The sequence below is a fragment of the Kocuria sp. genome (genome assembly GCF_030530945.1).
In the GTDB taxonomy this organism is placed as follows: domain Bacteria; phylum Actinomycetota; class Actinomycetes; order Actinomycetales; family Micrococcaceae; genus Kocuria.
The window spans coordinates 1-55,523 of the sequence record NZ_JAUMTZ010000012.1 but is presented as its reverse complement, the minus strand read 5'-3'; the positions used below and the strand labels follow the sequence as shown (position 1 = coordinate 55,523).

Here is a 55,523-nt window from a genome sequence, read left to right as displayed (position 1 = left end):
CCATCACACGGTCACACCGGCAGGCCCTCACGCGGTCATGAAGCGATCACGAAGTAGACGACCGCCCCCACGGTGAAGGTCAGCGACGCCAGCAGCGCGCACGAGAGCTCCACCAGGATCCCCAGCCCCATGGCCTTCGCGGCCACCCATGAACTGGCCAGTGCGGTGGAGAAGTCCCTGTTGCGCACGGTCTCTGACAGCAGCAGCCCCGCGATGAAGCCGAGGAACAGCCCGACCACCGGGATCACGAACATCCCGATCACCGCACCCAGCACCCCGAGCAGCAGCGTGCGGTTGGGGATCTCCCGGCGCCTGAGTCTGCTGCCTGTGAGCACCAGGCTCGAGGACAGCCCGGCCACCAGCAGCGTGCCACCCAGCGCCAGCACCGCCCAGCCCTCCGGCGCCCGCACCACGAACGCCCAGATCACGAGTCCGACCAGCCCCACCACGGACCCCGGCAGCACCGGGACCACGATCCCCAGGCATCCGATGGCGAGCAGCACGGCGGTCACGACGGTGGCGATGATCTCTGCGGTCACCCGCCCCATCGTACGGGCGCGACGACGCCGCCAGGCCCCGCGCGCACGCCCGCACCCCCACCGGCCACGCACGCGGGGTGCGGGAGCGATGGGGGCGCGGGGCGGCGTCGTGGGCCGGTGGGGACCGCGGGGCTCAGTCCAGGAGCGCCCCGCGCAGGGTCCGCAGCGCCACCGAGAGGGCCGCGAGCTCGCCCTCGGAGTCGTCACCGGACATGGACTCGATCTCGTCCAGGACCTCCCGCAGCCGCTCCAGCCGGTCGGCGTTCTCCTGCTCCCACGCCCGCACCTTCTCCTGGGCGTCCACGCCGGGGAACTCGAGGGCCTGCGCGGCCAGTGCCACCAGGGTGGAGTACAGGTCCTCGCGCATGGCGATCCGGGCCATGTTCTCCCACCTGGTGCTCTGCGGCAGCGCGCTGATGCGGTTGAGCAGGTTCTCCAGCCCGTAGCGGTCGTAGAGGGCGAAGTACACGCGCGCGATCATCCGCACGCCGCAGCCGCCCACCGCCCCACCTGCGGCGCCGCCGGACGACGACGCCGCACCGGCGCCGTCCTGCTCCTCGCCGTCCTCCGACCCGGTTCCCGTCATGCCCTCGGACTGGGCGAGGCGGGCGACGTCCAGCAGCGCGAAGGCATCGAGCAGCTCGGCCCACTCCTTCGCGAGGTCCCCCGGAACGCCCTGGCGCTCGGCGAGCTCCGCCTCCGCGCGGGTGCGCTCCTGGGACTCCTGTGCCATGAGCCCCTCGGAGCCCGAGCGCAGCGCCACGATGGGCCGGTAGGTGTCCACGAGGTCCTGGATGTCCGCGTGGGTCTCCTGCCGGTGCAGGAACCACCGGACCACGCGGTCCAGCAGCCGCCGCATGCGCAGCGACATCTGGTTCCACAGCTCCAGCGGGACGTCCGCGCCCAGCTGGGCGTGGCGGGAGGCGTAGCTCTCCAGGTCGAAGATCTCCATGGCCGCCGTGAACGCGCGGGCGAGGTCCGCCAGGTCCGCGTTGGAGTCGTCCACCACGCGGTACGCGAACGCGATGCCGCCGTAGTTGATGATCTGGTTGGCCACCACGGTGGAGATGATCTCCCTGCGCAGCGGGTGGGTGTCCAGCTGCTCCCCGAAGCGTTCACGGATCTGCGCGGGGAAGTACTGGGACAGCGTGCGGTGGAACCAGGGGTCGTCCGCGAGGTCGCTGTCCACCAGGGCGGCCGTGAGCTGGATCTTCGCGTACGCGGTGAGCACGGACAGCTCCGGGCCCGTCAGCGGCTGGCCCTGGGCGGCCCGTTCGCGCAGCTGCTCGTCCGAGGGCAGGAACTCCAGCTCGCGGTCCAGGTCCGCGGTGTCCTCGAGCCAGTGCATGAGCCGGATGAACATCTCGGTGAAGGACACCCCGCGGGCGCGCTCGGTGGTGAGCAGCACGTTCTGGGCCACGTTGGTGCGCAGCACCAGGTCGGCCACCTCGTCCGTCATGGACTCGATGAACTCCGCCCGCTCGTCCTGGCCGAGCAGCCCGGCCTGGACCATGCCGTCCACGAGGATCTTGATGTTCACCTCCCGGTCGGAGGACTCCACGCCGCCGGAGTTGTCGATCGCGTCCGTGTTGACCAGGATCCCGTGCTGGGCGGCCTCGATGCGTCCCAGCTGGGTGGCGCCCAGGTTGCCGCCCTCGCCGATCACCTTCACGCGCAGGTCCTCGCCGTTGACCCGGATGGCGTCGTTGGCCTTGTCCCCCACCTCCTGGTGGGTCTCCGAGGCCGCCTTGACGTAGGTGCCGATGCCGCCGTTGTAGAGCAGGTCCGCCGGCGCCAGCAGCACCGCGCGCACGAGCTCCTGAGGGCTCATGGACTCCACGCCCTCGTCCAGGCCCAGGGCCTCGCGCACCTGTGGAGTGATCGGGACGGACTTCTCCCGGCGCGAGTACACGCCGCCGCCCTCGGAGATCACCGAGCGGTCGAAGTCCTGCCACGAGGTGCGCCCGGCGTTGAACAGCCGTTCGCGCTCCCGGTAGGAGGCCGCGGCGTCCGGGGTGGGGTCCAGGAAGACGTCCCGGTGGTCGAACGCGGCGATCAGGTGGATGTGCTCGGACAGCAGCATGCCGTTGCCGAACACGTCCCCGGACATGTCCCCCACGCCCACCACGGTGAACGCCTCGGACTGGGTGTCCACGCCGAGCTCGAAGAAGTGGCGCTTCACGGACTCCCACGCGCCGCGCGCGGTGATGCCCATTGCCTTGTGGTCGTAGCCCACGGACCCGCCGGACGCGAACGCGTCCCCGAGCCAGAACCCGCGCTCCAGGGAGATCGCGTTCGCGGTGTCGGAGAACGCCGCCGTGCCCTTGTCCGCGGCCACCACCAGGTAGGAGTCGTCCCCGTCGCGGCGCACCACGTCCCGGGGGTGCACCACGGTGTCCCCGGCCTCGCCGGAGGTCTCCGCGGGCTCGCTCCGCCCACCCCCGTCCTCCGGGGTGGCGTCCCCGCGGGTCCCGGGCGTGGCGTCCGCGCTGGCCGACGACGCCGCCGCGTCCCCTCCGGCCCCGTCCGTCACCTCGGCCGCACCGTGACCGCCGTCCGCCTCGGCCTCGGCCTCGCGCACGATGTTGTCGGTGACGTCCAGCAGGGAGGCGATGAACAGCTTGTACGCCTCGCGGCCCTCGGTGAGCCACGCCTCACGGTCCGCCTGGGGATCCGGCAGCTGCTTGGGGAAGAAGCCGCCCTTGGCGCCGGTGGGCACGATCACCGCGTTCTTGACCATCTGGGCCTTGACCAGGCCGAGCACCTCCGTGCGGAAGTCCTCGCGGCGGTCGGACCAGCGGAGCCCGCCGCGGGCCACCTGCCCGAAGCGCAGGTGCGTGCCCTCCACGCGCGGGGACCACACCCAGATCTCGTACGCCGGGCGCGGCTGCGGGGCGGCCGGAATGGCCTTCGGGTCCAGCTTGAACGCCATGGTGGGCCGCTCCTGGAACACGTTGGTGCGCAGGGTCGCGGCGATCACGTCGGCGAGCGCCCGGAACAGCCGGTCCGCGTCCAGGCTGGGCACCCCGTCCAGCACGGTGCCCAGCCGCTCGAGGGCCGCTGCGCGCGCGGCGTCGCGGGCGGCGTCGTCGTCCCCGAAGCGCTCGGGGTCGAAGCTCGCGGAGAACAGCTCGGAGAGCTCGCGGGTGGCGTCCGGGTAGTCCACCAGGGTGTCCGCGATGAACTCGAAGGAGTTGGGGTGGCCCAGCTGCAGCAGGTAGCGCACGTACGCGCGCAGCACCGCCACGGAGCGCCAGCCCATGCGCTCGGTGAGCACCAGGCGGTCCAGGGTGTCGGACTCGGAGCGGTGGGCGAGCACCGCGCACAGGGTCTCCTCGATGAGGTCCTCGGTCTTGGCGCCCTCGGGACCCTCGGGGTCCACGCCCTCGGGCAGCTCCACGCCGAAGTCGTACAGCTGGAACTCGCGGCCGTCCGCGGGGGTGACCCGGTAGGGGCGCTGGTCCAGCACGCGCAGGCCCATGTGGTGCAGCAGCGGCAGCAGCTCTGTGAGGGACAGCGCCTGGGTGAGGTAGATGTTCAGCCGCACCTGGCCGTCGGTGACCGCCACGCGGACCTCGGCGGGCAGGTTCGGGTCCCGGCCCCACAGCTCCTCGCAGCGCCTAAGGTCCTGCACGGCCTCCTCGATCTCGTAGTCCTCCCGGTACGCACCGGGGAAGGCGTTCTCCCACACCGGGCCCAGGACGCTCGCCTGCTCGTCGTCGAACGCCGTGGCGATGGCCTGGCTCAGGGACTCCGGCCACGAGCGCACCGCCGCACGCAGCCGCGACTCGAGGTCCTCGCGGTCCACGTCCCGGACCTCCCCCGTGTAGGGCAGGCGGATGCGGAAGAACAGCCGCGCCAGGGAGGACGAGGTCAGGCGGACCTCGAAGTCGATGGCCTCGGCGTCGAAGACCTCGAACAGCTGCGACTCGATGCGCTGGCGCACGGAGGTGTTGTAGCGGTCCCGGGGCAGGAACACCACGGCGGACATGAAGCGCCCGAAGGTGTCCTGGCGCAGGAACAGGCGGGTCTGGCGGCGCTCGTTGAGCCCCAGCACGCCGCCGGCGGTGTCGTAGAGGTCCTCCGCGGACATGTGGAACAGCTCGTCCCGCGGGTAGTCCTCGATGATGCCCATGAGGTCCCGCGCAGAGTGCGAGTCCGGGAGGAAGCCGAAACGCTCGGCCACCCGCGCCACCTTGTCCCGCACCATGGGGGTCTGCTGGGCCGGCACCGAGTACGCGTGGCGCGAGAACAGGCCCAGGATCAGGTGCTCACCCTCCACCTCGCCGTCCGGGGTGAACGTGCGCACGCCGATGTAGTCCAGGTACTCCCGGCGGTGGATCGAGGAGCGGCGGTTGGCCTTGGTCACGAACAGCACCTGGTGGTCCCGCGCGTGCACGCTGCCCAGCCCGGTGAGCTTCTGGGCGTGGCCCTCGGTGCCCTTCTCCCGCAGCAGCCCCAGCCCGGTGGCCGGGCGGGAACGCAGCACGGAGTCCGCGCCGTCCGACTCGAGGTCGTAGGCCTTCACGCCCATGACCACGAAGTTCCCGTCCTGCAGCCACTGCAGGAAGTCCCTGGCCGAGCGTGCGTCCGGCAGACGGGAGCCGTCCGGGAGGGTGAGCTCCTCAAGGGGTGCCAGCGAGTCCGCGATGCGCTGGAGCTCACGGTGCATGCTCTCCTGGTCCTCGGCCACGCGGCGCACGTCCGCCACGAGCGCCTCGATGCGGCCTCGCAGCTCCGTCCGGGCGCCCTCGTCCAGGGAGCGGTGCAGCTCCACCCGGATCCAGGACTCCACCGCGGTCCCGGACCGGTGGTCCGCGGCGGGCTCCCCGATCAGCTCGTCCGTCACGGGGAGCGAGGTGGTGTCCCCGGAGGACACCGCGGAGATGTTGGGCACCTCCCCCAGGGAGGTGAGCTCGTGGGCGCCGTCGCGGCCCGCGAGCAGCAGCGGGTGCACCACCAGCTCGGCGCCGCCCCAGTTCGCGGCGATCTCCGTGGTCAGGGTGGACACCAGGAACGGCATGTCCGTGGTGACCATGAACAGCACGGTGGACCCGTGGTCCTCCCGCACGTCGATCCGCAGCTCGTCCGGGCGCCGGACCCGCCCCACCTCCCGGTGGGCTTCGGCCCGCTCCGTGAGCACCTGCTCGTCCGTTCCTGCGATGTCCGCGTCCGGGACGGAGCGGTAGTACTCGTTGATCCATGCCCGCGCACCGCTCCACCGCGGTCGCTGCCACACCGCGGGGATGGCCTGGGTGGTGGCTTGAGGGGAGGTCACTGCTGCATCACGCCTTAGCTGTCGTCGAGTCGGGGTGTACTCCGCGGCGTGGCTCACGGTGCCCGATCGGACAGCCCGGTGCGTGCTCCCGGACCCGGTCCCCGGATCCGCGGCGCACGCCCCGCCCACGGCCACACTGCCGCATGTGCCCCAACCCTATGACCCCGCACGCACCGGGGCCAGACGGGCCGCGTGTTCGGTCCCGCGTTGCAGGGGTCCTACACTCGTGCGGTCACCCGACATTGCGCGCCCGCCCCGCACAGCTCACGGCGTGGGCGGCACGGAAGCACCCCAGCGGGCCGCCCACACCTGCGGCGGACGCCCACGAGCAGAGAACGAGAGAACCCCACCATGACCAATGTGAAACCCGCGGACGTGGTGCTGGACGCCATCGCCGCCGGCGAGGCCAAGGCCACCGCCCCCTCCGGCACCCTCGTGCTGCGCGGCGTGCTGGGTGGCGCCGTCCTCGGCGCCACCACCTCCTTCGCCGTATCCGCCTCCGTGACCTCGGGCTCCCCCGTGGTGGGCGCGCTGCTGTTCCCCGCCGGGATCACCATCGTGATCCTCATGGGCATGGAGCTGGTCACGGGCGGTTTCGCCCTGACCCCCATGGCCGCGGTGCGCGGTCTCGTCCCGTGGTCCGCCGTGGCGCGGTACTGCCTGATGGTGATCCTCGGACACATCATCGGGGCCGCGGCCTTCGCACTGCTCTACGCGGGCGTGCTCACGGGCTTCGGCTCGCACGACGCCGCCGCGCTGGGCCAGCGATTCGTGGAGACCGCCCAGGCCAAGACCACCGCGTACCGGGCCATGGGCGCCGCGGGCATGGCCACCGTGTTCGTGAAGGCCGTGCTGTGCAACTGGCTGGTGTGCCTGGGCGTGTTCATGGGCATGGTCTCCAAGGACACCATCGGCAAGATCGCGGCCATCTGGCTGCCCATCATGGCGTTCTTCGGCCTGGGCTTCGAGCACGCCGTGGTCAACTTCTTCATGATCCCCATGGGCATGCTCCTGGGGGCGGACGTCTCCTTCGGCGACTGGTGGCTCTGGAACCAGATCCCGGTGCTGCTGGGCAACTTCGTGGGCGGGTGCGTGTTCACCGGTCTCGCGATGCTGTACGCCCACCGTCCCGCGCGCACCCGCGCCCACGACGGCGCCGCTGCCGCCCCTGCCGCCGGCTCCACCGGTTCCGCGCCGACCACCGGGCACTGACACCGCCGGCGCGTCCCACCGCGCGGGGTCAGTGGGCGGCGAGCACCTGGTCTGCGGTGACCGTGAGGACCTGGCCGTTCTCCAGGCTGGGCAGCTCGGTGTCCAGCACGCGGTCCAGGGTCAGGCGGATGATCGTGCCGTGGGCCACCGCCATCACGTCCTGGCCGGGGAAGTCCGCGAGGATCTGGCGCAGCACTGCCAGCCCGCGCTGCACCACGGCCTCGGTGGCCTCGCCGTGCTCGTCCATGAGCGCGTGGCGCTCGTCGTCCGTGGCGCCCGTGCAGTCGTGGCCCTCCACGTCGCCGAAGCCGCGCTCCACGAGCCCCTCGTAGGTGCGGGACAGGGTCAGCCCGAGCTCGCTCCCGATGATCTCCGCGGTCTCGCGGGCACGTTGCAGCGGAGAGGCCACCAGCACGTCCCAGTGCCCGCCGGAGGCCGCGAGCTCACGGCCCACGGCGCGGGCCTGCGCCCTGCCGGTGTCGTTGAGGGGGATGTCGGAACGGCCCTGCAGGCGCCCCTGCAGGTTCCAGTCCGTCTGGCCGTGGCGGATCAGGGTCAGGGTTGTGTCACTCACCCGCCCAACCTACCCCCGGCGGGCGGCGGTCCCGGAACGCGGAACGGGCCGGCACCCCCGTGCGGGGGTGCCGGCCCGTTCGCGCCAGGGCGGCCGCGGCGCAGCCGTGGTCCCGCCCGCGGGCGTGAGGTTCGGATCCGGGGCTCAGGCGCGGGGGCGCTCGTCCTCGGTCTCGATGTCCACGCGCTCCTTGCGCAGGGTGTCCTCCACCACCTCGGTGTGCTCCACGCGCTTCGCGACGAGCCGCACGCGCTGGTAGGGCACCCGCACGGTCTGGACCACGGGCTCGGAGCGGTAGAGGATGACCTCGTCCTCGGCGAGAGCCAGCTCGTGGCCGTCCAGGAACGCCTGGCGCTCCTCCGCGGTGATGGGCGTGCGCACCAGGTCCGGCTCCTCGGTGCCGAGGGTGACCTCCTGGCGCACGGGCTCGGTGACCACGTACTTGCGCAGACGGGCGCGGCCCGTCTCCTGCTGCTCCCGGTGGATCACCAGCCGCTCCTCGTGCCGGATCACGGAAGCGCGGTCGTCGTCCTGCGGTGCTGCGTGGCGGAGCTCGCGCGGGTCCTGTCCCGGCGCGGAGTTCTGAACTGCCATCCTGACCTCCTGAGAGAGTGTGGGACCGAGATTATCAGCGTTCATCAACCGGGTGACGAGAAGACCCACCGAGTAGCATGGGGGGACTTCGATGCGCCCCGGGAGGACGGTCTGATGAGCGACGCGGACGACGGCAACGGCTTCTTCACACGAGCCCTGGACGCGGAGGACCGGGGGGAGCACGCGCAGGCGGAGACGGCGTACCGGCAGGCCATCGAGCTGTTCGAGGAGTCCGGCCCGGCGGACCGGGAGCTCGCGGCGTGCCACTACAACCTGGGCCACCTCTACACCGTCATGGACCGCACCACAGCGGCCATCACCGAGTACCGCGCGGCGCTGGAGCACTTTGCACGCCTGGGCGGCAGCGGCAGGCACAGGGCCCGCGCACACCTGATCCTGGGCTCGCTGCTCCTGGACACCGGGGACCTGGCGGCCGCGGAGACGCAGCTGCTGGACGCCCTGGGCCAGTACCTCGACGCCCCGCACGAGCCGCGGGACCAGGCGGAGTGCTACGTCAACCTCGCACGGGTCTACCGCGGGACCCGGCGCCGCGCCCAGGCGGTCACGGCCTACAACCGGGCGGTGGACTTCTACGAGGAGGAGCCGGGCAGCTGCCGGGACCGCTCCGACTGCTTCACGGAGCTCGGGGCCCTGTACGAGGAGACGGGCAAGCTCGACGAGTCCGCCGCGGCCTTCGCGGAGGCCGCCCGGCTGCGCCGCGCCGCCGAGCAGCAGGACGGCCGCGCGTGAGCACCCCGCTGGTCTACGGCTGCATGACCCTGGGCGGCTCGTGGGGCCAGGAGCGCACCGCCCCCGCCCAGCACGACGCCGCCCGCGAGGCCGTCCACGCGGCGCACCGCGCGGGGATCACCCTATTCGACCACGCGGACATCTACATCGGCGGGGACTCCGAGCGGGTGTTCGGCCAGATCCTCGCGGAGGACCCGCAGCTGCGCCGCTCGGTGCGGATCCAGACCAAGTGCGGGATCCGCCTGCCCGGCAGCACCGGACCCGCGGACTCCGTGGCGCACTACCGCCTGGACCGGGACACCGTGCGTTCCTCCCTGGAGGGCTCCCTGCAGCGGCTCGGCGTGGACCACGTGGAGCGGCTGTTCGTGCACCGCCCGGACCCCCTCACGCCCCTGCGGGTCACAGCCGAGGCCCTGGACGAGCTCCACGAGGAGGGGCTGATCACCTCCGTGGGGCTGTCCAACATGACCACTCACCACGTGGCGGGCTTCCAGCACCTCATGCGCACCCCGGTGACCGCCGTGCAGCTGCAGCTGAGCCTGGCCCACCGGGACTTCGTGGAGTCCCAGGTGCTCTCCAACCACCCGGGTGGCGCCGGGGTCTCCTTCCCCAGTGGGCTCCTGGCCCAGTGCGTGTGCGACGAGATCGAGATCCAGGCGTGGGGCGCCCTCGCCGGCGGTGTCTACTCCGGCGCCCCGGCGCCCGAGGAGGACGGGGTGGAAGCCCGCCGTGCGGCGTCGCCCGCGGGCGGACCGGAGACCGGGGGCACGCCCCGCGAGCGCACGAGCGCCCTGGTGCGGCGGCTGGCCGAGCGCATGGACGTGCCGCCCGAGGCCGTGGTGGTGGGCTGGCTGCTGCGCCACCCGTACGGCATCCGCCCCGTGGTGGGCACACTGAACCCGCGGCGGATCGCGGCGTGCGCGCAGGCACCACGGGCCGCCGAGCTGATGACCCACGAGGACTGGTACGCGCTGTGGACCGCGGCCCGCGGAGCGCCCCTGCCCTGACCGGCTCCGGCCCGCGCCCTCCGGGAACGCTCTCCCGGCGGGGGCCGCCGTCACCGAACGGTGACCTGCCGGTGCTTGAACGTCCCCACTCCCGGGGATATTTTCATGTGTGAAGAGGCCACGGCGGGCTGTCGTGGCACCGACAGGGAGATGGGGACCATGGACCACGACTGGCTCACCCGCGTGCCAGGACACGTCGTGTGCGGACCGGAGCGTTTCGGCTACCGCACGGACCTCGGGATCGTGGACGCACCCGTCACGCGCACGCTGCGCGTGGACCACGCCACCGAGCTGCAGCTGCGCGTGGGGCCCGGGCACCACCAGGTGGTGGTCACGTCCGCGGGGCAGCAGTGGGTGGAGACCGTGGGGGTGGTCGAGGGCCCGGCCGAGCTGCCCACCCTCACGAGCATCGCCCGGCCCACGTCGTTCGCCTCCCACGTGGAGGTGGGGTGCACCGTCACCGAGCACTCCCCCCGCGGGCTGCGCCGGGAGCTCCGGCGGCTGCGCGAGACCCTGGAGAGCGCACCGCTGGCGGTGTGCGTGCAGGACCCCGAGGAGCGCATGGCCGTCACCGCCGCCACGTGCCACGTGGATGCCGAGTCCCGTTCCCTGCTGTGGTGGACCTGGCGCGTGCTGCCCGAGTCGGGGGTGGTGCTGCGCACCCGCGCCGAGCTGCAGCTGCGGACCGCGCGGCCCCTGGCGGCCTGAGCCGCGGCACCGCCCCGCCGCGGCTTCCTCGGCATGGCCCTCCTCAGAACGGTGAGGGTGCCGTGTACGGCTCCACCAGCGCCCGCTGCTCGCGGGTGAGGCGCAGGACGGTGCGGGACTCCGGGACGAAGAACGCGAGCTGGGTCTGCGCGCGGACGCAGGCGGCGCCGTCGGCGGAGTCGAGGATCTCGAAGCCCAGCACCAGCGTGGCCGCCCGCGCCGAGACCACCCACACCCGCACGTCCACCGGCACGTTGCGGTACTCCAGGGGCCGCAGGTACCTCACCCGGTGCTCCGCGATCAGCGCCTGGGTCCCCTCCGGCAGCGCGGAGAACAGGGGGATTCGCGGCGGCACCACCTGCTCGCCCGTGCCCACCGGCACCCCGAAGGCGGCGATGCGGGCCTCCTCCAGCACCCGGATGACCTCCACGTTGTTCACGTGGCCGTAGGGGTCCATGTCTCCCCAGCGCAGCGGAACCGCGCAGGTCACCGCCCGGTCGCGGGCCTCGTTCATCAACATGGGCTGACTCCTTGCTGGGTGTTCGCCGTCCCGGGCGCGGACGCGGCGGGTGCCGCGGCACCGGGTGAGATGATATCCGCGGCATCACCGCCGAGCAGTCTCACCGGAAGGACATTCGTGGCACGCACCGCACAGGGACAGAACCCCGCCCGCAGGAGGCGGTGGCCCCTGGTGCTGCTGATCGCCCTGGCGCTGGCCCTCGCGCTCTGGCTCGCCGTGTGCCACGCGGTCCTTGACTCCCCCCGGGTGGACCCCCCGCAGAAGTCCGACGCGCTGATCGTGCTGGGACCCCCGGACCCCACGCGCGTGGAGTACGCGCAGGACCTGGTGTTCAACAAGCACATCGCGAAGACCCTGGTGATCTCCACGCCGGACGCCCAGCCGTTCGACCCGCAGGACATGGTGGACTACTACACCTCGCGCTCCTTCTGCGAGCCGCACGAGGGCGTGGAGGTGCTGTGCTTCAAGCCGGACCCCTCCACCACGCAGGGCGAGGCCATCAAGCTGAAGGAGCTCGCCGAGGAGCGCGGGTGGAAGACGGTGACCGCGGTGACCTTCACCCAGCACATCTCCCGCTCCCGGCTCATCCTGGAGCGCTGCTACCCCGGTGAGCTGCGCATGTCCGCGGTGGACTTCCACCTCACCGGCAAGAGCCTGTTCATGCAGTACCTGCACCAGAGCGCCGGCTACGTGAAGGCGTGGGTCACCCCGGGCTGCGACCAGCAGCTGCCGTGGAACCCCAAGTCCGCCGACTGACGGGTGCGCGGGCCCGGACCCGCGGGCGCTTATGCGGGTCGGAACCGGTCCCTAGCCTGGGGCTTCACCCCTTCCCCCAGGTCTGGAAAGGACCCCCGCATGCCCAGGACGCCCCGATGATGGGCCCCAGCCACGCCGCGTGCGGCGCCGCCGCGTGGGTGGCGCTGACCGGCACCTACACGGTGCACCTCGCGGACGTCTCCCTCCCCGTGGGCCTCGGGCTCATGCCGGTGGGCAACCCCGGGGTCCTCACCGGGGCACTGATCTGCGCGGGGGCCGCCCTGCTGCCGGACCTGGACCACCCCGGGGGCACCGTGGCCCGCTCCCTGCCGCCGCTGTCCACGTGGCTGGCACGCGGGATCGCCAGGATCAGCGGAGGCCACCGCCGGGGCACGCACTCCCTCGTGGGGCTGCTGGTGGTGCTCGTGCTGGCCGTGCTGTCCCAGCGGGCGTCCGTGCCCGTGGGCGACGCCCTGCAGTGGAGCGCCGCCTCCTCCGGCGCCGGGGCCGACGGCGCGGCGAGCCCCCTGCCCGAGGCCGCGGCGTCGTCCCTGCCCGGGCAGGTGTGGCCCCTGGCCGCGGTGCTGTCCGTGCTGCTGATCGCGTGCGCCGTGAAGGTCCTGGCGTTCGTCCCGGACCGGCTGGCCCACGCCAACTGGGTGGTGGGCATCCTGCTGGGCGCGTTCGTGGCCACCCACCCGCCGGAGTCCCCGCACTGGTTCGTGGTGGCGGTGGCCCTCGGGTGGGCCGTGCACATGCTGGGGGACCTGCTCACCACCCAGGGCATCCACCTGCTGTGGCCCCTGCGCCCACCCCTGCCCCTGCCCGCGTCCCTCTACCGCCGCCGCTCCTTCGTGCGCCTGCCCGTGCTCGGCAACGCCGGGTCCGCCCGGGAGATCCTGCTGCTGGTGCCCGTCACGGTCTACGCGCTGGCGGGCCTGTTCTGCGCGGCGATCGCCTGGGCGGGTCTCACCGTGAGCGTGTGACGAGCGGCCCCGCAGCCCCGATTCGCCAACCCGGCACGCGTGGGGTAATGTTTCCGTCGTTGCTCACCGGCGCAGGCCGAGTGGGACAACGAGCGCGAGTGGCGGAATAGGCAGACGCGCACGGTTCAGGTCCGTGTGCCCGAGAGGGCGTGGGGGTTCAACTCCCCCCTCGCGCACCGCAGAGAATCCCGTTCGACCGGTTGGTCGGGCGGGATTCTTGCATTCCCGGATGCACGCCGAGCTCCCGGGGGATCCCGCCGCTCAGTCGCTCCCGGCCACACCCTCCCGACCCACCTGCGCGAACAGCGGCAGCACCCGGTTCTGGAAGTGGGTCTGCAGGACGACGACGCTGCGGGTCCGGTTCACAGCGTCCGCCCCCGAGATGGAGTCCAGGACCCGCTGCAGGTCCTCGTTGGAGCGGGCCACCACCCGCACCGTCACGTCGTGGTCCCCGGAGACCGTGTACATCTCCACGATCTCGGGGATCTTCCGCAGGGCGGTTCCCACGGGGACGTGGCCGATCCCCTGGACGATCTCGATGGAGACGATCGCCATCACGGGGTAGCCGAACCGAGCCGGGTTCAGGATGGGCGCCGCGCCCTCCACCACACCCGCGGCCCGCAGCTTGTCCAGGCGCGACTGCACGGTGCCGCGGGCCACCCCGAGCTCCCGCGAGGCCGCCAGGATGCCCACGCCGGGGTCCGCGCTGAACAGCTCCACGATCCGCACGTCCAACTCGTCGATCTTCATCTCCGCACCTCACCACGACCGGAACGCTCCCAGGAGCGACACTTTGTGCACCGAACACCGCCAGAACCCCCACAATGTGGGCATTGTGCCCAGCATAGAATCATCCGGTTGTGCAGTACCGTGGGCTATGCCACTGTGACTGGCACCACAATTGCGTCAAGGAGCCACACGTGCCACACCAAGCCTCGCAGGACTCGGGCCGATCCTCCGTGTCCCTGCGCTCCGCACTGCAGTCCCTGCCCCCGTACAAGCCGGGGAAGTCCGCGGCGTCGTCGGACGTCGTGCAGTACAAGCTGTCCTCGAACGAGAACCCGTACCCTCCGCTGCCGTCCGTCCTGGACGCGGTCAACCAGATGACCCCGGAGATGAACCTCTACCCGGACATGACCTGCCGGGCCGTCACGGAGGCCGTGGCGAGCCGGTGGGGGGTGGAGCCGTCCTGCGTGAGCTTCGGCAGCGGGTCCGTGGAGGTCGCCTCCCAGATCATCCGCTCCGTGTGCGAGGAGGGTGACGAGGTGGTCTTCGCCTGGCGCTCGTTCGAGGCGTACCCCATCCTCACCGGCCTGGCCGGCGCCACCGCCGTGAAGGTTCCCCTCACGGAGGACGAGCGCCACGACCTGCCCGCCATGGCCGCGGCCGTCACGCCGCGCACGAAGGTGGTGCTGGTCTGCACCCCCAACAACCCCACCGGGACCTCCGTGACCGCGGAGGAGCTGCACGAGTTCATGGCGCAAGTCCCGCAGGACGTGCTCGTGGTGGTGGACGAGGCGTACGTGCACTTCAACGTGGACCCCGCCGCCGCGCGCGGCATCGACTTCTTCCGGGCGTACCCGAACGTGGTGGTCCTGCACACCTTCTCCAAGGCGTACGGCCTGGCAGGGCTGCGGATCGGCTATGCGATCGCCCCCGACTACATCAGCGCCGCCCTGCGGGCCGTGGCCATCCCCTTCGGCGTGAGCAACATGGCGCAGCAGGCGGCCCTGGCCAGCCTCGGGGCGGAGGCCGAGGTCGAGGAGCGCATCACCGCCCTGGTGGAGCAGCGCGACCACGTGCACCGGCAGCTCACCGAGCAGGGCTGGGACGTCGTGGAGTCGCAGGCGAACTTCGTGTGGCTGCGCACCGGTGCGCGCACCGCCGAGGCCGAGGAGATCTTCTCCCGCCACGGCGTGATCGTCCGGGCGTTCGCGGACGAGGGCATCCGGGTGAGCATCGGCTCCCCCGCCGGAAACCAGACCTTCATCGTGGCAGCACAGGACGTGCTGAACCACCTCAACGCGGCAACGACGCCTCGGAACGGGAGCTGACCAGCAGATGAGCACCACCACACCTCGGGCGTCCACGCAGACCCCTGACACCTCCACGAAGACCGTGCGCGGCCTCAAGCCCCGCCAACTCACCATGATGGGCCTGGGCGGGGCCATCGGCGCAGGCCTGTTCCTGGGCAGCGGCAAGGGCGTGGCCGTGGCCGGGCCCGCCATCCTGGTCTCCTACATCGTGGCCGGCGCGCTGGTCGTGCTGGTGATGTGGATGATCGGCGAGCTCTCTGCCGCCAACCCCACCAGCGGGGCGTTCTCCGCCCACGCGCAGAACGCGTTCGGCCCGGTGGCCGGCTACACCGTGGGCTGGCTGTACTGGGTGCAGCTCGCCGTGGTCACCGCGGCGGAGGCCAACGGTGCCGCCTCGATCCTCACGGGTGTGCTGGGCGGGACCTTCCCGGACCTCGCCGTGCCGCCCACGTGGCTGCTGAGTCTGCTGTTCATGGCGCTGTTCACCGTCATCAACATGTTCGCGGTGAGCAAGTACGGCGAGTTCGAGTTCTGGTTCGCGTTCATCAAGGTGGGTGTGATCCTGGCCTTCCTGGTGGTGGGCGTGCTCATGCTGGTGGGGGTGATCCCCGGCCACGAGGGTGGGCTGTCCAACTTCAAGGACTTCGCCCCCACGGGCATCACCGGTGTGGGCGCCGGTCTGCTGATCGTGATCTTCGCGTTCGGCGGCACCGAGATCGTGGCAATCGCCGCCGGTGAGACCGCGGATCCGCAGAAGAGCGTGGCCACCGCCATCCGCACCGTGGCGTGGCGCATCTGCCTGTTCTACATCGGCTCCGTGTTCATCATCGTGGCCGTGCTCAAGCCCTCCCAGGCAGGCGACCCCGAGGGTCCGTTCGCGGCCGTGCTCAACGTGGCGGGCATGCCGGCCGCGGGGTTCATCATGGCGATGATCGCCGTGTTCGCCCTGCTCAGTGCTCTCAACGCGAACATCTATGCCGCCTCGCGCATGATGCACTCCCTGGCGCAGCGCAACTACGCCCCCGCCGGGATCAAGCGCACCGCGCGCAACAGCGTTCCCCGCCGCGCCGTCCTGCTGACCGTGTCCTTCGGCTTCGTGGCGAGCATCCTGGAGGCCATGTTCCCGGGCAAGGTGCTGGACACGCTGCTGTCGATCGTGGGCTCCACCGTCATCATCATCTGGATCGCCGTGGCCGCCTCGCAGATCACCCTGCGGCACCGGCGTGAGCGTGAGAACCCGGGGGTCCGGTCCACCACCTACCGGATGCCGCTGTTCCCGTTCCTCTCCTACCTGGCGGTGGCACTGCTGGTGCTGATCGTCGCGGTGGCCATGTTCGACCCGGCCGCCCGCACCCAGCTGCTCCTGACCGTTGCCGCCACGGTCCTGATCGGCGTCACCGGCATCTTCGTGACGCGCCGCACGCAGCAGCCCGCGGCCGTCCACGCGGACCTGGGCGAGTAGGAACGGCCTCTTGAGCACGCACGACGCCGCCCCCGCACCCCGCGAGCTCACCGCCGGCCAGGCCGTGGTCGCGGGGTTGCGGGAGCACGGCGTGGACACCGTCTTCGGGATCCCCGGGGTGCAGACCTACGAGCTCTTCGACGCCCTGCGGCAGGAGGAGGGCATCGAGGTCATCGGGGCCCGCCACGAGCAGGCCTGCGCCTACATGGCCCTGGGCTATGCGCAGTCCACGGGGCGTCCTGGCGTGTACAGCGTGGTGCCCGGGCCGGGCGTGCTCAACGCCGCGGCGGGAATGCTCACCTCGCTGGCCACGAGCACACCCACGGTGTGCCTCACGAGTGAGATCCCCACCGCGTTCATGGGCAGGGGGATGGGACACCTGCACGAGATGCCGGACCAGCTGGCCACGGTGTCCTCGTTCACCAAGTGGGCCACCACCGTGACCGACCCCGCGGGGGTTCCCGCCGCCGTGGCACGGGCATTCGCGGAGGCCACGGGCGGCCGGCCGGGCCCCGCAGTGGTCGCCGTGCCGTGGGACGTGCTCACGCAGTCGGCGGTGACGGAGCCGGTGGCGGCACCCGTGGCGCCGGTCGAGGGCGCGGAGGAGGACGCCGTCGCCCGTGCCGCAGAAGTGCTGGCCGAGGCCCGTCGGCCCATGATCATGGTGGGCAGCGGCGCCCGGCACGCCGGCGCGGAGGTGCTGGCACTGGCCGAGGCGCTGCAGGCCCCCGTGGTCTCCCTGCGCGGCGGGCGCGGGATCGTCCCGGACGACCACCCCCTGGGCTTCACGAGTGCGGCGGGGTTCGAGTGCTGGGCGGACACGGACGTGCTGCTGGGCATCGGCACCCGCCAGGAGCTCGTGTGGTTCCGCTGGCCGGACACTCCCGAAGGGCTGCGCACGGTCAACGTGGACATCGACCCCGCCCAGCAGGAGCGGCTCTCCCCGGACGTGGCCCTGACCGGAGACGCCCGGCGCGTCACGGAGCAGCTGCTGGAGGCGTTGCGGGGGATGCCCGCGCGACCATCGCGCGCGCAGGAGCTGGCCGCGGCCAAGGAGTCCGCACGGCGGGAGATCGCCGAGCTGAAGCCGCACCGCGAGTACCTCCGCGCGATCCGGGACGTGCTGCCCCGGGACGGGTACTTCGTGGAGGAGGTCTCGCAGATGGGGTTCGCCTCCATCTTCGCGCTGGACGTCTACGAGCCGCGCCACTTCATCACCAGCGGCTACCAGGGCAACCTGGGCTTCGGGTTCCCCACCGCGCTGGGTGTGCAGGCCGCGCACCGGGACGCCGTGGTGGTGTCCGTGACCGGGGACGGCGGGTTCATGTACGGCGTGCAGGAGCTGGCCACCGCCGTGCAGCACGGCCTGAACGTGATCACGGTGGTCTTCGACAACGGCTCGTTCGGCAACGTGCGCGCGGACCAGGTGCGGATCTACGGTCGGGACTCCGGCACGGAGCTGCAGAACCCGGACTTCGTGGCCATGGCCGAGTCCTTCGGCGCTCTGGGCCTGCGCGCCACCACGCCCGAGGAGCTGCGCGCGGCCCTCGAGCGCGCGGTGGCGGCGCGCCGGCCCACGGTGATCGAGGTGCCCATGCCGCTGTCCCTGGAGCAGAGCCCCTGGAAGTTCCTCATGCCCGCCAGCAGGGCGGAGGCGGCTCAGCCCGAAGGGTCCTGAGGGCAGGGGCCACCGGGGGCATTCAGCCCCCGGTCACCGTGACCCCGCCCCCGGCACGGTGCCAGGTGGCCACCCGCCCGGTGGAGAACTTCTGCGCCACTCCCCAGGCCACCGGGTACTCGTCCGTCACCGGGTACCCCCACCCGTGCTCGTACCCGGCCCGCTGCCAGGCAGCGCCGATCCCGCCCGTGAGCTTGACCGCGTGGGTCCCCGTCCGCGGCGAGTACAGCGCCCGGAAGCGGGCGCTCCCGAGCCGGAAGTCCTGGTACGCCCCGCCCGGGAGCGAGCGCTCCGCGGTGGCCGGGTACCCCCACCCGCGCTCGTACCCCACCGCACGGTAGGCGTTGCCGATGCCGCGGCCCCACTGCACCGGGTGCGCACCGGTCTGCGGGCTCCAGTAGTACGTCCAGCCCCTCGTGAACCCCTGGTACACACCGCCCGCCACGGCGCCCGGCTTCTCCGCGGAGGTGGGCTGCCCGTACACGGCTGCGCCACCCGTGGCGAGGTAGTCGCTCCGGATGGCGCCGCGCAGCCAGGACGCGGGCGGCGTCGTCGGCGCGGCGGGCAGGGAGGCGAGGTCCGCGCGCAGCAGGCCCACGATGTCGTACTCGGTGTGGTGCAGGCCCGGCAGCACGGAGAGGGAGGTGCGCGTGAAACCGTCCTTCGCGTAGCGCTTCTGGCCCGCAGTGGCCGCTTTCCGAGCGGACCACACGGCCGGTGTGGTGTCGCCGGCCGTGTCCACGGAGCCCACGTGCCACCGCAGCGGCAGGGCACGGACGCCCGCTCCGGGGGTGGTCTGCATGCCGGAGGAACCGCCGCCCCCGATGATCGTGGCGCCGCCGCCGCGGATCCAGCCCTGCCGGTCCGCAAGCAGCTCGTAGGTGATGAACTCGGCGCCGCCCGAGTACCCCGCGAGCCACACGCGGGAGGTGTCCAGCCCGTAGCGGGAGGTCAGGGAGGCCTGCAGCGCGCGGAACCAGTCGCCGTTGCCGTCCGCGTCCTCCCACCACGTGATGCCGTCGCCCGAGGCGTCCCGGTCCGGGGAGACGGGTACCACGAGAACCATGTTCTTGCTGCGCGCCGTCTTCGCCATGGCCTTCAGGTGCGGGTTCCCGGGGTCGCGGACCCAGGTCTCGCTCGCGCCGCGGTAGTCGCCGCCCAGGTAGTAGACCACCCCCACGGCCCGGGTCGGGTCGATCCCGTCCGCGTACACGTGGTAGGTGGACGTCCTGCCCGCGGCGGTGAAGCTCTGGTTCACCGCCGTCTTCGGCAGTGCGGCCCGGCTCACCTGCACCGGGGCGAGGTGGGTCTGCGGGGCGGCAAGGTGCTGCTGCGGGGCGGCCGTCGCGGCGGGCGCCCCGGCGAGCAGGGTCAGGAGGGCCGCGCTCAGAGCGGCTGCGGGCATGGCGGAGGAACGCAGGAGGGGCATGGGGGTGCTCTCTCGGGTGGGGGGACGTGCGGTGGTGACCCGGCCCGGTCAGCTCGTTCCGGGCGCGGCGGGAACCGGGCGTTCCGGGGGAAACGCCTGGTCAGCCCCCGATCATGCCAGCCGCGCGCGGTCAGGTCCCGGCGACGCGCCAGAGCCGTGCGTGCCTCGCGGCCCGGCCCCGATCACCCCCGATCACCCTGGGTCACTCCCCGGCGTCCGCCCGGGGCTCGCCACCCCGCCCGGACGACGCCGCCGCCGCGCGCAGGCGCTCCACGATCCCCCACAACCGCTCGGCCTCCGCATCACGGAGGTGCACCCCGAGATCACGGGCCGTCTGCACCGCCTCCTGCGGGGTGACCTGACGCCTCCGGGTGGGCCTCCCCGGCGAGCGCACGGTGACGGTCTGCTCGGTCACCGTCACGTGGCCCTCGTCCGTGTGGCGCATGACCATGAGGTGGTGGCGGAACACCGAGTCCGCCCCGGTGGAGGTCATCAGGTGTCCCATGCGCACGTCCGCCGGGTGCACGGTGGACTCCTCCAGGGCGTGCTCCAGCTCCCCGGCGCGGAACAGCCCCCACACGGGGAAGCCCTCGTCCCGGAGGCGGCCCACCGTGAAGGCGCGCCCGCCCTCGTCCCGGGAGGCGCCGTCGGCCAGCTCCACGGGCCCCGTGATGCTGAAGCCGAACCCCGGGTCGCACAGGTGTCGGACGCCGCCCAGGTCCACCAGCACGGTCATGTGGGTGCGCGGGCTGCTCAGCGAGCGCACGCGCCCCAGGGCACGGCGGACGGTGAACCCCAGCCGTTCCAGGGCCGCGGCGAAGAGCTGGGAGTGCTCGAAGCAGTAGCCACCACGGCGGCGCACCACGAGCTGGTCCCACACCGTGGCCGGTGCCACCCCGGGGTGCGCACCCAGCAGCACCTCCACGTTGCTGAACGGGAACGTGCGCACGTGGGCGCCGTGCAGCCGTTCCAGCAGGGCAAGGTCCCGGGGAGCGGCGGCGAGCGCGGCGGCGTCGAGCCCCAGGGCGGTCAAGTAGGCGGGGACGTCCATGTCCGCCACGCCCCACTCGTGTGCGGTGCTCTCGGTGATGTGTGCCTCCGTGGCCGTGTCTGGAATGTGCGTGGGGTGAGGGCGGGCGCCCCGGCTCGAAGCAGGCCGAGGGCTCAGCCCGCCAGGCCCCGCTCCAGCATGGACCGGGCGCCGTCCACCACGGCGGTGGTCCACGGGCGCGGGGTGAGGCCCAGCAGCTCGCGCTCCCGGGCGGTGGACACGCGCTTCACGTACCCCAGGTCCGGAACCATGTCCCGGGCCGCGGGGACCACCAGCGCGACCGCACGGATCAGGCCGGACGGGATGCGGCGCACGGTCTTGGCTGCCGCGGTATCCGGGAACGTGGTGCGCAGCAGCTCCGCGACCTCCCGCAGCGGGGTGGCTGCCCCCTGGGAGGCCACCAGGATCCGCTGGCCCGCCGCGGCGGGGGTGTCCAGCGCGGCGATGTGGGCGGCGGCCACGTCCCGCACGTCCACCAGCGGGACGGCGACGTCCGGGACACCGGGCATCCGCCCGTCCAGCAGCATCTGCAGCATGTGGTTGGTCCCGGACACCGCGTCGCTGAGCACGGGACCGACCACGGCGGTGGGAAGCATGGTGGTCAGCTCCAGCTGCGGGTGCTGCTCGGCGAACTCCCACGCCGCGCGCTCCGCGAGCACCTTGCTGCGGCCGTAGGCGTCCATGCCGGGCCCGTCCAGCGGCGACCAGTCCGCTTCGGTGAACACCCGGTCCACCGGGCCGTGGCCGAAGCCCACGGCGTGGAACGCGGAGGTGAGCACCACGCGGGGAACCCCGGCGGCCGCCGCGGCCCGCAGCACCCGCAGGGCGCCCTCGCGGGCCGGGACCACCAGCTCGTCCTCGTCCTTCACACGACCCGGCTTCACCGGGGAGGCCACGTGCAGCACACCGGCCACGCCCCGCACCGCCTCCGGCCATCCCGTGTCCGCAGTGAGGTCCGCCGTGGCGAACTCCAGCATCTCCAGGTTCTCGGCTCCCGCCGCCGCCAGGACGGCGCGGGCACGCTGGGCGCTCGCCTCGGACCGAACGGTGGTGCGCACCGGGCGCCCGGTGCGCAGGAGCTGGAGGATGCAGTGGCCCGCGATGAAGCCGGTGCCGCCCGTGACCAGGACGGGCTCGGTGGGATTCGTCATGGACCCAGTATGGCCCCGCCCGCGCTCACGCCCCGGAGCGGGTGGAGCCCCCGGTGCCGGGAGCGGGGCGCGAGCCGTCCGCGCGGGGCGAGCGGGCGACGTCGTCCGGGCCCTCGCCCTCGTCCCCCGCCTTGTCCGGGGCGTGCTTCGCGCCGAACGGCAGGATGTGGATGATCCCCACGACCACCGCGCCCCACACGAGGCCCAACAGGAACGAGAAGAACGTCTCCACGAGCCACGCCAGGGCGGCACCCACACCCGGGACGTGGTGGACGCCCTCGCTGAGGTGGTGGACCCACTCGTACGGTGCGGCGAAACCCAGGTTCGCCAGACCCGTGAGGATGATGTGACCACCCACCCAGAGCATGGCGACCACACCCACCACGGAGATCACGCCGAGCACCCTGGGCATCGCCTTGACCAGCCCCAGGCCGAACTTCCGGACCCCCTCGGAGTCCTTGCGCGCCAGGGCCACCCCGATGTCGTCCATCTTCACGATCAGCCCCACCACGCCGTACACGCCGATGGTGATGAGGACCGCCACCACGACCAGGATCAGCGTGCGCGCCAGCAGGGGTTCGTGGGAGACCTCGTTCAGGGAGATGACCATGATCTCCGCGCTCAGGATCAGGTCCGTGCGCACCGCGCCCGAGACGATCTTCTTCTCCGCCTCCGGGCCGCGGTCCGGCGCGGGCTTCTCCTCCGCGTGGTCGGAGGAGGAGAAGTGCTCGATGATCTTCTCCGCGCCCTCGAAGCACAGGTACGTGCCGCCCAGCATGAGCAGGGGCGTGAGGGCCCACGGCGCGAACTGGCTCAGCAGCAGCGCCACGGGCAGGATGATGACGATCTTGTTGATCAGCGAGCCGACCGTGATCTTCTTGATGATCGGCAGCTCGCGGTTGGGGGTGACCCCCTCCACGAAGCGGGGCGCCACGGCGGTGTCGTCCACCACCACGCCCGCGGCCTTGGCGCTCGCGCGCCCGGCCGCCCCCGCGACGTCGTCCACGCTCGCGGCCGTGAGCTTGGCCAGGGCGGCGATGTCGTCCAGCAGTGCGGCGAGTCCGGCGGACATGCGCGTACCTCTTTCGGTTCCATGGGGGATGGGGCTCGAGGTCAAGGGTAGAGGGTGGGAGCCACCTCGGGGTCTGCCGCCTGGGAGCCGACGTCACGGTAAGCACCGGCCCGGCCGCGTTGCTCAGCAAATGCCCCATCAGTCTGTAGGGTGATTTGGATTTCGATGTTGCACAACACACCGGGCACCCCCTCGCGTTCCACGCGAGTACGACCGCCCCGCCCCCACGGAGGTCTCACATGGAATTCACGGAACGACTGGCCGCACTGGCTAACAAGGTGGCGCACCAGAAAGCCTCACTCGAGACAGAGGAAGCCACCAAGAACGCATTCGTCATGCCGTTCATCTCCACCATCCTGGGGTATGACGTCTTCGACCCCGCCGAGGTCGTCCCGGAGTTCACCGCCGATGTGGGGGTGAAGAAGGGCGAGAAGATCGACTACGCAATCGTCCAGGACGGGCAGATTCAGATGCTCATCGAGTGCAAGCACGTGGGTTCACCACTGTCCCTGGAACACGCCTCGCAGCTGTACCGCTACTTCGCCGTCACGAATGCGCGGATCGCCATCCTGACCAACGGCGAGAAGTACCACTTCTACACCGACCTCGACGCTCCCAACCGCATGGACGCCAAGCCGTTCCTGGTCCTGGACCTCTCGGACATCGACACCACTCTGATCCCCGAGCTGCTGAAGCTGAGCAAGACGGAGTTCGACCTGGACTCCATCATCAATGCAGCAGGTGAACTCAAGTACGTCGGGCAGATCAAACGGGCCATCGCCGCAGAATTCAAGGAGCCCTCCGACGAGTGGGTCCGCTTCTTCACAAACCGCGTGTACGAGGGCGCTTTCACACAGAAGGTGCGCGAGCAGTTCACCCCTCTGGTCAGCAAGGCGTCCCAGCAGTTCCTGAACGAGCAGGTCAACAACAGACTCACGACGGCGCTCGGGGCCAGTTCCGTGCCCCCGGCCCTGCCCTTGGGGGAGGAGGTCCCGGAGACCATCTCCAGCAAAGACGAGGCCGAGCGGGATCTGGTCGAGGCTCAGGAAGACATCGTCACGACCGCCGAGGAACTCACCGGGTTCAACATCATCCGAGCAATTGTCTGCAACCAGGTGGATATGTCCCGGGTGTCCTACAGGGATGCGAAGTCCTACTGCGCCGTTCTCCTGGACAACAACAACCGGAAGACCATTGCCCGGCTGCACTTCAACCGCAGCCAGAAGTACGTGGGCATTCTGGACGACAGCAAGACCGAGACCAGGCACGCGGTGGACTCGCTGGAGGAAATCTACGGCCTCAGTGACGAGCTGCGCACGACGGTCGAGCGGCTGAAGAGCTGAGTTCGTGACGGCGGCTGGCTGGGCGGCACGGCGTCACTCGCCGCCCGCCGCCAGCACCGCCACCAGGAAGTCGCTCTCCTTTGTCCACGGCGCGAGGTCCCAGCCCCCGAGGGTGAGCTGGGGTGCGAGACCCTCCGCGGCGGCGTCGGCGAGGAAGTCCCTGGCGGGGTAGCCACGGCCCACACCGAAACCCACCACCGCCCGCCCTCCGGGGGCCAGGTGCGTGCGGAAGCCGCGCAGCACGTCCCGGCGGGTGCTCTCCGCGAGGAAGGTGACCACGTTGCCCGCGCACACGATGAGGTCGAAGGCCCCGCCCAGGGACAGCTCCGGCAGAGTGGCGAGGTCCGCCACCCTGTAGTCGGGACCGGGGTGGTCCTCCCGCGCCGCCTCGAGCAGCTGCGGGTCCACGTCCACGCCCACCACGGTGTGGCCGGCGGTGTGCAGGTACCCGCTGAGGCGACCGGCTCCGCAGCCGGCGTCCAGGATGCGGGCGCCGCGCGGTGCCATCGCGTCGACCAGGCGCGCCTCCCCCACGATGTCCTCCCCGCGGGCGGCCATGGTGCGGAACCGGTCGACGTACCACTGGGAGTGGCCGGGGTTCTGCGCCACCCGGGCCATCCACTTGCTCTGTTCCACCATGCGTCCAACCTAGTTGCAGAGGGCAGGCCATGAATGACCCGGGCCGGTGCACGGCATGCACACGCCCCCTCAGTGATGATCTGCCATGCGGCCGATCCCACCGACGGCCCTGGGTTGTTTGACTTCAAGCGCTTGAAGGTTTCTACCGTTGAGGTATGACCACAGCAACGCGGGGAATTTGACGCTCGTTCCGCCTCCGGCGGCCAGGTTCGGGGGCAGAGAATCGATCTCTGAGTTGACACTCCTTACTTTGCTTGCAATCCGTGCCGGGCGTAGACTTTCAGCTGCAATCATTTGTCCTGTTTTTTCAGAAAACTCGGTTGAAACCTGCGGCTTGCGTGCAAAAAAGAAAACATGGCCACTGCGCTGCACGAAGGAAAAAACATGGACTACAACTATTTGGGACGCTCCGGTCTGCTGGTGAGCAAGATCGGGCTGGGCTGCATGAACTTCGGTGACGCCACCGCTGAGCCGGAGGCGCTCGGCATCATGGACCGGGCCTTCGAGCTCGGCGTGAACTACTTCGACACTGCAGACGTGTACGGCGGACCCCAGACCCCGGACATGGAGAAGGGGTTCGGCACGTCGGAGGAGATCGTCGGGAACTGGCTGAAGAAGTCGGGGCACCGCGACGACATCGTGCTGGCAACCAAGCTCTACCAGCCCATGGGCCTCGGTCCCAACGACCGGCGCCTGTCGGCGTACCACATCCGTCGCGCCGTGGATGCGAGTCTGCGCCGGTTGCAGACCGATCACATCGACGTCTACCAGATGCACCACGTCGACCGGGCCACCCCGTTCGAGGAGATCTGGCAAGCAATGGAGCTGCTGGTCGCTCAGGGCAAGATCAGCTACGTCGGCTCCTCGAACTTCGCCGGCTGGGACATCGCCACGGCCCAGCAGATCGCCCAGCACCGAAACTTCCTCGGGCTGGTGTCGGAGCAGAGCCTGTACAACCTGACCAACCGGGCGGTCGAGCAGGAGCTGATCCCGGCGTTGCAGCACTACGGCATCGGCCTGATTCCGTGGAGTCCACTGGCCATGGGCGTTCTGGCCGGTCACCCGAAGGACGGCGAGGGCGTGCGTCGTGCCTCGCAGAGCGAGACGTACGAGGCGTTGGCCGATCAGCTGGACACCTACGAGGCGCTGTGCGCGAAGATCGGCCAGAGCCCGGCTGAGGTCGCCCAGGCATGGCTGCTGCACCAGCCGGTCGTGTCCACGCTCATCGCCGGGTCGCGCACGAAGGCTCAGCTCGAGGCCGCGGTGGACGCGGCGGACGTATCCCTGGACGCCGACACCCTGGCCGAGATCGACCGCATCTGGCCAGGCCCCGGCGTGGCCCCCATGTCCTACGCGTGGTGAGCCGTCGATGCCTGACCTGGCGGCCGGCAGCCACGACCGTCGACCCCACCCCTCACATGCTGCGAAAGGACCACACATGAACACCAACCCCGTCGTCCCGCCCACGATGAAGGCCGTGGTGATGAACGCGCCCGGTGACGTCGCGGTCGTCACCACCGACACACCTCGTGTCAACAAGCCCACCGACGTGGTCCTCAAGCTCGCCGCTGCCTGCGTGTGCGGCTCCGACTTGTGGCCCTATCGGGGCCACGAAGAGGTCGATCACCAGTACATGGGCCACGAATACGTCGGCACCGTTGTCGAGAAGGGCACTGAGGTGTCGAACCTCGACCTGGGAGATTTCGTCATCGGCTCGTTCATGCTCTCGGACGGCACCTGTGAAATTTGCCAGGACGGTTATCCCTCTCGCTGCGCCAACCCCGGAACATACACCGGCAGCCAGGCGGAATACATGCGTGTCGAACTTGCCGACGGATCCCTCGTCAAAGTGCCCGGTGGTGAACCCCGCGATCCCGACACCCTTGCGGACTATCTCGCAGCTTCCGACGTCCTCGGCACTGGTTGGTACGCGGCTGAGGCAGCCCACGCGGGCCCGGGTAAGACGATCGCCGTGGTCGGGGACGGAGCAGTCGGGCTGTGCGCCGTCCTTGCCGCGAAGGCGCTGGGAGCCGAGCGGGTCATAGCTTTCTCCCGTCACGAGGATCGACAGGCCCTGGCACGTGAGTTCGGTGCTGACGTGGTCATCGCCGAGCGGGGCGAGGAGGGGGCCGCGAAGGTGAAGGAGCTGACGAATGGCTACGGCGCGCACGGGGTGTGCGAAGCCGTGGGCACGCAAGGTTCCATGGACCAGGCACTCGCCTCAGTACGTCCCGGCGGCTACGTCGGATTTGTCGGCGTTTCGCACGACCAGACTCTCGAGGGACTCGATCTGTTCTTCCGTGAGGTTCACCTCGAAGGGGGGCCGGCGCCAGTACGCCGCTTCCTGCCCGACTTGATCCGACGCATCCAGGCAGACGAGATCCATCCCGGCAAGGTGTTCACCAGGCGTATGCCACTGGAGAACGCCTCCGAAGCCTACAAGGCCATGGACGAGCGCCGCGAGATCAAGGTTTTGCTGGAGGTGTGAGAGAAGCCGGGTCCGCGAGGCCTGGGAGCGCAGCTTTCCTACTCGCGGACCCAGCGCAGCTCTTCGACGTCGAGGCGCGGTTGCATGTCCAGAAGCACCTCGTCGTCGATCTTCCCCTGGTCCCGCAGGCTGACGACGGCGCGTCGCCGCACATCGATGAGGGCCAGCCTCAGTTGCGCGTAGCGTTCGGCGTTCTCGCTGGCTTCCGCTTCCCCGTCCTGAGACTCTCCGGCGGCGGCCAGGTTGCCCTTCAGTTCCATCCGGACGCGTTCGGCAACGTCGTCGTGGATCTCGTTCGCCCGGGCCAACTCGGGGAGGGCGTTCAGCGCGGCGCGGTAGCCGGCGACCTCGGCCTGCTTCGTCTCCTCGGCAGCAGAGTCGTCCTTGGGCAGCTTCGCCCATCGGACCACCGCCGGGAGCGCGAGCCCCTGGATCACGATGGTCCCGAACACCGCCACTGCCGTCGCGAAGACGATGACGTCGCGCGATGCAAGACCCTGGGGCACGGACAGTGCCATGGCCAGGGACACCGCCCCTCGGAACCCGCACATCGCCGAGACCAGCCGCGCGCGATTGGAGACACGCAGCTTGCGTTGCTGGGGACGTCTGTCGAGAGCCCGGATGAGGTAGGCGGACACCACCAGGAAACCGAAGCGCACGACGAACAGCGTCACGAGCAGAGCCAGGCCGAGGAGGATGGCCGTGGCGATCTGGACCGTGTGCAGTCCTTGGACCACCGAGGGCAGCTGCACACCGACCAGCACGAACAGGGCGCCGTTGAGCAGAAAGGTGGAGATGTTCCAGAAACCCTGAGCCGGCGCACGTCGCCGGGCGTCGATGTGCCGGGGAGACACCCGTGCCAGGTAGAGACCCGCCGTGACGACTGCCAGCACACCCGATGCGTGGACCGCCTCCCCCAGCAGGTAGGCGACGAACGGCACCAGGACCAGCACCATGTTGTAGTGCAGCGGCTCACGCAGCCGCTGCTGCACCCAGAAGGCGGCGAAAGCAGTGAGCAGCCCCGCTCCCAGTGCGCCGCCGATGGAGATCAGGAAGTCGAGTGCCACTTCGCCGGTGGTCACGTGCTTGGCGTTGCTGGCCGCGGCCAGTGACACGGCGAAGACCACCAGCGCCGTGCCGTCGTTCAGCAGACTCTCCGAACGCAGCACGGCGAGCGTGCGGTTGGGCAGAAGGCGTCCCATCGCGGCGACGACAGTCGCGTCCGTGGGAGCCACGGCCGCACCGAGCACCCATGCCTCCGGCCAGTCCAGGCCCATGGCGTGCGCAACGGCAGCGACGGCTGCCGCTGTGACGACGACCAGCACTGTGCTGGTCAGCAGAATTCCCCGGATGAAGATGCGCAGGGAGCGCACCGAGGAATTCAGCGCCTCCCAGAACAGCAGCACCGGCAGAAAAATGACGAGCACCATGTCGGGAGGGAGCTCGAGGGAGTGGAAAATAGGCACCAGCGCGAGCAGGAGACCGAGGGCCAGCAAAATAATAGGTTCTGCGACGCGCAGACGACGCGTCAGGATTCCGCCCAGCAGGACGGCTACGCCCAGCGCCAGCACTGGTTCAAGACCACTCACAAGAATTCCTCCCATTGAGGCCCGCAAAATGAAATTCACAGGGCCGCGCGACTGCCGCGCGCGCCATTACTGTACCAGCCGGCACACCGCCCACCTGCCCGAATACCCACAATGCAATTGCCCGCACTCTCGGAAATCGACGGGGAGCCGAGGTGGCCAATACGGAAACGAAATTTTCCGCAAAGAATTCTCGGCATGATGAACGGCACGGGATCTACTGATATGCGGCCGTTGCGAGGGGAATCGAACACGGGAAGCCACCCCGCCATTCTGAGCGAGAGCATCAGCGCCATCTCTCATTCGGCGGCGAGACGCCCGCTCCTCTCCCCATGCCATCACCATGCCTGCGACACGAACCTTGGGCGTCACACGTTCACCTGCGACCCCGCCGCGGTTCGTGGGAGGCTGACCCCCGCCACACCGTCCAGCCGAAGGGCCCGTGATGATCCTCCTTCTCGCCGCGCTGGCCGCCGTGCTGGTGGGCACCGTCCTGCAGCGGGTCTCCGGCACGGGCGTGGGCCTGGTGGTGGCGCCGGTGCTGTCCCTGCTCATGGGCCCGGCCGCCGGGGTGCTGGCCACGAACGCCGTCACCACCTGCTCGGGCCTCCTGGTGATGCTCTCCGTCCGCCGCTTCGTGGAGTGGCGCCACGCGGCCGTGCTCGTGGCCGCCTCCGTGCCCGGGATCCTCGCGGGCGCCTGCGTGGTGCACGTGGTCCCCGGGGCGTGGCTGCAGGTGGCCGTGGGCGCCGTCGTGCTGGGTGGGCTGGCCGTCACCCGCTTCTCCCCCGCCGTGCCGCACGTCTCCCGGCGGGCCGCGGCGGTCCCCGCCGGGATGCTGGGCGGCTTCTTCAACGCGACCGCGGGCGTCGCCGCCCCGGCCATGGTCATCTACTCGCGGGTGACGCGGTGGGACCAGGTGCGCTTCGCGGCGACCATGCAGCCGGTGTTCATGAGCATGGGCGCCCTCTCGGCGGCGTCGAAGCTCGCCGCGGGCGTGCACTTCGCGCTGCCCGTCCCCGCGCCGGTGGCCCTGGCCGCCCTCGTCGCCACGGTGCTCGCGGGCATCGCGGTGGGCTCGTGGGCCGCCCACCGGGTGAGCAAGGCCACGGCGCAGCGCCTCGCCCTGGCGCTCGCCGCCCTGGGCGGGGTGGTGGTCCTGGTCCGCGGCGTCACGGGTCTGCTCGGCGGCTGAGCCCTGCCCGTCCTGCCCCCTCCGCAGGAGGACGACGCCGCCGCGCCCCGTCCTGCCCCGCCGCCCGGTGCCCCCGTACTACCCTCGTAGCACCTCCCTCCCTCACCCGGAAGAACCGTCCGACCGTACGAGAGTTGCGCCACATGCCCAGTCACACGCACCGGCCGGGGTCATCCGAGACCGCCGCCGACCCCGTCACCACCCCCGCACGGCCCGCGCCGCGCGAGCGCCGCCGCAGCTGGCTCGCCGCACCGCCTGCGGCGCCGCGGCTGTCCACCGAGGAGGTCCAGCGCCGCTACCCGCGCCTGCGGCTGCAGGTGTTCATCGGCATCTTCCTGGGGTACGCGGGCTTCTACCTGATCCGCAATAACATCTCCCTGATCGCGCCGCTGCTGCTGGAGCAGGGCACCATCACCACCGTGGGCATCGGGCTGATCGCCAACGCCGTGCTGCTGGCATACGGCTTCTCCAAGTTCTTCTCCGCGACCATCTCGGACCGCTCCAACGCCCGCTACTTCCTGCCCGTGGGTCTGGCCCTGTCCGCGGTGGCGAACTTCGCGGTGGCGTTCATCCCCGCGGTCTCCGCGTCCGTGGCGGTGTTCGCCACGGTGATGTTCGTCAACGGCTGGGTGCAGGGCATGGGCTGGCCCCCCTGCGGTCGCGTGCTCGTGCACTGGTTCTCCACGAACGAGCGCGGCTGGAAAACCGCCATCTGGAACACTGCGCACAACGTGGGCGGCATGGGCGTGGGTGCCCTCGCGGCCCTCGGCCTCGCCCTGACCGGCGACTCGTGGCAGTCGGCGTTCTGGGTGCCCGCCGTGGGTGCGCTCGTGGTGGCCGTGGTGGCCTTCGTGCTCGTCCGCGACCGCCCCGAGGCCGTGGGCCTGCCGCCCATCGAGGAGTACCGCAACGACCCCGCCAAGGTGGAGGCGGACCAGGACGAGCTGGCGAACAGCTCCTACTGGCGGGTGATCGTCAAGCACGTGCTCCTCAACCCCACCATGGTGTTCCTGGCCCTGGCCAACGTGTTCATCTACTCGCTGCGCTACGGGGTGCTCAGCTGGGCCCCCACCTACCTGGCGGAGCACCACGGGATGTCCCTCGCGCAGGGCATCGCCGGCTTCTCGCTGTTCGAACTCGCCGGGATCTTCGGCACCCTGGCGTGCGGATGGGTCTCCGACAAGGTCTTCCGCGGCAACCGCAGCTGGACCGGCATCACCTTCATGCTGGGTGTGGGCGTGTTCCTGGTGGCCTACTGGCTGGCCCCCGTGGGCACCCCGTACTGGTTGCTCATGGTGTTCCTGTTCTTCATCGGTGCATTCATCTACGGGCCCGTGATGCTGATCGGTCTGCAGGCGCTGGACATGTCCGCGCGCAACGTGGCGGGCACCGCCGCCGGGTTCACCGGCCTGTTCGGCTACGTCTTCGGCGCCACCCTGGCCTCCACGGGTGTGGGCTGGGTGGTCCACCAGTTCGGCTGGGGCGCCACCTACGGGCTGCTCACCATCTCCGTGGTGCTCACCGTGGTCCTGCTGCTGTGCATCCTCCCCCGGGAGAAGCGGCTCATGGCCCACCACCGCTCGCTCAGTGCCGGGGAGTCCGCCGGGACCCGCGACTGATCCAGCACCACCTCCCTCGCCCGGGGCGGGGTCGTCCTCAACGGAGCCCCGCACCGGGCGCGGGTCCGCCACGGGAGGGTGTCAGTGCTCCTGCTCCCAGAGCCTGCGGGCGCGCACCCGCGCCTGGTGGCGCACCACCGCCTGGGAGCTCACGAGCGGGAAGCACGCGAAGCCCAGCCCGGCGGCCACGGCGTGGCCCACCGCCGTCCAGTCCAGGTCCAGCGCCAGACCCGCCACCACCACCGCGAGAACGCCGCTCAGCCACAGCAGCCGACGCCGCCGGGTCCCGTGGAACGTGGCCAGGGCCGCGAGCGCGAAGAACCCGTAGCTCGCCCCCACGTCGATGCGCTCGAAGGCCACGGCCGGCCCCTGCATCTGCTGGGCGGCCCACAGCTGCACGGGTGCCACCGCGAGCGTGGCGCCCATGTGGCCCACGGCGAAGCCCACGAGCACCCGCCGCCACCCCACGCGGTGCTCCAGGGGTGCCACCACCACGCTGAACAGGATCCACCACAGCAGCAGCTCGGGCGGCGTCACGTACATGGCGCTGCGCACCAGCACGGTCAGCGGCTGGTTGCTGAGCTGGTGCAGGCTCGTGGACTGCTCGCTGAGGAACGCGGTGCGAAGCCGCCCGTCCGTGTTCCACAGCAGCCACGTGGTGAAGGTCAGCAGACCCAGGTACATGTAGGTCAGCGGGGCGCGGCGCACCCAGGTCTTCATGGGGTCCGCGTGCCGCAGCCACCACTCACCGATCCTGCGGAACCCGGGCCACCGGTGCTCCACCGCGTACATGACGGCCACGGTCAGCAGGACCAGCAGGAGGGTGATCATCAGGACAGTATGCGCCCGGGAACGGGGAACCTCGCCCGGGATGCCCGACCGGCGGCACAGGACTACCCTCGCTGGAGGGCCGCGGCGCAGCGAACCGGTGCGTGAGCACGTGCGCGGCCGGCAGAACCACCGCACACGACGCACGGAAGAGGCCCACCACATGACGACCGCCGAGGCTGCGGGGGACCACTCCCCGCTCGCACACCGCACGGACACGCAGCGGACGGGGGTGGAGGGACCGGGCAACGCCCGCGGCGTCGCCTCCCCCCTCGTGGTGGTCATGGGGGTGTCGGGCTCCGGGAAGACCACCATCGGCACGCTCGTGGCCCACGAACTGGGCGTCGAGTTCCTGGACGGGGACAGCCTGCACCCCATCGAGAACGTGGAGAAGATGGCCGCGGGCACTCCCCTGGAGGACGAGGACCGCTGGCCGTGGCTGGAGACCGTGGGGCGGCGCCTGCACGAGCACGGTGAGCGCGGCGAGGGTCTCGTGATCGCGTGCTCCGCGCTCAAGCGCGTGTACCGGGAGCGGATCCGTTCGCAGGCGCCCTCCGCCCTGTTCCTGCACCTGGACGGCACCCTGGAGGTGCTGACCCGCCGGATCGAGGGCCGCAGCGGCCACTTCATGCCGGCGTCCCTGCTGGCCTCCCAGATCGCCACACTGGAGCCGCTGGAGCAGGCGGAGGGCGGATACGTCCTGAACATCGACCAGCCGGTCGCGGACATGGTCCGCGAGGCCGTGGGGCGGCTGCGGGCGATCACCGCGGCGCAGCTCTAGGAACCGGCACCGCCCCGGGACCGGGCCCCGCGGTCACGGACGACGGCGCCCGGTCCCGTTCCCCGGGCCCAGCACCCCCAGCACGCGCCCGCCCAGCCCCGGTCCCGCCCGCGGTCAGCGCCGCCGCAGCAGCACGGCCACCTCGTAGTGGTCCGTGTGGGGGAACATGTCCAGCAGCCGGGCCTCCACGGGTTCCAGGGACGGCATGCGGGTCAGATCCCGCGCCAGGGTGGTGGCGTTGCACGAGGAGTAGACCACGTGGGCCACGTCCGAGGTCTCCAGCCACTCGCACAGGGAGGCGTCCAGGCCCCGGCGCGGCGGGTTGACCACGGCGAGCTCCGGGTAACCCGGCAGCTGGGCGGGGGTGGCCGCGGCGTCGTCGGCGAGGAAGCGCACCGAGCCGGGACCGGCCTCCGGCAGCCCCAGGGAGCGGGCGGTGGCGCGGGCCGAGGCCACGGCTTCTGCGGAGATCTCGGTACCCACCACCTCCCGCGAGGGCGCGGCGGCGTGCAGCGCGAACCCGCCCACGCCGCAGTACAGGTCCCACACCGAGCGGGGGTCCACGTCCCGCACCCAGGTGCGCACCTGGTCGTAGAGCCGCTCCGTCACCGCCGTGTTGGTCTGGAAGAAGGAGCGCGGGCGGACGCGCAGGTCCATGCCGTTGAGGCGCACCAGAAGCTCCTCCTGCTCGGTGAGCAGGATCTCCTCGGGGCCCTCGATCACGGCCTTGTGCTCGGGCTGCAGGTTCACCGAGACCACGTCCGCCGCGGGGACCAGCTCGCGCAGCAGCCCCATGTTCTCGCGGATCTTGGGCAGCTGGGACGTGGAGCGCAGCACGAAGCGCACCATGAGCCTGCCCGCCGGGCTGCCCATCACGATCAGGTGCTTGAGCTCGCCGCGGCGCCTGGCCACGTCGTACGGCAGCAGCCGGACCCGCGCCACGAAGTCGGCGAGCGCGCGCACCGCCCCGCTCACGGGCTCGGGGTACAGGGGGCACCGGCGCAGGTCCACGCCGTGGCCGTGGTGGTCCAGGATCCCCAGGGTGGGATGGCCCACGCGCCCGCCCACCACCATCTTGGCCCTGTTGCGGAACCCCGCCTCCGCGGACGCCACCGGCTCCAACCAGCGGGGCGCACCGTACGGGTCCACGAGCTCGCGCACCAGCTCCTGCTTGCGGGCCAGCTGGCGCTCGTAGGGCACCTCTATCAGGGTGCAGGACCGGCACAGGTCCCGGTCCCAGTATCCGCATTCCATCCGCACGATTCTACGGCCGCGCCCGCCACCACGACGACGCCGACCGGCCGCCTTCCGCCCGGATGGATGGCAATCACCGCCGGATCGTGGCACGGTGTCAGGGACCTCCCGCCCGCCAGCACAGGACCCGCCGCCATGACCGCTCAGCGCCCCTCCCCCGCCGTGATGCGCGGCCGCAAGAACCCCGCTCTGGAGGTCCGGCCGGTGGACTACGCCTCGTGGCGGCCCGGCCCTGAGACACCCGGCACGGAGGAGTCCTCGGCTGCTTTGTCGCCTGCAAACACTGCGGCGTCCCCGCGGGGATCCACCGACCGCGCAACCGCGCCGGGACCGGTCGCGGGGAAGCATGCGGGCGCGACGGCGTCGTCGGCCGGGGACGCGGAGACGGGGCGGTCGCCCGGGACGCGGGCCACCGCCGCCCACACCGCGGCGGACGGGGCACCCAGGCCCGGCCCTGGTCCCCGGAGCGTGCCGGGGCTCGCGAACGCACCGGCGGCCCGTGAGCTGAGCGTGGACCCGCAGCTCGTGCGCTTCGTGGAGCTGCTGCGCGCGGGGGTGACCCCGGAGACCTCGACCCCCGAGAACGCGTACTACAGCGTGGACTCCGCCGCGGTGGGCGCCCCGGACCTGGAACTGCCCGCGGAGGGCGTGGACGTGCGCGGCGTGTGGGACGTGAGCGAGGAGGCCCTGCGCGCGGTGGTCGCCCGCCCCGAGGACACGTGGACCGCGGACCTGGGGCGCACCGACTACTACGTGCGCGGGCCGCTGTGCGTGCAGGTGACCCGGGCGGAGCACCGGGTGGTGGGGATCTACCGCAGCGGCTGGGCGGTCGCGCGCCGCCCGGACGAGACCTGGGCGGACACCCCCGACTCCCTGGAGCGCACGGGCGCGAAACCCGGTGGCGGCGGCACCCGCTACCCCACCAACCGCCGGCAGCTGCTGGAGCGGCTGCGCGGGGCGGGCTTCGAGGTGACCACGTCCGGGCCCACGCACGGGAAGATCACCCACCCGGACGTCCCCGGACGCTTCCTGCCGTTCTCCTCCACCCCGTCCTCCCAGCGCTACGGCCGCCACGTGGTCACCGCCGTGAAGCGGGTCTTCGGGATCGACGTGAGGTGAGACGGGCCGGGCCCGGAGAGCGCGCTGCTCTCCGGGCCCGGCCTTCGGGTGGGGTGCCGGTGACGGGCGTGCACCGCTCGGCACGCTTGTCACGGCTCAGGGGTCAGGACACCGTGGGCAGCTCGTCCACCCCGGTGCCGCGCCGGCCCCACGCCTGCAGGGCGTCCAGGTAGCGCCTGCGGAGGCTCTTCACGAGCTTCTTGCGCGAGCGCCCACCGTTCTTGCGGGCCTCCTTGAGGCCTTTCCTGCGCTGCTTGCGGGTGCCCGCCGCACTGGTGACGGTGGGATCGTCCAGGTCCACGTCCGCACTGCGCGCCACCGGCGACTGCCGCAGCTCGGCGTCAGCCCGGGACAGGAACAGCCGCTCCTGCCGCCAGGCCCACCGGGCCACCAGGATGAAGCAGGTGAGGGCCACTGCGATCTTGAGCACCATCAGGATGGCCGCCGCCGCCTGGGGGGACGGGGAGTTCCACCAGAAGTGCAGCCCCCACCCCAGGACGAACAGTCCCACGAAGCCGAGGATGCGGCGAGCCAGGGACCAGCGCTTCACGGTGCGGCCCAGCAGAACGGCCACCCCCACGCCCACGACCGCGGAGTACAGCCAGTGGGAGGAGATCCCGATCGCGCTGCGCAGCAGGGTCACGCTGAAGGCGCCCGAGAGGTCGTCGTTCGGATTGGAGGGCGCGTTGTTGGCGGCGTAGGAGACGTTCTCGAAGATCTGGAACCCAAGCCCCACGAACGCTCCCACCAGCAGGCCGTGCATGGGGCGGCGCAGGGTGTGGGAGGCGATCAGCATGATCATCACCACGCCCAGCATCTTCCCGAACTCCTCGCTGGTGGGTCCGGCCACGGCGGCACTCCAGTCCGCCCCCACACCGTTGGGCAGCAGCTTGGCGGTGATGGAGCTCAGGTGACCGTTCGCGTGGATGCCCAGCCAGGTGGGGACGGTGGCGCCGTAGAGCGCCGCCAGTGCGAGGATCCAGCCCCGCCGGGCGCGGTAGGGGTCCGCCCACAGGACGAGGACTGCGAAGAGGACCAGCGTGATCACGAAGACGGGGGCGATGGTCAGCAGCGAGTCCTTCGCCGCCGTGAAGGACTGGGCCACGGCCAGGGTGACCCCCGGGGCGCCCAGTGCCACCAGGATGCAGAAGACCCACCACACGGCGGAGCGCGGCTGGAAGAACTCGTGGCCGTAGGCCGGGCAGCCCTTGGCGCCACGGGAGGCCACCGCAGGGGACCCGGCCCCGTGGGCCTCGGGACCACTGCCGACAGGGCGATGTGCCGCCGGAACGGCGGACGGCGTGCTCACTGAACTCATTCTCCGCTCTCCTCATCCGTTCCGGCGGCGTCGCTCTGGGCCACGGTGAAGCTGTCCACGAGGGACTGCAGGTCCGGTGCCTGGTCCTTGCCGGTGCTCGTGGCGGTCACCGCCACCACGAGGTCGCCCTTGTGGACCACGGCGCAGGGGCCGGTGGCCTTGTCGTCGGGCTTGATGGCCACGCAGCTCTTGCCGGAGAAACCGCTCGGGGAGGTCACGGTGCCGCCGTCGAAGGCCGCGGAGGTGCCCGCCAGCGCCTCCTGGCGCAGGACGCGGTCGGCGGTGGTGTCGAAGTCCTTGCTCTGGTCCAGAACCGAGATGTGCAGGGTCTGCTCGTCCTTCGGCTTCGTGTACGTCACCGAGGAGCGGGTGCCGGACGGGGTGGTGGTCCATCCACCGGGCGCGCGGAAGTCCAGGACGGATCCGCCCGTGGCCTCCAGCGAGACGGTCTCCGAGGAGGTGGTGGTGGCCTGGGGCTCCTCGACCGCCCGGTCGATCGCCGCGGGCACTGCCCACGTGGCGGCGGCCAGAACGGCCAGCACAGCCGCGGGCAGCTTGTGGCTCAGCTGCATGCTGCGTGTTCCTTTCTCGTGCGGGGAAGGGGACGCAGGGAATTGTCCGGCAACCGGCTGGGAGCGTGCTGTCATGGCGGGGATCACAGAGGGCGGGACCAGACCACCGATCTGCCCGGGACGGCACTGAGCGGGACAGGGTGCGCCCGGGGCGGGGCCACCACCGGGACCGCAAGGATCACGCGGCCGCCTCGGCGCGGGCGCGCTCGGCGCCGCCGCGCGTCCACGCGCGGGCTGAGAGGCTCGTGAGGGCGTACACGGTCAGGAGGTCGATGGACGCGGAGAGCAGCGCGCCCGTGCTCGGCCGCCCGCCCTGGAAGAACGCGATCATCTGACCGGTCTGGGAGATGGTGACCAGCACGATCATGGTGAGGCGGGCCCGCTGGCTGCCCTGGAAGGTGCGCCACCCCAGGAACAGGATGAACCCCATGAGGAGCGCGAAGACCGCCAGGACCACGCCCACCGCGATGGTGTTCTCCAGCTGCGAGTCCCCCGTGGTGTCCACGTCGGAGAACAGGTCACCCGGGTTGAGCACGGTGTCCGCGGCGAACGTGAGCAGGGAGACCAGCGTGAGCGCCCATGCCGCCACGATCGAGAAGGGCCGGCGCGCGACGTCCTGGATGACGTCCTCGGGGGAGGACGCGCTGTCGGTGGCCCTGCCCGCGAGGCTCGTGGAGCCGGCGGTCTCCGTGGCGGGGACGTGCTCGAGCTGCAGCACGGGGAGATCACCGTCCGTGCGGACGGCGTCGCCGCCGCCGTTGCGGCTGTGGTAGCCGGTGGAGAAGTCCTCGATGACCGCCACCTCCGCCTCGGGGACGGCGTGCAGCACGCTGTCCACCACGTAGTCCCGCTCCACGTCGATGTCCGCGTCGATCTTGTGGGTCACCTGCAGGGTGAACAGGGACAGCCCCACGGCGCGGTCGTAGGTCCCCGCGGCGAGCCACTGCACGCGGTGGCCACCACCGGGCAGGGGCCAGTCCTGCGGGCACCGCCAGAAGCGGATGTGGTGGCGCTGGGCGGCGTTGCCGTCCACCTCCTGCTGGTACGCGAAGTCCTGGATCCTGCCGAAGAGCAGCAGGGGACTCACCGGAGCCTCCGGGTAGCTCTTGCGGGTCAGGGAGGACTTCACGATCCCCAGGCTCGAGCCCAGCGTCACGGGGTCCGCGAGCGTCCACCCCGCCTTCTGCATGGCGGTGTGGATCTGCCGCGCGGATCCGTTGACGGCCAGGTTCACCGGGTCCCCCAGCAGCCCGTCCGGAGTCACGGTCCGTCCGATGAAGTAGGACGGGACGTAGATGCTGGTCAGCGTGCGGTGCAGCCGCGGCAGGGCCAGGTAGGCCATCAGCGCCCAGAACACGATGCTGTAGCCGATAAGCGACCACGCACTGCCCACGCTGCGCAGGATCACGATGGCGAAGACCAGGATGAGGACCATCACCACCCCGAAGAAGATGTTCTCCACCACGTCCATGCCCACCCCGGAGCGCCGGCCCTGGACCTTCTCCGGTGGGCGGCGGTACTGCGCCGGTTCGCGTGACGCCTGGTGCTTCTTCATGTCGTGACCGTCCCCGTGGTGTCGTCGTCGCAGTGGTGTGTGGCCTGCGGGCCGGGAGCGCCGCACGCACGGCGCGGGAACCGAGGCGACCGCGGCGGTCCTGGCCCGATCCTAGGCGACCGTCCGCCCGCGGCCGCGGAGCGCGTGCGCCACCACCTCCGGGTGACCCCGGCGCCACCCCGTCAGCTGTCCCCCAGGCGCCCCCGCGCACCCCCCGAAGTGGGGGCGGAGGTCCGACCCACCCCGCGAGAACCTGAGCACTACCCTGGAGAAGTACATGTGTCCGCACATGCGCCCCGCCGCCCGGGGGAGAGAACGGCGGCGTGGCGGCGCGGTGCGCTGGCACGGGGCACAGCAGTCACGGGGGAGATTTCCATGAGCACGCCGTCACATCCACTTCTGTCGCGCGTCCGCAGGGCCGGCTCACCGGCCACCGCGGGCACCGCCGTCACCCACGGCTGGATCCCGGCGGGGGAACGCTGGCTCGCCGTGGACGTCCACGAACCGGCCGCCCCGTCCCGCGGGGCCACCGTGGTGGTGGCCGCGCCCCCGGGCCGCGAGCGCGCGACCATGAATCGCACCGTGGTCCACACCGCCCGGGCGCTCGCCGCGGACGGCTGGCGCGTGGTGCGCTTCGACTGGTCCGGCACCAACCAGAGCCCCACGCTGGAGGTGGCGTGCGACGCCCAGCTGTGGGCGGCGGACCTGCGCGCCGTGCGCGAGTGGGCCGGTGCCGGGGAGCCCGTGCACGGCGTCGGCTTCAGCGTGGCGGGCGCGTTCATGGCCGCGGACGAGGACTCCGGGTGGGTGCAGCGCGTGCTGATGGCGCCGGTGTCCGGCAAGCAGTGGCTGCGCCACCAGAGCGCGCTGCGGCGCATGGCCGGTTCCGACCTGCCCCCGCGCGTCACGGACGGCACCGAGCTGATGGACCTGCAGCTCTCCGCGGAGGGGGCCGCCGAGCTCAAGCGCCTCTCCGCGCCCGCCGACGATGTGCGGCGCGGCATCCGCGTGCTGTCCGAGGAGAGCACCGGCCCCCTGCCCCTGGACGTCCACCCCCGCGTGGCCACCGTGCCGGACGGGCTGCTGCCCGCCGTGCTCGCCGCCCTGGGGGAGCACGCTCCGACCCGCGGCGCCGCCGGGCACGACGACGCCGCGTGGCCCCGCCCCGCACAGCAGCTCACCGTGGACGTCCACGGCGTCCCCGTGCGGCTGGTCCGCACCGTCAGCGGCCGGGAGAACCGGCCCGCCGTTCTCGCGGAGCCCGTGCGGCGTGCCGCGCACGCACCGGGGCTCGCGCTGATGTCTCCGGGTTCGGACGTCATGGAGGGCGAGGGGGGTTTCTGGCTGCGCACCGAGCTGCTGGCCGCCGCCGCGGGGGCGGTGTGCCTGATGGCCGAGCGCACGGACACCGGGGAGCTGGTGCACCCGGAACGCACCCGCAACTCCAACCCGTACGCGCGGCTCACCGTGGCGGAGTGCCGGGAGCTCGTGGAGCACCTGGCGCGGCTCACCGACGGGCCCCTGGCCGCGGCGGGCATCTGCCTGAGCGCATGGGGGCTCGTGGCGGCGGCGCCCAAGCTGTCCCGTGAGGTGGCCGGACGGCTGAGCCTGTACGCGATCAACAGCGTCGCGTGGCAGGGCGAGCCGTGGCGCTACTGGCGCCAGGGGGTGCGCAGCGGCCCGCTGGCGCCGCGCATGCCCGGCGAGGGCGCACCCGCCCCGGCGCAGGACACCGAAACCGAACCCTCCGGCGCAGAGGCCACCGCCGCCGTGTCCGCCGGTGACCGTGCCCGGGCGCTGGCCCGGACCGTGGTCTCCCGCGGGGGCGACGTGGCCCGCGCCGTGGTGCGCGGCACCCGTACCCGCGCGCACGAGGCCTCGCCCCGGATCAACTCCCTTGCGGCCTCCCTGGGGATCATCGACGTCCCCCAGCCCGCACTGCGCCGCCTAGCCCGGGTCCCCGGGCTCCGGGTCACCGCCGTCTTCGGCCCCGCCGACGCCGCGTACGCCCACGTCACGAAGGCCCACCGGGACGGGCGCTCCGCCGTGGTGCTCCTGGACCCCCTGGACCACTCCGTGTTCGCCACGGCCTCCCGAGACACGCTCACCCGGTACATGGTGGACGAGGTCACCGGGCTGGCGGCCGCCGGGCGCTGAACCGGCAGGCGGCGGGCACGAGAGCGGGCGGGACCCACCGGGTCCCGCCCTCCGCCGTTCGTGCACCGCCGCGCTCCACACCACACGGTCCGCACCGCCGCCTCACACGGCGGGGCCGCGACCACCGGACGACACCCGCCGCGGGGCGTCAGTCCTCGCTGACCGCCACCGGGTCCGTCCCCAGCGCCCGCACGCGCGTGGCGCAGCGCACCGCCTCGTCCACCCGGCCGGTGACCGGCAGGTGCACGGTCTCACCGGGCAGCACGTGCACGTAGCCGTCCCGGCCACCGGGGCGTCCTGCGTCGCTACCGCCGCGGCGGCGGCGCCCAGCGCGGTGCCCACGACCGCGGTGCCCACCTCCGGGGCACCGACTAGCGACACGCCGTCCGTCGAGGCGCCCACCGGGACCGGCAGGTCCAGGGCCACGAACCGCGCGAGACCGGCGGCCGCCACGGCCACCCGCCACGCGCCGTCGGGCCCGCGGTCCCAGCGGGCGTCCAGGCCCGGATCGGCGGGGTCGTCGCGCCGGGGCCCGCCGCTGAGGTGCGCGTCCCGGGCCAGTTCGTGGCCGTGGCGGTCGAGCAGGACGGCGGACACGGCGTCGTACTCCCTGTCCCCGAAGCCGTAGGCGTGGTCGAGGTCGCGGAAGGTGCCGTCCGCGAGGTCCGCGCGCAGCACGGCCTCACCGTGGGCAGGCACGGCGACGGGCAGCTCCAGCGGAGGCCGGGACCCGCCCCGCACGGTGGCCACGGTGAGGCGCACGGTGGCGTCCAGCGGGCACGGACCGTCGTTCCACACGTGCAGCGCGAGCCCGTCCCCGCCCCGCGGCACGAAGCACAGGGCCACGGGAGCGCACGCCCGCCGCATGCCGTACCAGGCCGCCGTGGGCCTGCCGGTGACGTCCAGGACGCCCCATCCCGCGCCGGGGGCCGTGGACATGGCCGAGAGCACGAGTGCGCCCCGGCACGCGGACTCCTCCGCGCGCCAGTGCGCGAAGGTCCGCTGGAACACGTGCGCGATCGCGGCACGCTCGTGCTCCAGCAACCGCGAGTGGTTGTCCAGGAGACTCGTGGGCGCGGGACGGGCGGGCCGGGCCAGGCCTGCCTCCGGATCGCTGTCCCGGTCCAGGAACAGCCGGTGGACGTAGGTCACGGCGGTGTCCTCGAACGTCCACGCCGCGCCGGGGTCGTGCGCGAGGCCCGCGCGCCAGCTCTCCGCGGACGCCTCGCGGTCCAGCGGGCCGTCCACACCGAACTGCGCGCGCACCACCGCGGGCTCGGGCGGCACGGCGAACGCCAGGGACTCGGCCGCGAACCGCACCCCGCGGGTCACCGCGTCCTCGAGCGGGCGCCCGTACGCGCCCACCCCGAAGTAGTGGGAGACACCGTCCGCGGCGTCCACGGGAGAGACTGCGGGGATCCCGGCGGACGACGCCGCCCGCTCCCCCGCCGCCGTCTGCTCACCGTCCGCGCGGGTCGGCGCAGGCTGCCCGGCTGCCGCGTCGGCCCCGCCGGCGGAGGCCGCGTCGGGCGCCGTAAGGGCGGCGCCGGCGCGACTCTGCGCGGCACCCCCGGCAGAGTCGTCGGAACCGGCACGCGGCGACCGCCAGGGTGCGGAAGCGGCGTCGTACGCCTCGCGCGCGGCGTCCAGCTCGGCGTCGGAGCACGGCGAGGACGGCACGACCACCACGTCCGCACCGGCCCGGCCCACCGCCGCGGGGACGTCCTCCAGGAGCACGGGAGAGACCCACTGCTCCGCGGGCCTGCCCGCGAGCACGGGGGCCTGGACCACCTCGGTGCCCCCGGAGAGCACCACCGTGGACGGGTGGGGCGCCACCCGGGAGGCGAGGGCGTGGACCTCACGGCGCAGTCCGGCGCGCCACTCGGGGTCGTCGGGCGGGTCCAGGGGACCCAGGGCCACGTCCTGCCAGACCATCAGGCCCAGCTCGTCGCACGCCCGGTGGAAGTCCTCGCCCTCGTAGCAGCCCGTGCCCGGCAGGCGCACCATGGTGGCCCCCGCGTCCCGCAGCCGGGTGAGCACCGCGCGCACGCGCGCCGGGTCCGCCGCGGCCTCGAACGGATCCGCGCCGGACCAGAGCGCACCGCGGGCGAACACGGGAACACCGTTGACCCGCAGCGCCAGGCCGCGGCGGGTGGCGTCCCGTGGTTCGGCGGCCACAGTGCGGAACCCGGCAGTGGCCGTGTGCGTCACCGTGTCCCGGTCCGTGTCCGCAGCGTCAGCCAGGGCCACGTCCACGCGGTACAGGGCCTGCGCGCCCATCCCGTGCGGCCACCACAGAGCCGGACGAGGCACGGTGAGCTCCACCGCAACGCACCCGGAGGCGTCCGCGTCCGCGGCGGTCACGAGCACCTCCCGGTTCACGGTGCCGGACGCGGAGGCGCCCGGGACGGCGGGGGCAGGACCTGCGGGTGCCTCGGAACCGGAACCCGCGACGACCACCGGACCACGTCCTGCGGAGGCAGCGGCATCGGGCAGGGCGGTCCCCGTGGCACCGGGTGCGGACGCACCCGCGGAGCAGGTCTGCCCCACGCGGACCGTCACGGCGGCCGGGGCGCCCTCGCGGGGCAGCTCGGCCGCGGGCAGCAGCACGGTGAGCACGCCGTCACCGGCGGCGTCCACCCGGGTGAGCACCGAGAACGGCGCGCCGGGCGCCGGAGCGGGCGCGGCGGCGGCGTCGTCCGCGTGCTCCGGGGACGACGCCGCGGGGCCCGCCGCGAGCGCCGGTGCCGCGGGACGCGCGCTCAGGCCGCCCCACGGGCCCAGCACGGGCCGGGCCCCGGGCCAGTCGATGGCTCCGGTGAGCGGCGTGCGCCGCCAGCGCATCGAGCGGTCCGGGACCAGGGGCGAGAGGAAGCGGGCGCGGGGTCTGCGGGGCACCGGCACGGAGGCCAGGGGCAGCAGCCGCAGGACGAGCTCGCACTCCCCCGCGGGGAGCTCGACCGTGACGTCCCACGGTGTGAAGGCGGTGTCCGAGGAGTGCACCGGCCGCCCGGCCACGAGCAGGCGCGCCACCGTGGCGATCCCGGTGGACGTGAACCGGTGGGGTCCGCCCGCGGTGGTGACCCGCGTGCGGTACTCCCACACGGCGTCGTCCGAGCCCGCGTGCAGCACCGCGTCCACGGTGTCCGCCCCGAGGGCGTCCCGCAGGGCCCCCGAGACCGTCCCCGGGACGCGGGCCGCGATCCCGTCCGCCAGCAGCTCGGAGTGCTCGTCCTGGACACCCGAGCGGTGCAGCGTCCACGCGGCGCGGGCCAGCACGTCTTCCGGAGCCGTCATCACTCCCCCATGCCCACCGCGTCGCGCAGGCACTGCATGCCGGTGTCGTACCCGCCCACGAACTCGGCGGCGGACGCGTCGATGCGCGGGGTCCGCCCCCGTGCCACCCGCGCCAGCTGGAACTGCAGGGTCTTCGCGGCGGCCGCCGCGGAGTCCAGGGACTCGGCCGCCTCCCGCAGCTCCAGGACGGCCAGGTCGCTGGGCCAGCGCTCGGCGCCCTCCGCCAGGTAGCGGCACGCGTGCGCGGCCAGCCCGGCGGTGAGACCCGCCTGGCGGGTGGTGGCGAACGAGTACGCGTGGAAGTAGTCCATGCCGCGCTCGGCGAGCACGGGCAGCTCCGCCCGGATGGCCGCCACGAGGCGCTGCGCGGGGCTCACAGCCGGAGCGCGGCGCACGTGGGCCCTGGCGAGCTCCACGCCGCGGCGCCACAGCTCCTGCGGGTCCTGCGCGTGCATCCCCTGCACCCGCACCAGCTCCACGTACGGGTAGGGAACCACGCCCGAGCGGGCCCCCGGACCCAGGGTGTTCTCCAGGTCCTCCCCGCGCAGCACGTGCACGCCGTCGTTGTGCAGGTACACCAGCTCCCCGGCCGCGGGGTCCAGGCGCAGCGGCACGATGGACGTCTTGGTGTGGCTCGTCCCGTAGGAGACGCCCGCGGTGTCCGGGAGGTGGAACGCGTCCACCTCCACGATCAGGGCGTCCCCGCGGGACATCGCGCACTGCAGATGCTCTCCCAGGGGGCGCCACGTGTCGTACTCCCCGACCGTGAGGCCGTAGAGCGACTCGATGTCCTCCTGGCGGGGTTTGAGGAACTCCCACTGGTCCCCCAGGAAGTCCGCGGCGAACGCGGCCCCCAGCATGGGGACCGGGTCCAGCCCGAGCACCGCGGTGAGCCCGATCCACACGTCCATGTAGCAGTTGGTGGGTGACCACGGCTCCGCCGGGTCGTGCAGCACGGAGCGCGGCGCGTCCGCCGCGGTGAGCGTCTCGCAGCCGCGGACGGCCAGGACGGCGTCGCCGAACGGCGAGCCGGTGTCCTCGCCCGTCGCCGGGGCCCCGCGGTCCTCGGTGATGGTGGTCATGACAGGGACAGCTCCTCGCGCACGGACGCCGGCCAGGCAGTCACGTCGAAGCCGTGCCGGGCCGCGAGCGCCAGCGCCACGCGCTCCAGGCCGAAGCCGAAGCACGCGGAGTGGGCCACGGCGCCGTCGGGCGTGCGCATGCTGAAGGCCTCGCCGAAGTGGTCCTCGTGCAGGTTCGCGGAGGCGATCGCCGTGGGGTGGCCCGGGTAGACCTCCGTGAGGATCTCGTACTTCAGCTGCGCCTCGCGCTGGCCCGCGCTGAGAAGCTTGCCGGCCCGGCCGAAGAACGGGTCGTTCGCGGTGTCCGCCTCGACCGTGAGCCCCAGGGCGCGCAGCAGGTCCGTGCCTGCGGCGAGCCACTTCTCGCGGTGCTCCTGCGCCTGCTCCGGGGTGCCGATGCGCACGGCCTCGAACATCCGGAACGTCACGAAGCGCATGGGGTCAGGGCTGGGCTCGTGGCGGTAGCACTCACCCGTGAGCTCGTACACGGAGCCGTCCACCTCGGAGCCCTCCAGGTACGCGTACAGCGGGTGGCACACGGCCGGAACCAGCGCGTGGCCCGCGGGGGTGAGCTGGGAGGACCAGTCGCCGTGCTCCTCGTAGGTGGCCAGCAGCTGGCGGTGCGCCTTGTTGTCGCCCTCGAACGCGGCGATGGTCCCCAGCAGCTGCGGGAAGGACGCCACGTAGTCGGTGCGCTCCAGCAGGCGGGTGCCGTTGACCGGCGGGAAGCGCAGCCGCCGCGAGCCCTGCTCCGGGGAGAGGCGCTGGGCGATCTTCCGGGCGGCGGCCGCGATGCCCTGCACCACGTCCTCCGCCTGGGGGCCGAGCCCGTTGACGCCGTCGCCCAGGGTGGGCAGCAGCCAGCCGTTGGCCTCGAGCCCCTCGCGGAACGTGTCCTGCATGGTGCTCAGGTCCTGGTGGGTGTCGGTGGTGGTCATCGCTGTCCCCTCGAGACGAGTTGCATGGTGGCGGTGTGCTGCAGGATCCGGTCGTTGTTGACCATCACGGACGGGCCGATGCTGTCCCGGTACAGACGGGCCAGGCTCACCGGCGACTGGTTGGCGAAGCCGGTGATGCCCACGATCACCATGGCGTCCCCCACGATCTTCCGGACCGCTTCCGCGCCGGAGACCTTCAGGGTGTTCATGGCGATCGCGAACTGCATGGACTCGCACGCGGCGGGATCGTCGTACGCCGCCTCGTAGCGGGCCACGGAGGAACGGACCACGTCGGTCATGGCCTGCAGCTGGACCTCCAGCTCGGCCAGGCGCAGCGCGGACGGCGGGGTGGTCCCCGGGGTCTTGCGCGCGGCCTTCTGCACCACGGAGCGGGCGGTGAGCCCGGCCTGGGTGGCCATCCCGAGCCACGCGGAGGCCCACAGGCAGTGGGCACCGGGCAGCATGGTCTGCGCCGAGATGGTCTCGAACAGCGTGCGGAACATGGCGTCCTCGCGGGTGGTGGCGTCCAGCTCGAAGGACTCCGAGCACGTGCCGCGCATCCCCAGGGCGTCCCAGCCGCGCTGGCGCTCCAGCTGCAGGTCCGCCGCCTCGACCACGAGCACCACCTGGTCGCTCGACGCCGCGTCCTCGCTGCGGCGCGCGGTCACCAGGATCGCGTCCGCGTACGCGCCGTAGGAGATCACGGGGCAGGTCTTGTGCAGGTGCACGCGGCCCTCGCCGAGCGGGCGCACCGCGCACGTGGAGGTGCGGGTGTCCCCGCCGATGTTGACCTCGGTGGTGGCCGAGGCCAGCAGCAGACCCTCCGAGGCCACCCGGCGGGTGAACTCGTGCAGGTAGTCGGTGTCCGCGTGGCGGGTCAGGCACAGGGTCTGCGAGTGGTGCATCGCCAGGATCATGGCGGTGGACGTGCACTCGCGGCCCACGCGCTCCAGCATCCGGCACAGCTCGGTGATGCTGTAGCCCAGCCCGCCGTCCGCCTCGCTCATGGGCGCGGCCAGCAGACCCTGGGCGCGGGCCTCGTCGATCGCCTCCCGCGGGAAGCGGCCCTCGGCGTCCACGTCGGACGCGTGCTCCCGGGCCACGCGGGCCACGGCCTCGGCGCGGGCGGCGTTGCGCTCCGCGCGCTCCTGCTCCGCGTCCTGCGGGCGGGAGGTCTCCCTCAGCACAGTGGTCTCAGTCATTCTGGATCGCCTCCACGGCATCGGTGATGGACTGGATGGACGTGAACGTGGCCTTGGTGAGGCGCTCCTCGGGGAACTCGATGTCGAACTCGTCCTCGAGGCCGAGCATCACGTTCACGGAGGCGTGCGAGGTCATGCCGGCGCGGTACAGGTCCGCGTCCGTGGCGATGGCCTGGGCGTCCTCGGAGAGCTTTCCCTGCTCGGCGAGCACGGACCGCACGGTGGTCTCGATGGCGGTGGAATCCATGGTCTGTACCTCTTCCTGTTGGGTGTCTGTTCCTGTGTGCCGCGGTGCGGCCGGCTCGCGGCCGCCGCGGTGGTCTGGTGCCGTGGCCCTCGGGCTCACGGGGTCTGCGGGGCGTCCCCGGGGCGCGGCCACGGTGCCTGCTCCGCGGCGTCGCGGGGCCCGACGCCGCCGCCGGGGCCCGGGGGCTCGGCCGTGCACTGGGCGAGGGCCACCGCCATGGCGAAGCCGCCGTCGTGGGAGGTGCTGACGCTCCACTGCTCCACTCCCCGGCGGCGGGCCAGGCGCCGCGCCGCGTCCCGCAGCTGCACCCGGGGCTCGCCGTGGGATCCCGCGCGGATCACGATGTGCGGCCAGGGCACGGCGTCGTCGCGCCCCGGGGCCAGGGCCTTCATCACGGCCTCCTTGGCCGCGAAGCGCCCCGCCACGGACTCCGCCGACGCCGCCCGCTGGCCCGAGCGCGTCAGTTCCGCGACCTCCTCGGGCGCGAACACCGCGGCGAGGTACCGCGCTCCGCGCGCGTCCAGGGCCTCGGCCACCGGCGCGACCGCCTGCAGGTCGCACCCCATCCGCGGCGTCATGATCCCGTCCCGGAGGTGATGTGCTCGAACTGCGGGTCCACCGCGGGCTGCGTGGCCGTGCGCTGCAGCTTCAGCCGGTCCGCCCAGCGGCCCAGGGCCACCGTGGCGGCCGGGCGCCAGCACTCGAACGTGTGCCCGCCGTCGCACGAGCCCGCCGCACCGTACTCGGTGTACTGGTGGGAGACCCCCCGGGAGTCCAGCTCCCGGGCGAGCGCCGCGGTGCTGTCCCGCAGGGCGGGCTCGATGTCCCCGTCCTGGCCGTTGCCGGTCCCCGCGAAGAGCTGCACGCGCACGTCCTGCAGCTTTCCGCTCTGGACCAGTGGGTCGTGCGCGTCCCACTGCTCGTCCGTGGTGGTGGCCCCGTTGCCGAAGACCGAGTTCCACTTTCCCGTGACCTGCTTGGAGGCCTCCAGCAGGTTGTCTCTGGCCGCCTCGGAGGACAGGTCAAGCAGCCCGGACAGGCTCACGGCCTCGGCGAAGAGGTCCGGGCGGTCCTCGGCGTAGCGCACGGCGCCGTAGCCGCCCATGGAGTTGCCCAGCACCAGGCGGTGGTCTCGGTCCGCGGCGGTCGACAGGTGGGAGTCCACCCACGGCACCACCTGGTCCAGGTGGAACGTCTCCCAGTTCTGGGTCATCTCCTCCTGGTCGGCCCAGTTGGTGTACCAACCCTGTTCGCCACCGCTGACGATGACCGTGATGACAGGCAGGCCCGCGCTGACCTGCTCCGCCTGTCCCGCCTCGTACCACTGGAGGGCGGGGGCGTCCTTGGCGCCGCTGCCCGGCAGCATGTAGACCACGGGGTACTTCCGCGCGGGGTCGTAGTTCTCAGGGGTGACCACCACCACCGAGTTCCGGCCTCCGGGGGCGTCCCGTGACACGGCGTCGGTCGTGACCTCGAGCTCCACGGCGCGCTGCGACAGGCCACGCGCGGCGGTGACGGTGATCCCGTCCGCCTGCTGCCTGAGCTGCTCCGGGTGCTCGAACCCCGCCTGCTTCACGGCCTGGGCGTCGAACCCCATGGCCGTCGTGGTGGTGGCCGCGGGTTCCGGCTGCCCGGTCCCGCACGCCGTGAGCAGCACGGCCGTGAGCGAGGTCGCGGCGACTGCCCGCAGCACCGCCGGACAGCGGGCTCCCCGAGCGTGGGTGCGGTGTCCTGTCATGCGACGCACGTCGCCACCTCCTTGGTGTTGTCTTCGTGCCGGTCCAGGCGGGTGTCCCCCACCAGCCCCACGGCGTTGTCGATGATCTGCATCGCGGCGAGCCTCGAGGCATGTGCCTGCAGGGAGTGGTCCAGTTCCGGGACGTGATGCACCTCGACCCGGCGGCCCTGCTTTTGGAGACGCACCAGTCCCTCCTCACCCCGCTCCTCCCGGAAGACCTGCCCGTCCTCCGGCCCGAAGTACAGGCTCAGCTCGGCGCCGCGGGTGGCATACTCCATGACCACCTCGGGCACGTTCGGCAGGTTGCACCGCCCCAGGGCCAACCACACGGGGTAGGGCATGTGGCGGCGCACCCTGTTCTTGAGCCGGGTGCGCCAGGTCCGTGGCAGCGCCACATCGTTCATGGTCCGCAGCCTGTCCAGGACGGGATCCACGTCCCAGTCGCGGTAGAGCCGCGCGTAGTACCGCGAGGAGCAGCGCCAGGAGACGTTGTTGATCAGCACCCGCCGAGTCATGGCGCTCGAGGGAGGGGCCATGGCCACCAGCCACCCGCCCAGGCAGAGCCCTGCGCCGGTGACCTCTTCACCCGTGCGCTCACGCAGCCACGCGGCGCCCATGTCGAGGTCCGCCATTCCCTGCGCGGTGTAGGGGTTGACGTCCGCGAGCTGGTCGACTCCGGAGGCGTCCCCGCAGTGGTGGCGCTCCACGCGCAGGGTCGGCACACCTCGGGCGGCAAGGCGTCGGGCCTGGACGGTCCACAGCCCCGTGGGCCCGTCCTTGGGGTCCACCGAGGGCGGGGCGAGCAACACCGCACCGTTTCCCGTGCCGTGGCGCCCCACCGGATGGGTGTAGGTGGCCGGCAGGCGGTCCGGTCCGAGCTCGAGCAGCTCCTCGCTCACGTCCACGCCGAACTCCGCCACGTGCAGACGGGCCGCGGTCACCGGACGCCACCGACCGGCGTCGGCCCAGTCCGCCCGGGGCACAGCGGCGCAGGACGAATCCTCCAGACGGGCCACGAGAGCCGCAATGGCATCCGGGCTCGCCTTGGCGTAGATGGTCGCCACGCCGTAGAGCTTCTTGGCCACGGACCGGTCCTGCTCGCGCACCGGCACGAGTCCAGGGGTGTGCACCTGGCGGGGGTCCGGCAGGGCGCGCACTGCCGCGGCCTCGGCGTCGGTGAAGTGCATTCCCCCGATCTCCACCCCCTGCCCGGTCTCGGGTGGAAGCTGCAGTCCGCTCATGCGGCGCAGACCCGTGTACTGGCGCAGGTACGCGGCGCCGGAGACCGGCTCCCACAGCACCCGGGTCTCGAAGGGCAGGGGGGACGTGGCCAGGAGCGCCGAGCCGAGCCGCAGGCCGATCCCATGCACGGGCAGATCGGGGCCCACCAGCTCGCGGGCCGTTTCGTACGCCACGGCGAGGTCCCGGTGCCACACAGCCACCGGATCCCTGTCCGAGGGCCGCTCACCGGACTCGGAGGTCCCGCTCCAGGCGATGCGGACGGCGAGCCACCCGGCCTCCGCCGCCCGAGCCGCGACCAGACGCATGCTGCGGTGGCTCACCACCTCTTCCCGCGCAAGCGCGGGCGCCACAATCACAGCACCGCGGACGCGGCCGTCCGAGGGCCCGTGCACCCACGCATGAATGGTGTGCTCGTCCCCCGTCAGAAAAACTGCCTGACCGGCAATACGCATGATTCTCCCCAGTTCCGCCCCGGGTGCGCCTCAGCCGCGCCCCCGGTGCTTCGCTCCCGCCCTCCCGACGGGTACTTCCCGCGGCCGAGTCCCCCCGCCGCACGAGGTGCTCCACTGCCCGGATTCCGCGCTCCCCCGCGGTGACCGTGCAGCTTTGCACTCACAAATCATAGCCCCGGACCCCCGGGGAATATCCGGTCGCCATGTCCCCTAATGTGTGTTTTTCCATTATCCGGACTGTTTTTCCCGGCCCCACCTGCGCTTTTATCCGGTTGTACCTATATGGGCCCACACAGAATTGTCAACACTCCAGCGGTCCATTCGTTTCCGGGTGATTATGATGGTGAACGCCGACGGGCCCGTGTCACGGGGGTCGGCACCATTTCTCATTCCCGGGGGATCTGCCGGGAATGACGGCGGACCTGGGGAGGCCCGCCACAACTGGGGGAAGCCGGGGCGCCGCCCCGGCTTCACGGGGGAGGAGAGAGCGTGGCACCACGCATCCTGATCATCGGACTGAACTACTCACCGGAGCACACGGGCATCGCTCCGTACACCGCGGGCATGGCCAGCGCACTGCGCGAGGCCGGCTGGGACACGGAGGTCATCACCGGCCTGCCCCACTACCCGCAGTGGCGCGTCCACGACGGCTACTCGCACAGCGGTGGGCGCCGCGAGGCCATCGACGGCGTCCCCGTCCTGCGCGTCTCCCACCCCGTGCCGCACGACGCCGGGCAGCTGCGCCGCCTGGGCATGGAGCTCACCTTCGGACTGCGCGCGGCCACGGCCCCGTGGGGCCGCCCCGACGCCGTGGTGGTCATCACCCCCGCCCTGTTCGCCTCCGCGATCGTGCGGGCCCGCGCCGCACTGACCGGCACCCCCGTGATCGCCTGGGTGCACGACATCTACACCGCAGGGCTGGCGGAGACCGGCGCCGCGGGCGGTCCGGTCACGCGCGTCATGCGCGCGGTGGAGGGGACGTTCCTGCGCTCCTGCGAGGGCGTCGTCGTGATCCACGACCGGTTCTCCGACTACCTGCAGCGCCACATGGGAGTGCCCGGCGAGCGCATCACCACGGTGCGCAACTGGACCCACATCTCCGAGGCACCCACCGTGGACACGGATGCCCTGCGGCGCCGTTTCGGGTGGGGCACGGAGGACGTCGTGGTGCTGCACACCGGGAACATGGGCGCCAAGCAGGACCTCGCGAACGTGGCCGCGGCCGCGGCCGTGGCCGAGCGGCGGGGCGCCCCGCTGCGGTTCGTGCTCGTGGGCGGCGGCCACCAGCGCCCGCAGCTCGAGGAGCTCGCGGCCCGCACGCCGCGCTTCGAGGTGCTGCCCAGCGTGGACAACGACACCTACGCCGGACTGCTGCGCGCGGCGGACATCCTGCTGGTCAACGAGCGCCCCGGCCTCACCGAGATGTGCGTGCCCAGCAAGCTGACCAGCTACTTCACGGCGGACCGCCCTGTGCTCGCCGCCGTGGAGGCGGAAGGACCCTCCGCGGCGGAGCTCGAGGCCGCGGACGCGGGGATCCGGGTGGCTCCCGGTGACCCGGAGGCGCTGGTGGACGGCGCGCTCACGCTGCACCGGGAGTGGATCACCACCGGTGGAGCCACGCACCGCGGCGGCCGCCGCTACGTGCGCGACGTCCTGAGCCGGGGGGCAGCGGTGCGCTCCTTCGTCTCGGCGCTGACCAGGCTGCTCCCCGGGGTCCCCTCGGAGCAGCGCACACCCGCCGCCGCCCGGTCCTGACACCGGCACCGCGGCCCACACGCACCACACACCACAAGGGGAGAGAACACCATGACCAAGAAAGCGTTCATCACCGGCATCACCGGCCAGGACGGCTCCTACCTCGCGGAGCTGCTGCTGTCCAAGGGCTACGAGGTCCACGGCCTGATCCGCCGTGCGTCCACGTTCAACACGTCCCGGATCGACCACCTCTACCAGGACCCCCACAACCCCGAGGCCCGGATGTTCCTGCACTACGGGGACCTCTCGGACGCGGCGCGCCTGGTCACCCTGCTGGGTGAGATCGACCCGGACGAGGTGTACAACCTGGCCGCGCAGTCCCACGTGAGGGTCTCCTTCGACGAGCCCGAGCACACGGGTGACACCACCGGGCTGGGCACGGTGCGCCTGCTGGAGGCCGTGCGCCGCGCCGGCGTGAAGTGCCGCTTCTACCAGGCCTCCACGTCCGAGCTCTTCGGTGCCACCCCGCCGCCGCAGAACGAGGACACCCCGTTCTACCCGCGCTCCCCCTACGGCGCTGCGAAGATCTACTCCTACTGGATCACCAAGAACTACCGCGAGGCGTACGACATGTTCGCCGTCAACGGGATCCTGTTCAACCACGAGTCCCCGCGCCGCGGTGAGACCTTCGTGACCCGCAAGATCACCCGTGCGGTGGCCGCGATCGCCGCCGGCAAGCAGGAGCACCTGTACATGGGCAACCTGGACGCCATCCGCGACTGGGGCTACGCCGCGGAGTACGTGGAGGGTATGTGGCGCATGCTCCAGGTGGACGAGCCCGAGGACTTCGTGCTCGCCACCGGCCGCCCCAGCACAGTGCGCGAGTTCCTGGAGACGGCCTTCGAGCACGCCGGGTTGGACTGGCAGGAGCACGTGCGCTTCGACGAGCGCTACCTGCGCCCCACCGAGGTGGACGCCCTGATCGGGGACCCCTCGAAGGCGGAGGAGAAGCTCGGGTGGAAGGCCACCGTGCACGCCCCCGAGCTCGCCCGCATCATGGTGGACGCGGACCGCGCCGCGCTCGACTGCGCCGGCTCGCCGTGGATCGACACCGTGGCACAGCACATCTGGACCCCGGAGAAGGCAGCATGAGGACTGAAGTGGACAACGAAGAAGAACTGGTGACAGCTGCGGTGCCCGGCTCGCAGTGGCCGCACACCGTGAGCGACCCCGCGGACGCCCGCACCAGCGACGACGTGACCTACACCCCGGGCGCGCTGGACCACTCGGCCCCGTTCTACGTGGCGGGCCACCGCGGTCTCGTGGGCTCGGCCGTGTGGCGCCACCTGGAGGCGCAGGGGTTCGAGAACCTCATCGGCGCCACGTCCCGGGAGCTGGACCTGCGCGACCGCGGGGCCGTGGAGGAGTTCATGGCGGAGCACAGGCCCCGCTACATGGTGCTCGCCGCCGCGAAGGTGGGGGGCATCGGTGCGAACAGCACGCGCCCCGTGGACTTCCTCTCGGACAACCTGCGCATCCAGCTCAACCTCCTGGACGCCGCCCGGGCGGTGGATGTGGAGCGCGTGCTCTTCCTGGGCTCGTCCTGCATCTACCCGAAGCTCGCGGAGCAGCCGCTGCGGGAGAACGCCCTGCTCACGGGGTACCTGGAACCCACCAACGACGCCTACGCCATCGCCAAGATCGCGGGCATCCTGCACGTGCAGTCGGTGCGGCGGCAGTACGGGCTGCCCTGGATCTCCGCCATGCCCACCAACCTGTACGGGCCCGGGGACAACTTCTCCCCCACCGGCTCGCACGTGCTCCCGGCCATGATCCGCCGCTACGACGAGGCCGTGCGCAACGGCGATGCGGAGATCGTGAACTGGGGCTCGGGCTCCCCCCGCCGCGAGTTCCTGCACGTGGACGACCTCGCGGCCGCCTGCCTGTTCCTCATGGAGCACTACGACGGCCCCCAGCACGTCAACGTGGGCACCGGCGAGGACGTCTCCATCAAGGAGCTCGCGGAGCTCGTGGCCGCGGCCACCGGCTACCGGGGCGCCACCCGCTGGGACGACTCCAAGCCGGACGGCACCCCGCGCAAGCTCATGGACGTCTCGCACCTGAGCGCCCTGGGGTGGACCGCCTCCATCGACCTGCCCACCGGGCTCGACGACGCCGTGGCCTGGTACCGATCACACCGTGAGTCCGCGCGGGGCTGAGCCCCGCTCACCACCGGTCGAGCACCGCACCGCACGAGAACGGCGGGCGGCCCCGCGCAGGGGCCCCCCGCCGGCCTCAGGCCCGGGCCCCGGGCCGCGCCCCAGGGGGGGGTCCGGCCGAGGACCGCGAACCACCACGCCCCCAGGCCCACCG

The 55,523-nt window shown here is 72.0% G+C and carries 46 protein-coding genes and 1 tRNA gene; 22 read left to right on the top strand and 25 right to left on the bottom strand.

Going from position 1 to position 55,523, the window contains the following annotated elements; genetic code table 11:
- Positions 1–35: 35 nt before the first annotated feature.
- Both Q4A22_RS10045 and Q4A22_RS10040 read right to left on the bottom strand, forming a co-directional pair.
- Entirely contained in the window at positions 36–548 is a 513-nt protein-coding gene (locus Q4A22_RS10045) for a DUF456 domain-containing protein (protein ID WP_368410630.1), read from the bottom strand.
- Between the two features lie 124 nt (positions 549–672).
- Positions 673–5,817, bottom strand: a complete 5,145-nt coding sequence (locus Q4A22_RS10040) for an NAD-glutamate dehydrogenase (RefSeq protein ID WP_303179114.1) — start codon at positions 5,815–5,817, stop codon at positions 673–675.
- A gap of 351 nt (positions 5,818–6,168) precedes the next feature.
- Here Q4A22_RS10040 and Q4A22_RS10035 point away from each other — a divergent pair, with 351 nt between their 5' ends.
- Positions 6,169–7,029, top strand: coding sequence for a formate/nitrite transporter family protein (locus Q4A22_RS10035; protein ID WP_303179112.1), 861 nt, complete (start codon positions 6,169–6,171; stop codon positions 7,027–7,029).
- 28 nt (positions 7,030–7,057) lie between these two features.
- On the opposite strand, the gene Q4A22_RS10030 is transcribed toward Q4A22_RS10035, so the two are convergent.
- Together Q4A22_RS10030 and Q4A22_RS10025 are read right to left on the bottom strand one after the other, a co-directional pair.
- Positions 7,058–7,603 (bottom strand): histidine phosphatase family protein, encoded by a 546-nt coding sequence (locus Q4A22_RS10030; protein WP_303179110.1) that lies wholly within the window; start codon positions 7,601–7,603, stop codon positions 7,058–7,060.
- A 144-nt stretch (positions 7,604–7,747) separates the two neighbouring features.
- Positions 7,748–8,197: a YsnF/AvaK domain-containing protein gene (locus Q4A22_RS10025; RefSeq protein ID WP_303179109.1), complete on the bottom strand. Its 450-nt coding sequence runs from the start codon at positions 8,195–8,197 to the stop codon at positions 7,748–7,750.
- 114 nt (positions 8,198–8,311) lie between these two features.
- On the opposite strand from Q4A22_RS10025, the gene Q4A22_RS10020 reads away from it, so the two are divergent.
- The 3 genes from Q4A22_RS10020 to Q4A22_RS10010 all read left to right on the top strand — a co-directional run bounded on the left by Q4A22_RS10020 (position 8,312) and on the right by Q4A22_RS10010 (position 10,662).
- Positions 8,312–8,947, top strand: a complete 636-nt coding sequence (locus Q4A22_RS10020; protein WP_303179106.1) for a tetratricopeptide repeat protein — start codon at positions 8,312–8,314, stop codon at positions 8,945–8,947.
- Positions 8,944–9,954 (top strand): aldo/keto reductase family oxidoreductase, encoded by a 1,011-nt coding sequence (locus Q4A22_RS10015; RefSeq protein WP_303179103.1) that lies wholly within the window; start codon positions 8,944–8,946, stop codon positions 9,952–9,954. Before Q4A22_RS10020 ends, Q4A22_RS10015 begins: the two co-directional genes overlap by 4 nt.
- Before the next feature lie 159 nt (positions 9,955–10,113).
- Complete coding sequence (locus tag Q4A22_RS10010; RefSeq protein ID WP_303179099.1) at positions 10,114–10,662, top strand: DUF2617 family protein; 549 nt, start codon at positions 10,114–10,116, stop codon at positions 10,660–10,662.
- Between the two features lie 43 nt (positions 10,663–10,705).
- Here Q4A22_RS10010 and Q4A22_RS10005 read toward each other — a convergent pair whose 3' ends face one another.
- Entirely contained in the window at positions 10,706–11,182 is a 477-nt protein-coding gene (locus Q4A22_RS10005) for a thioesterase family protein (protein WP_303179097.1), read from the bottom strand.
- Positions 11,183–11,299: 117 nt separating this feature from the next.
- Here Q4A22_RS10005 and Q4A22_RS10000 point away from each other — a divergent pair, with 117 nt between their 5' ends.
- The 3 genes from Q4A22_RS10000 to Q4A22_RS09990 all read left to right on the top strand — a co-directional run bounded on the left by Q4A22_RS10000 (position 11,300) and on the right by Q4A22_RS09990 (position 13,100).
- Positions 11,300–11,938, top strand: coding sequence for a YdcF family protein (locus tag Q4A22_RS10000; RefSeq protein WP_303179095.1), 639 nt, complete (start codon positions 11,300–11,302; stop codon positions 11,936–11,938).
- A gap of 116 nt (positions 11,939–12,054) precedes the next feature.
- Positions 12,055–12,924, top strand: a complete 870-nt coding sequence (locus Q4A22_RS09995; RefSeq protein ID WP_303179093.1) for a metal-dependent hydrolase — start codon at positions 12,055–12,057, stop codon at positions 12,922–12,924.
- Positions 12,925–13,016: 92 nt separating this feature from the next.
- Positions 13,017–13,100: transfer RNA gene (locus tag Q4A22_RS09990), tRNA-Leu, on the top strand.
- An 85-nt stretch (positions 13,101–13,185) separates the two neighbouring features.
- On the opposite strand, the gene Q4A22_RS09985 is transcribed toward Q4A22_RS09990, so the two are convergent.
- Positions 13,186–13,674, bottom strand: a complete 489-nt coding sequence (locus Q4A22_RS09985; protein WP_303179091.1) for an Lrp/AsnC family transcriptional regulator — start codon at positions 13,672–13,674, stop codon at positions 13,186–13,188.
- Positions 13,675–13,844: 170 nt separating this feature from the next.
- Between Q4A22_RS09985 and hisC the strand changes: the two genes are divergently transcribed.
- From hisC to Q4A22_RS09970, 3 genes are read left to right on the top strand one after another with little or no spacing between them, the layout of a single operon-like run.
- On the top strand, positions 13,845–14,978 hold the full coding sequence (gene hisC, locus Q4A22_RS09980) for a histidinol-phosphate transaminase (RefSeq protein ID WP_303179090.1): 1,134 nt from the start codon (positions 13,845–13,847) through the stop codon (positions 14,976–14,978).
- Positions 14,979–14,985: 7 nt separating this feature from the next.
- Positions 14,986–16,422, top strand: coding sequence for an amino acid permease (locus Q4A22_RS09975; RefSeq protein WP_303179087.1), 1,437 nt, complete (start codon positions 14,986–14,988; stop codon positions 16,420–16,422).
- 10 nt (positions 16,423–16,432) lie between these two features.
- Positions 16,433–18,100, top strand: a complete 1,668-nt coding sequence (locus Q4A22_RS09970) for a thiamine pyrophosphate-dependent enzyme (RefSeq protein WP_303179085.1) — start codon at positions 16,433–16,435, stop codon at positions 18,098–18,100.
- Between the two features lie 22 nt (positions 18,101–18,122).
- Here the strand turns inward: Q4A22_RS09970 and Q4A22_RS09965 are convergent, their stop codons facing one another.
- From Q4A22_RS09965 to Q4A22_RS09950, 4 genes are all read right to left on the bottom strand, one after another.
- The gene (locus Q4A22_RS09965; protein ID WP_303179083.1) at positions 18,123–19,529 is read right to left on the bottom strand and encodes a hypothetical protein; all 1,407 of its coding nucleotides are present in this window, start codon (positions 19,527–19,529) and stop codon (positions 18,123–18,125) included.
- 202 nt (positions 19,530–19,731) lie between these two features.
- Complete coding sequence (locus Q4A22_RS09960) at positions 19,732–20,580, bottom strand: arylamine N-acetyltransferase (RefSeq protein ID WP_303179143.1); 849 nt, start codon at positions 20,578–20,580, stop codon at positions 19,732–19,734.
- Positions 20,581–20,693: 113 nt separating this feature from the next.
- Positions 20,694–21,731, bottom strand: coding sequence for an NAD-dependent epimerase/dehydratase family protein (locus Q4A22_RS09955; RefSeq protein WP_303179081.1), 1,038 nt, complete (start codon positions 21,729–21,731; stop codon positions 20,694–20,696).
- A 25-nt stretch (positions 21,732–21,756) separates the two neighbouring features.
- Entirely contained in the window at positions 21,757–22,803 is a 1,047-nt protein-coding gene (locus tag Q4A22_RS09950; protein WP_303179079.1) for a DUF808 domain-containing protein, read from the bottom strand.
- Positions 22,804–23,042: 239 nt separating this feature from the next.
- Between Q4A22_RS09950 and Q4A22_RS09945 the strand changes: the two genes are divergently transcribed.
- Positions 23,043–24,146, top strand: a complete 1,104-nt coding sequence (locus tag Q4A22_RS09945) for a type I restriction endonuclease (RefSeq protein WP_303179078.1) — start codon at positions 23,043–23,045, stop codon at positions 24,144–24,146.
- Between the two features lie 33 nt (positions 24,147–24,179).
- Here the strand turns inward: Q4A22_RS09945 and Q4A22_RS09940 are convergent, their stop codons facing one another.
- Complete coding sequence (locus tag Q4A22_RS09940) at positions 24,180–24,785, bottom strand: bifunctional 2-polyprenyl-6-hydroxyphenol methylase/3-demethylubiquinol 3-O-methyltransferase UbiG (RefSeq protein ID WP_303179077.1); 606 nt, start codon at positions 24,783–24,785, stop codon at positions 24,180–24,182.
- Positions 24,786–25,169: 384 nt separating this feature from the next.
- Between Q4A22_RS09940 and Q4A22_RS09935 the strand changes: the two genes are divergently transcribed.
- Positions 25,170–26,147: an aldo/keto reductase gene (locus tag Q4A22_RS09935; protein WP_303179141.1), complete on the top strand. Its 978-nt coding sequence runs from the start codon at positions 25,170–25,172 to the stop codon at positions 26,145–26,147.
- Between the two features lie 106 nt (positions 26,148–26,253).
- Positions 26,254–27,273: a zinc-binding dehydrogenase gene (locus Q4A22_RS09930; protein ID WP_303179139.1), complete on the top strand. Its 1,020-nt coding sequence runs from the start codon at positions 26,254–26,256 to the stop codon at positions 27,271–27,273.
- 38 nt (positions 27,274–27,311) lie between these two features.
- Here the strand turns inward: Q4A22_RS09930 and Q4A22_RS09925 are convergent, their stop codons facing one another.
- Positions 27,312–28,793, bottom strand: a complete 1,482-nt coding sequence (locus tag Q4A22_RS09925) for a Na+/H+ antiporter (RefSeq protein ID WP_303179138.1) — start codon at positions 28,791–28,793, stop codon at positions 27,312–27,314.
- Here Q4A22_RS09925 and Q4A22_RS09920 point away from each other — a divergent pair.
- The 3 genes from Q4A22_RS09920 (at position 28,725) to Q4A22_RS09910 (ending at position 31,673) form a co-directional block, all read left to right on the top strand.
- The gene (locus Q4A22_RS09920; protein WP_303179145.1) at positions 28,725–28,880 is read left to right on the top strand and encodes a hypothetical protein; all 156 of its coding nucleotides are present in this window, start codon (positions 28,725–28,727) and stop codon (positions 28,878–28,880) included. The genes Q4A22_RS09925 and Q4A22_RS09920 overlap by 69 nt on opposite strands.
- A gap of 424 nt (positions 28,881–29,304) precedes the next feature.
- Positions 29,305–30,054 (top strand): sulfite exporter TauE/SafE family protein, encoded by a 750-nt coding sequence (locus tag Q4A22_RS09915; protein WP_303179137.1) that lies wholly within the window; start codon positions 29,305–29,307, stop codon positions 30,052–30,054.
- A 143-nt stretch (positions 30,055–30,197) separates the two neighbouring features.
- Positions 30,198–31,673, top strand: a complete 1,476-nt coding sequence (locus Q4A22_RS09910) for an MFS transporter (RefSeq protein ID WP_303179076.1) — start codon at positions 30,198–30,200, stop codon at positions 31,671–31,673.
- A gap of 81 nt (positions 31,674–31,754) precedes the next feature.
- Here Q4A22_RS09910 and Q4A22_RS09905 read toward each other — a convergent pair whose 3' ends face one another.
- The gene (locus Q4A22_RS09905; RefSeq protein WP_303179075.1) at positions 31,755–32,504 is read right to left on the bottom strand and encodes a rhomboid-like protein; all 750 of its coding nucleotides are present in this window, start codon (positions 32,502–32,504) and stop codon (positions 31,755–31,757) included.
- 160 nt (positions 32,505–32,664) lie between these two features.
- Between Q4A22_RS09905 and Q4A22_RS09900 the strand changes: the two genes are divergently transcribed.
- Entirely contained in the window at positions 32,665–33,282 is a 618-nt protein-coding gene (locus Q4A22_RS09900) for a gluconokinase (RefSeq protein ID WP_303179074.1), read from the top strand.
- Between the two features lie 114 nt (positions 33,283–33,396).
- On the opposite strand, the gene rlmC is transcribed toward Q4A22_RS09900, so the two are convergent.
- Complete coding sequence (gene rlmC, locus Q4A22_RS09895; protein WP_303179072.1) at positions 33,397–34,536, bottom strand: 23S rRNA (uracil(747)-C(5))-methyltransferase RlmC; 1,140 nt, start codon at positions 34,534–34,536, stop codon at positions 33,397–33,399.
- Between the two features lie 468 nt (positions 34,537–35,004).
- Here rlmC and Q4A22_RS09890 point away from each other — a divergent pair, with 468 nt between their 5' ends.
- Complete coding sequence (locus tag Q4A22_RS09890; protein ID WP_303179070.1) at positions 35,005–35,655, top strand: hypothetical protein; 651 nt, start codon at positions 35,005–35,007, stop codon at positions 35,653–35,655.
- 103 nt (positions 35,656–35,758) lie between these two features.
- Here the strand turns inward: Q4A22_RS09890 and Q4A22_RS09885 are convergent, their stop codons facing one another.
- The 3 genes from Q4A22_RS09885 to Q4A22_RS09875 all read right to left on the bottom strand — a co-directional run bounded on the left by Q4A22_RS09885 (position 35,759) and on the right by Q4A22_RS09875 (position 39,100).
- Positions 35,759–36,973, bottom strand: coding sequence for a PrsW family intramembrane metalloprotease (locus tag Q4A22_RS09885; RefSeq protein WP_303179068.1), 1,215 nt, complete (start codon positions 36,971–36,973; stop codon positions 35,759–35,761).
- Positions 36,970–37,545: a hypothetical protein gene (locus Q4A22_RS09880; RefSeq protein WP_303179067.1), complete on the bottom strand. Its 576-nt coding sequence runs from the start codon at positions 37,543–37,545 to the stop codon at positions 36,970–36,972. The genes Q4A22_RS09885 and Q4A22_RS09880 overlap by 4 nt, the downstream gene beginning before the upstream one ends.
- Positions 37,546–37,723: 178 nt before the next feature.
- Positions 37,724–39,100: an LssY C-terminal domain-containing protein gene (locus Q4A22_RS09875; RefSeq protein ID WP_303179065.1), complete on the bottom strand. Its 1,377-nt coding sequence runs from the start codon at positions 39,098–39,100 to the stop codon at positions 37,724–37,726.
- 375 nt (positions 39,101–39,475) lie between these two features.
- Between Q4A22_RS09875 and Q4A22_RS09870 the strand changes: the two genes are divergently transcribed.
- Positions 39,476–41,257 carry a hypothetical protein gene (locus Q4A22_RS09870; RefSeq protein WP_303179063.1) on the top strand — a complete coding sequence of 594 codons (1,782 nt, stop codon included), beginning with the start codon at positions 39,476–39,478 and terminating at the stop codon, positions 41,255–41,257.
- 102 nt (positions 41,258–41,359) lie between these two features.
- Here the strand turns inward: Q4A22_RS09870 and Q4A22_RS09865 are convergent, their stop codons facing one another.
- From Q4A22_RS09865 to Q4A22_RS09830, 8 genes are all read right to left on the bottom strand, one after another.
- Positions 41,360–44,554: a hypothetical protein gene (locus Q4A22_RS09865; RefSeq protein ID WP_303179062.1), complete on the bottom strand. Its 3,195-nt coding sequence runs from the start codon at positions 44,552–44,554 to the stop codon at positions 41,360–41,362.
- Positions 44,554–45,636: a DUF1839 family protein gene (locus tag Q4A22_RS09860; protein WP_303179061.1), complete on the bottom strand. Its 1,083-nt coding sequence runs from the start codon at positions 45,634–45,636 to the stop codon at positions 44,554–44,556. The genes Q4A22_RS09865 and Q4A22_RS09860 overlap by 1 nt, the downstream gene beginning before the upstream one ends.
- Entirely contained in the window at positions 45,633–46,574 is a 942-nt protein-coding gene (locus tag Q4A22_RS09855) for a hypothetical protein (RefSeq protein ID WP_303179060.1), read from the bottom strand. The genes Q4A22_RS09860 and Q4A22_RS09855 overlap by 4 nt, the downstream gene beginning before the upstream one ends.
- Complete coding sequence (locus Q4A22_RS09850) at positions 46,571–47,776, bottom strand: acyl-CoA dehydrogenase family protein (protein ID WP_303179058.1); 1,206 nt, start codon at positions 47,774–47,776, stop codon at positions 46,571–46,573. Before Q4A22_RS09850 ends, Q4A22_RS09855 begins: the two co-directional genes overlap by 4 nt.
- A complete protein-coding gene (locus tag Q4A22_RS09845) occupies positions 47,769–48,023 on the bottom strand; it encodes an acyl carrier protein (RefSeq protein WP_303179056.1) in 255 nt (84 codons plus the stop codon). The genes Q4A22_RS09850 and Q4A22_RS09845 overlap by 8 nt, the downstream gene beginning before the upstream one ends.
- Positions 48,024–48,118: 95 nt before the next feature.
- On the bottom strand, positions 48,119–48,601 hold the full coding sequence (locus tag Q4A22_RS09840) for a holo-ACP synthase (RefSeq protein ID WP_303179054.1): 483 nt from the start codon (positions 48,599–48,601) through the stop codon (positions 48,119–48,121).
- Complete coding sequence (locus Q4A22_RS09835) at positions 48,598–49,761, bottom strand: alpha/beta hydrolase family protein (protein WP_303179136.1); 1,164 nt, start codon at positions 49,759–49,761, stop codon at positions 48,598–48,600. The genes Q4A22_RS09840 and Q4A22_RS09835 overlap by 4 nt, the downstream gene beginning before the upstream one ends.
- Positions 49,758–51,323: a hypothetical protein gene (locus Q4A22_RS09830; protein WP_303179052.1), complete on the bottom strand. Its 1,566-nt coding sequence runs from the start codon at positions 51,321–51,323 to the stop codon at positions 49,758–49,760. The genes Q4A22_RS09835 and Q4A22_RS09830 overlap by 4 nt, the downstream gene beginning before the upstream one ends.
- A gap of 621 nt (positions 51,324–51,944) precedes the next feature.
- On the opposite strand from Q4A22_RS09830, the gene Q4A22_RS09825 reads away from it, so the two are divergent.
- Genes Q4A22_RS09825 through Q4A22_RS09815 form a run of 3 tightly spaced genes read left to right on the top strand, consistent with a single transcriptional unit; the run spans position 51,945 to position 55,369 of the window.
- Entirely contained in the window at positions 51,945–53,210 is a 1,266-nt protein-coding gene (locus Q4A22_RS09825) for a glycosyltransferase family 4 protein (RefSeq protein ID WP_303179050.1), read from the top strand.
- 51 nt (positions 53,211–53,261) lie between these two features.
- Complete coding sequence (gene gmd, locus Q4A22_RS09820; protein WP_303179049.1) at positions 53,262–54,302, top strand: GDP-mannose 4,6-dehydratase; 1,041 nt, start codon at positions 53,262–53,264, stop codon at positions 54,300–54,302.
- A complete protein-coding gene (locus tag Q4A22_RS09815; RefSeq protein WP_303179048.1) occupies positions 54,299–55,369 on the top strand; it encodes a GDP-L-fucose synthase in 1,071 nt (356 codons plus the stop codon). The genes gmd and Q4A22_RS09815 overlap by 4 nt, the downstream gene beginning before the upstream one ends.
- Positions 55,370–55,523 lie beyond the last annotated feature (154 nt).

Coding starts and splice junctions, on each gene's coding strand:
- Q4A22_RS10045 (WP_368410630.1), bottom strand. CDS start 548: ATGGGGCGGGTGACCGCAGAGATCATCGCCACCGTCGTGACCGCCGTG.
- Q4A22_RS09905 (WP_303179075.1), bottom strand. CDS start 32,504: ATGATCACCCTCCTGCTGGTCCTGCTGACCGTGGCCGTCATGTACGCG.
- Q4A22_RS09845 (WP_303179056.1), bottom strand. CDS start 48,023: ATGGATTCCACCGCCATCGAGACCACCGTGCGGTCCGTGCTCGCCGAG.
- Q4A22_RS09985 (WP_303179091.1), bottom strand. CDS start 13,674: ATGAAGATCGACGAGTTGGACGTGCGGATCGTGGAGCTGTTCAGCGCG.
- Q4A22_RS09860 (WP_303179061.1), bottom strand. CDS start 45,636: ATGACCACCATCACCGAGGACCGCGGGGCCCCGGCGACGGGCGAGGAC.
- Q4A22_RS09855 (WP_303179060.1), bottom strand. CDS start 46,574: ATGACCACCACCGACACCCACCAGGACCTGAGCACCATGCAGGACACG.
- Q4A22_RS10020 (WP_303179106.1), top strand. CDS start 8,312: ATGAGCGACGCGGACGACGGCAACGGCTTCTTCACACGAGCCCTGGAC.
- Q4A22_RS09950 (WP_303179079.1), bottom strand. CDS start 22,803: ATGTCCGCCGGACTCGCCGCACTGCTGGACGACATCGCCGCCCTGGCC.
- Q4A22_RS09835 (WP_303179136.1), bottom strand. CDS start 49,761: ATGACAGGACACCGCACCCACGCTCGGGGAGCCCGCTGTCCGGCGGTG.
- Q4A22_RS09815 (WP_303179048.1), top strand. CDS start 54,299: ATGAGGACTGAAGTGGACAACGAAGAAGAACTGGTGACAGCTGCGGTG.
- Q4A22_RS09875 (WP_303179065.1), bottom strand. CDS start 39,100: ATGAAGAAGCACCAGGCGTCACGCGAACCGGCGCAGTACCGCCGCCCA.
- Q4A22_RS10035 (WP_303179112.1), top strand. CDS start 6,169: ATGACCAATGTGAAACCCGCGGACGTGGTGCTGGACGCCATCGCCGCC.
- Q4A22_RS09975 (WP_303179087.1), top strand. CDS start 14,986: ATGAGCACCACCACACCTCGGGCGTCCACGCAGACCCCTGACACCTCC.
- Q4A22_RS10005 (WP_303179097.1), bottom strand. CDS start 11,182: ATGTTGATGAACGAGGCCCGCGACCGGGCGGTGACCTGCGCGGTTCCG.
- Q4A22_RS09935 (WP_303179141.1), top strand. CDS start 25,170: ATGGACTACAACTATTTGGGACGCTCCGGTCTGCTGGTGAGCAAGATC.
- Q4A22_RS09880 (WP_303179067.1), bottom strand. CDS start 37,545: ATGCAGCTGAGCCACAAGCTGCCCGCGGCTGTGCTGGCCGTTCTGGCC.
- Q4A22_RS09910 (WP_303179076.1), top strand. CDS start 30,198: ATGCCCAGTCACACGCACCGGCCGGGGTCATCCGAGACCGCCGCCGAC.
- Q4A22_RS10025 (WP_303179109.1), bottom strand. CDS start 8,197: ATGGCAGTTCAGAACTCCGCGCCGGGACAGGACCCGCGCGAGCTCCGC.
- gmd (WP_303179049.1), top strand. CDS start 53,262: ATGACCAAGAAAGCGTTCATCACCGGCATCACCGGCCAGGACGGCTCC.
- Q4A22_RS09840 (WP_303179054.1), bottom strand. CDS start 48,601: ATGACGCCGCGGATGGGGTGCGACCTGCAGGCGGTCGCGCCGGTGGCC.
- Q4A22_RS09915 (WP_303179137.1), top strand. CDS start 29,305: ATGATCCTCCTTCTCGCCGCGCTGGCCGCCGTGCTGGTGGGCACCGTC.
- Q4A22_RS09955 (WP_303179081.1), bottom strand. CDS start 21,731: ATGACGAATCCCACCGAGCCCGTCCTGGTCACGGGCGGCACCGGCTTC.
- Q4A22_RS09945 (WP_303179078.1), top strand. CDS start 23,043: ATGGAATTCACGGAACGACTGGCCGCACTGGCTAACAAGGTGGCGCAC.
- Q4A22_RS09960 (WP_303179143.1), bottom strand. CDS start 20,580: ATGGACGTCCCCGCCTACTTGACCGCCCTGGGGCTCGACGCCGCCGCG.
- Q4A22_RS09930 (WP_303179139.1), top strand. CDS start 26,254: ATGAAGGCCGTGGTGATGAACGCGCCCGGTGACGTCGCGGTCGTCACC.
- Q4A22_RS09865 (WP_303179062.1), bottom strand. CDS start 44,554: ATGACGGCTCCGGAAGACGTGCTGGCCCGCGCCGCGTGGACGCTGCAC.
- Q4A22_RS09940 (WP_303179077.1), bottom strand. CDS start 24,785: ATGGTGGAACAGAGCAAGTGGATGGCCCGGGTGGCGCAGAACCCCGGC.
- Q4A22_RS09850 (WP_303179058.1), bottom strand. CDS start 47,776: ATGACTGAGACCACTGTGCTGAGGGAGACCTCCCGCCCGCAGGACGCG.
- rlmC (WP_303179072.1), bottom strand. CDS start 34,536: ATGGAATGCGGATACTGGGACCGGGACCTGTGCCGGTCCTGCACCCTG.
- Q4A22_RS09995 (WP_303179093.1), top strand. CDS start 12,055: ATGATGGGCCCCAGCCACGCCGCGTGCGGCGCCGCCGCGTGGGTGGCG.
- Q4A22_RS09965 (WP_303179083.1), bottom strand. CDS start 19,529: ATGCCCCTCCTGCGTTCCTCCGCCATGCCCGCAGCCGCTCTGAGCGCG.
- Q4A22_RS10010 (WP_303179099.1), top strand. CDS start 10,114: ATGGACCACGACTGGCTCACCCGCGTGCCAGGACACGTCGTGTGCGGA.
- Q4A22_RS09885 (WP_303179068.1), bottom strand. CDS start 36,973: ATGAGTTCAGTGAGCACGCCGTCCGCCGTTCCGGCGGCACATCGCCCT.
- Q4A22_RS09900 (WP_303179074.1), top strand. CDS start 32,665: ATGACGACCGCCGAGGCTGCGGGGGACCACTCCCCGCTCGCACACCGC.
- Q4A22_RS09870 (WP_303179063.1), top strand. CDS start 39,476: ATGAGCACGCCGTCACATCCACTTCTGTCGCGCGTCCGCAGGGCCGGC.